The sequence below is a fragment of the Providencia sp. SP181 genome (genome assembly GCF_050446505.1).
In the GTDB taxonomy this organism is placed as follows: Bacteria; Pseudomonadota; Gammaproteobacteria; order Enterobacterales; family Enterobacteriaceae; genus Providencia; species Providencia vermicola.
This window is the reverse complement of sequence record NZ_JBBPXM010000002.1, coordinates 115,344-173,014: the sequence shown is the minus strand read 5'-3', so window position 1 is coordinate 173,014 and position 57,671 is coordinate 115,344. Positions and strand designations below refer to the sequence as shown.

Here is a 57,671-nt window from a genome sequence, read left to right as displayed (position 1 = left end):
TTTTAATGCGAGCGTTCCCCCTTTAAGCAGCCAACGCCAAACAATCCCTTGCCCAGAAACATGAAAAAGCGGTAGGGAAAGTAACCAACAATCACCCTGTTGGTAGTCCATCGCATTAACGACGCCATCTGCGCTACTGAGGTGCGCCTCAACGCTATGAACCGCCGCTTTAGGTAAGCCAGTTGATCCAGAGGTTAATATTAGTGTGGCTGGTTGTGTCACATGAATCTGAAAATTAACTGGCTGAAACTCATCATCACCAATAAAGTGGTAATACAGCTGATAGTCAAGATTTCGGTAATTTGAAAGTGTCTCAATATCATCAGTAAAATCAATCACGAAACTGATATCAAGATGGGGTAATAATTCCCTCAGCGTCCGTTCAGGTATCTTAGGGTTAAGAAGAAGAACACGCGCACCACAGGCAATCAGCGCCAGTTGGCTAAGTAATAACTCAACCGAGTTTTTACCCCGAAGAGCCACACATTGACCGTTCGTCACACCTTGCATTGAAAAATAGGTGACAAGATCTTTAACCTGTTGATTAAGTGAGTCCCAGGTTAGGCTCTCACAATCTGACTGTAAAGCAATTGAATTGGGTTGAAGATTGGCCCAATGCTGCCAAGGCCAATCTCTAAACTGCGTTAACTCTGCCATACAATGGTTAAGTCTTCTAACTGCTGTAATGGAATATCGCACTGCGGCCAAGGGCGGATTAACTGTGATTGAATTAAAGAAACCGTATCAAGGCCAGGGATAGTATTAGGTGTTAACCAATGCGCAACGCGAGCTAGCTGAGTTAAGCCAAAACTGCTTTCAATGGACGAGCTAATCACTGCTTGTAAGCCAAGGCGATGAGCATCTTCAACTAAAGAACGGCAATAGGCTAAGCTACCCGTAAGTGTTGGTTTAATCACAATTGCCGCAACACCCGCTTGAGCTTCCACCTTGAACCCCTCTTCTCGCACACTTTCATCCCATGCAATGTTAATGCCCGTATCAACAGCAAATTGCAGAGACTCTTCACGCGTTTTACACGGCTCTTCTAAGAATGCGATACGATCACGATAGTCAGGGTTAACATATTTAGCAAACCCGTCCGCTTTCGTTCGTGTCCAACTGCGATTTGCATCAAGGCGTAGTTTGAGCTCAGGCACCGCTTCTAGCAACAAATTTGCTACCATGCCATCACGCACGGCCTCATATAAGCCCACTTTAACTTTCGCAACTTTTTCGCCTTCCATCGCATCAAGGCTTAAAATTAAGTCATCAGGATCACCACTACACAGTGGTGCTTTGCGATAGTCTGCGTCTTGGGGCAATTCGCCAGTTAGCTCAGCCACAGCACAACTACATCCAAATGCCACGGAAGGAAGTGGACTATCAGAAATTTTGCCGTCTTTCACCCATTCATTCAGGCGAACAATGGTTTCAGCGGTCGCTTCTTCCAAAGTTTCTTGACTGAATTCAGGTAGAGGTGAAATTTCCCCCCAACCTTCGTTATCCCCATCTTGCAAGCACACCAAAAGCCCATCACGTGTTTTGAGGCGTTGATAACGAAGGATAACACCTGCCTCCATAGGCAGGCTGAACGAATAAATTTTGGCTTTACGCATTACGGGTTACGCTTATATTTAGAGAAGTCAGGCGCACGTTTTTCGTTGAAGGCATTACGGCCTTCTTGACCTTCATCAGTCATATAGAACAGCATCGTCGCATTACCCGCCAATTCTTGCAGGCCTGCTTGGCCATCACAGTCCGCATTTAATGCTGCTTTCAAGCAACGCAGTGCCATTGGGCTATTCTCTAACATTTCACGACACCAGCGAACGGTTTCTTTTTCTAATTCTGCGTAAGGAACGACGGTATTAACCAGCCCCATATCTAATGCTTCTTTTGCATCATATTGACGGCATAAGAACCAGATTTCACGCGCTTTTTTCTGCCCTACAATACGCGCCATGTAAGATGCACCCCAACCGCCGTCAAAAGAACCTACTTTTGGCCCTGTTTGACCAAAAATCGCGTTATCCGCCGCAATCGTTAAATCACACATCATATGTAAAACATGACCGCCACCAATGGCAAAACCAGCAACCATTGCAACGACAGGTTTTGGACAGGTGCGAATTTGGCGTTGAAAATCTAAAACGTTTAAGTGATGAGTACCACTTTCATCACGGTATCCACCGTAATCACCGCGAATTTTTTGGTCACCGCCAGCGCAAAAAGCTTTTTCACCTTCACCCGTTAAAATAATAGTACCAATGTGGTCATCATAACGTGCGTCAGATAAGGCTTGGATCATCTCTTTAACCGTTTGAGGACGAAACGCATTGCGCACTTGCGGGCGATTAATCGTAATTTTCGCGATCCCTTCGGGGGATTTATGATACAGAATATCGTCAAACCCTTCGGAGCAATCTTGCCATTCAATAGGTGCGTACAGTTTTTCTTCGCTTGGATAAATCATTCTCAAATTCCTTTAACCACAGTGTGATAAAAAATGGTGAAGTGCAGTTGCATAGCCCACAGGATTTTCTCGATGAGCATTATGCCCTGCATTTTCAATCAGCGTTAATGGCAATGTGTATTGTTGCGAAACGCTTCGAAACTTTTGATCTCGCTCTCCACAAAAATAGTGGTACGGGCAAGATAATTGATGCAAATTTGGCACTAAAAACGGCTGCTGAGATAACGATGTACTCTCAAGCATGTCCGCAATACCTTGCGGATTATTTTCTTGACGCAATTCAATCAGTTTATTTCTCTGTTCTGGTGATAAATCCGCAAAAACAGCTTGTTGGTACCAATCATTTAGTACCTTTTTTATGGACTCTGTGCGAAAACGTTGTGCCCATGCTTTATCATTCTTTTCACGGTCGCGTCTCGCCTGCATGTCATCCAACCCAACATTTCCGCCCTCTATAACCAACCCTAATAAACCTTTTGGCTGGTAAAAGCAGGCAAAATGCATAGCAAGGCGAGCTCCCAATGAATAACCTATCAAGTAATATTCATCAACATGATGATATTGCAGAAGTGCATTTAATTGCTCATCGAAGTGTTCGAAACCTTGACACGTCTCTTTCTGCGAAGCACCGTGTCCAGGCAAATTAATGGCTAGTGATCGGTAATCATTAAACTGTCTAATCACAGGAAGCCAATCATCTGCACTCCCCAGCAACCCATGAAGCCAAATGAGCCAAGGACCTGATTTTTCTGGATTGTACTGTGTAGCTGTTAGCATTATAGCTCCGAGACGACGCTGAGTAGCTGTTGTAACGTTCGAGCACCCTCATCACTGTCCACAACCAACTCCACAACCAATGTACCATACTGATTATGCCAAAATTGCTGGACAGTATTCTTTAAGCTTTCCCAATCTGTCGGGGCACAATACTGCAAGCCAAACATTTTTGCTGCAGGTTCAAAGCTGACATTCTGCGGCATACAATAATAATTTTGTCTCGCGTCAGCTGGGGTTGGCAGCATAGAGAATATTTGGCCGCCATTGTTATTGACAATAACCAAAATGGTCGGCGCTGAAGGTTTTCGTAATAACGCGAGGCTATTTAAGTCATATAAAGCTGACAGATCCCCCACAATACCTAAGGTCGGTCTCGCCGTTGCACGCTGAACACCTGCCAATGTAGAAATTAATCCATCAATACCACTAGCTCCTCGATTGCTATAAACGGGATAGCTAACAGGTAGTTGTGCGAATGAATCAATTAAGCGTACGATTAAACTATTACCCACAAATAATTGTCCACGCGGAGGAAGTAGTTCTGGGAGTTGATGTGCAACTGCGGCTTCAGAAAATTGACCTGAAAGTTGTTTTTCAACACAATTTTGAGTTTTCTCAGCAAGGCTCAATAATGCTTCACACCATAAGCTGCGCGGCTGAGCGGGATGGTTATCAAGCCAGCCCTTAATCGAACAAGTCAACTTGCGGCCCCTGTGATTCGCAGGGTCTAAACGTTGTGGTATTGAGTCCACAATCCAGTACTCTTTCGGTTGGCAATTCGCTTGCCATTGCAACAAACGTTTACCTGTAATACTTGAGCCAAACTGCACCACTAATTCAGCACTCTGCAATATAGCTTGAGCACTCGGGTTTTGTAACCATAAATCACTGCAAGGATAGGGCTGCCCCGTTTGAGATAACACATCACCAAGAACGGGCCAGCCCAACTCTTGAGCCCACAGGGCAACTAATTCGCCTTCAGTAGCATTCATTCGCCCTGCGATGACAACACCCTTTTTCTGACGCCAAAAGTACCAATCCGCCACGAGTGCAACCGTATGTGTTAACGGCTCACTTAACCATGGGTGATTTGAGTTCCACCAATCACCTAATGTTTGCTGCCATTCATACTCCCCCTCATTTTCGCCATAGAGGGGTTCAGCAAATGGGCAGTTAATATGAAAAGCACCATGATGGAGTTGGTTCATGCCGTTATCAACAGCAGTCACCAGCCATTTAGCGGAAATATCTCTCGTTGGACGAGGCAGCATCAATGACTGAGTCGGATGCGAAGCAAATATATGGGTTTGGCGAATAGCTTGATTTGCACCACAATCAATCAGTTCAGGAGGACGGTCAGCTGTCAAAAAAATAACGTTTTCACCCGTTAACCCAGCTTCTATCAATGAAGGATACAAATTAGCCACCGCAGTACCTGAAGTCACTATCACGCCGACAGGCTCACCGCTTGCCTTAGCCAGTCCGAGCGCAAGATGACCTAAGCCACGCTCATCAAAATGCGTATGGCAATGCAATTTTGGATTGTTACTTGCCGCTAACGTTAAAGGCGTCGAACGGGAGCCTGGCGCGATACAAATGTGTTTCATACCATGACGGCTAAGTGCTTCAATGATCACTTCAGCCCAACGGATATTAAATGCAGAATTCGACATAATATGCTCAGCAAATTATTAATTATCAATCAGTTTAGACTGATAGAAAAAAGTTTCTTGATCTCAGAACAATTTTTGATGAACTAATTGAAAATAAAAAGGAATAACCTTTTTTATTCTAAGGTTTTTAGCCATTACCAAACAACGATTTTAAACCCGCTGCTTTATTTTCAATTTCTTCCCACTCTTGTTCAGGAGCTGAATCTCTCACTATGCCAGCGCCTGAGTATAATGAAACTTGCGAACCATTAATTTGCGCACAGCGCAAAGAAACGGCAAACTCGCTTTTATTTAAGCTAATAAATCCGCCTGTTCCCGCATACCAGCCACGAGAAAAAGGTTCATTCTTTGCAAGAAATTGCCTTGCTGCCTGTCGTGGTAAGCCACATACAGCGGCTGTTGGCTGAAGTCGTTGCAAACAATCGCTGTCTGAAGGCTCAATCAGCGTTGCCACGATAGAACGATATAAATGTTGAATTTTTCTCAAGCGGATCACTTTCGCCGATGAAACATCTACTCCCGTAACAGCCCCTTGCAATTGTTGGCAAATATCATCCACGACAACTAAATTCTCGTGTTGATTTTTTTTGTCTTCCATTAACCATTTTGCTTGTTCCGCCGCAATGTTATCATCAGGATCATTCGCCACTGTACCAGCTAGAGCCTCTGAATTAAGCTGTGTCCCCTGCCTCAGATATAAACGTTCTGGCGTCGAAGAAATAAAGCCCGAATGTTTGTCAAACGCCATCATAAAATGGTAACAATAGTGGTTAACTTGTTGACTGGCAGATAAAAGCTCCGCGACTGAAATCGCATTTGATAGTGTGAGTTGGGTCTCCCGCGCCATAACCACTTTTTCCATCTTACCTGCTTTCATATCGCTAATGGCGCAATTTAATAAACGGCACCATTCATCATGGCAAGGAATATGTTTTTGCTCAGTAATCGACGCAGAAAGCGTTAGTGAGACATCTGGTGCCGCTGTCAGTTGCGAAAGAAATAAAATTGCAGCCTGAATGTCATCTTTTCCATCAATATTCAAGTTCACATTAATTGTTGAGCGCAGCCGATGAATCTCTAAACGCGGGAGAAAACAATATGTTGCTTGCTGTTTTTCTTCATCTGTGAGGCCATCCCCCACTGCATTCCAACCATTTAAGCCCCACAAACGCACATCAGGTATCTGTGGGTTTTGGGATAAGAAATATTCGGCATCCTCAATAGAGCAAAAGGATTTAACACGTCCCAACGCACTGCATTCCTCTGCACCTGTACGTTGATACCAATAAAATTGCGGGTAACAAGCTTGCGAAGATAACCATGCTAAACCAGGAAAAATGGTTTGCTCGTCAAGTTGCCAAACAAGTCGTACGTATTCTTTGTTTCCCAGTGCCAATGTAGACAAGTGTTCCAGAATTTCAGCTATTACATTATCAATTTTTTTATTTATCACTTTAGATCCCTACTGCCACAGCACATAGATTTACACCAATTATTATATAGCGCAATGTAATGCATTAATACATTGATTAATTATTGTATCTATAACTAGTCTCCCACAAGCACGCCTTTACTTATTCACAAAGACCAGCCAAAGCTGAGATTCGGTGCTCTGCTTGCATCTAGTATAGTTTATTCTAACAATTATATAATGACATATTCATTTAATTAATTGATATTTTGTGGCTTTATCACTGTTCTTGGGATTACATTACCGATTTATTGGCCAATCAACTGCTTTACATCATCGATGCCAAGGATTAAATGGGGAGCGGACATTAATTCGTATAAAATATACTCGATTCTATTTATCGTATTTCATTATGAAACATATCATTAATATCAATTGAACACGGAAAGTACAATACCTTATCTTATGGTACGATACTTTCTCCCTATCCTCTTTCCATATAAGATTATTTTTATAAAATTAATCTTTCTATTAATTAAGCTAATTTTATAAATACAAATTTTTACTATTGTGATACGCACATTGAGTTATTTTTTAGCGATGATTTTCATTTTTTAGTATCAACCCCCGTCATCACTTTCTAGTAGGTTATTCAATATAAAGCGCTCACCTTATGCTTTACCAATGATTAATTTCCATTGAATAGAACTAATTCAGACACCTACTGTACATACGTCTCCAAACAATGAATCAAGTTAAAAATTCATTACTCATTAACTTAATAAATCTGGAATTCATAATGTATATTCAAGAAAACTATGACCGAATTATTGAAAAAGAAAATATAGGAAATGCAACATTAGCATTGTTAACTAACCAAGATACGCTTTCTGCGCGTTCCGCAGGTATATTTACCTTAGATGATTTAGTCAATATTCATAAACATGTTCGTTTCGCACTTTCTCTTCCTTTACGAGAAATAGATATTTTGAAATGGTTTGGTATCAATGATTCAACAGAACTACCAATTAACCATCATGATTTAACAAGTGCAATTATTGATATTCGAAATCATGCAAATAGTTGGGATAATGTAGAACAACAAGTTAAAGAACAATCTGTTAATTTATCACTGACAAGTCGCAATATTACACAAACAGGAAATCAGATAATTGAATATATTAACCACATGCCTATTTTGCAAAGAATATCCGATAGTTTAGATGATTTAACCACAAATGACTTAGATAAAATAACCTATCAAAATGATGACCAACAAATTGCTACTGAGCTTGTTAGTATTTTAAATATAATTAAAAATGACATTAAGCAGCAATCAATAAAGACAATAAAAATTAAAAATACAGTATCAGATTTTAGAGCTTACATTACAGGTGGATACCTCTCAAATTTTGAGCATGTTGAATCACTTCTATTTAATATAAAAGGTATTTATCAGCAACTCGAACCGACCAATCAAGATAGCTCCGAATCATTTTTGAAAGAACTGATTGAATTTAAAAAGCAAGATATTATACAACTAGAACAAGAATATTCTCACTTTATTAAATTGTGTTTTACTGGATTAGCTGGCGGAATTATTGGCCTAGTCATTACCAGCAGTATTTTTGGACCTAAAGCCGATTCGATAAGAGCCAGAAAAAATGAACTACTGAAAGAAATTGCCGAAATAAACACCAAGATAAACAATGAAAAATTAATTCAAAAAACAATTTTCGATATCCAACTTAACTTACATAAACTTGAGGGACTATTTAAAGATGCTAGATTAGCTATTGACCACCTTGACTATATGTGGCTAGTTATTTTAACAGAAATAAAACAATCAATTGATATTTTTCAGCGAATAAACAATGCAGATAAACTCATTCGATTTATTGCCCAGTTCAAGAAAATTATTATGTCTTGGAGTTCAATTCAAGATTACTCAGTTCATTTAATTACATTATTTGATGAGCTACAAAAAAAATAACACATCATCTCAATAAAAGGCATTAATATGCATGACAACCTTGATTTACCAATGTTACCCCCTATTGATATTTATCAGTTAAGATGTATTTCAAATAATATCGTTGCATTTAATAAAAGCATCATGAGTTATGATTATATTATTTACGGACGAATTCAAAAAATCGCAATTAAAACAGAGCGTCTCAATGAGTTGATCCGGAATTCGATTCCAATATTACGCATCAAAATTAATTATATAATAGACAATGAGTTAAATAACCCCCAAAGCTCAACAACCAGCGAAGATAACTATTCAGATATTAAAAAACAACTTCTAACCGCCAATTTTATTGATGATTTAATGGATGCAAAGTTAGAATTAGAAAAACTTATTTCAAAAATACGCTACGCAAATGAATCACTACTGATCTTTCACCTTAACGAACCTAATAAGTTAAAACTAACCCAGTACACTAGCCAAAAAGAAATCCTTTTGACATCCAAGCACAGTATGCAAGCTAAAATAAATGATTTACACAAGAATTATTCTATTATTATGGCTGCTGAAGATATTGTTTTGCGAGCAAAGCTAACTGATTTTTTTGATAAGTATTTTAAAGGGAAAGAGTTAATTGACGCTCTAAACATCCCCCCAAATAAAAAAGATATTTTAAAATCAGCAATTAGTTATATTAGAAACCTGCTAACAATGGTAGATGATGGCCTTGAATTTGCTAAATTAGTTGATGTTAGATTGTACTTAAATGACCAAATTATTGAGCACAAAGAAGAACTTAATACCATTGATACAAATATTTTTAGACTCACACAACTAATGTCTCTTTCCAATGAAGTTACTGCCATCGATTTACATAAACAAACCATTATCCACCAAGTTGGATTACTCAAAAATTACTGGGAGTCATGGTGTCAATATATTAGTGAAAAGATATCAGAACAACCCCTTAACTTAGTACAAATCAATACGGCAAGCCAAATGCTGATGACTTATTTGAATGATGTGGAATATCAATACCAACGCCAGCTACCCGATTAAAAAAAAACCGGTTACTTTGCAGTAACCGGCTTCATATTACTTAGACTGTATTCATTAACCAACGATTGCTACAGCTAATGCTGAAATATCAATAAGCGGTTGTGGCCAAACACCGAAGACAATGGCTGCAATTGCACAGACAGCTGCAAAAACCGTACCCAGAGTTGCTTTTTCAGGGCCAGTATAACGTTCAGCATGTTCTGCATCACGACTGTACAGGCTTGCCATAAAGCGCAGGTAATAGTACAAACCGATTGCACTACCGACCACAACAGCACCTGTTAACCACCACAGTTCGGCATTTACCGCTGAAACAATCACATAGAATTTACCGATAAACCCTAATGTAATAGGAATACCTGCTAAGGATAACAGTGCGACTGTCATCACAGTTGCAAGCACAGGCTTGTGCCAGAACAACCCACGAAATGCGCTGAAATCGTCTTGATCATCACCACGATAAGGGCTAGAAACGATACTGATCACGCCAAATGCGCCCAAACTTGCAAACAAGTAACCGACTAAATAAATTGCAATCGTTACTTGTGAAGCAACAGGGTCAATACGCAGGGCAACCAGTGCCACTAACAGATAACCCATATGGGAGATAGAGGAGTAACCCAGTAAACGTTTTGCGCTTTTTTGTGTGATAGCCAGTAAGTTACCAAACAGAATAGACGCAATTGCAATCACTGAAATAACAATTGTCAGTGTGTCGCTACTGGTAATTGGCGCTTCCATAAAGATACGCACTAGCACGGCAAAGATAGCAATTTTACTGCCCGTTGCTAGGAAAGCTGAAACTGGTGCTGGCGCGCCTTGGTAAACGTCTGGTGTCCACAATTGGAATGGAAACAGTGACAGTTTAAAACCAAAGCCAACAATCAGCATACCGAAACCAATCATCACTAATGGTGCGTGAATTTGGCTATCAGAAAGGCTTTGACCAACCGCAGCAAAACTTAAGCTGCCAGATTCTGCGTACAGCAACGCAATACCAAATAACAGGAACGAAGAGGCTGCTGCAGATAACAGCATGTACTTAATCCCTGCTTCCAGTGTACGTTTACGTTCGAAGGTATACGCCACTAAACCAAACAGCGGCAATGAAATCAGCTCGATACCGATAAACATTGATGCCATATGATTTGACATGGATAACAGCACACCACCTGCGACGGCAATTGCGACTAACAGATGGAATTCATCTCTGTTATCACCAAAGCCTTCTAACCAGTGGTAAGCGAAGATACTGGTGCCGATACCTGCGATCAGGACAAGCGCACTATAGAACAGCGCAAAGCCATCAACACGGATAAGCGAAGTCACATCCATTAGGTAGCCATCGGCTACCCAAATGAGTGAAAGCAACGCAATGATAAAACCCGATACTGTCAGCGCGGCACTAGTCAGGTGATCGCGTCGCCACGCAATGGACAGCATCACAACCACCGCCGTCAACCCGACGATCATCAGTGGTAGTATTGCGATCAGTTCTTGAGGAGTTATTGTCATGGCGAATTACAGCCCTAATGTTGTTAGTGAAGCAGAATACAGGTTATGCAATGTTTCCATTGAACCAACTGATGTATCTAAAATTGGTTGTGGATAGAAACCGATAATAACCAGTAAAGCAGCCAGAGCCAGTAGCACACCGAATTCACGCGCCGTTAACCCTTTCATTTCTTTTTCTGATTTTGGTGTACCGTAGTAAGTCTGCTGCATCATCCACAGTGAGTAGATAGAAGCAAACACCACACCAAATACCATAATGCAGGTCACTAATGTGAATTGGCTGAAGCTACCGAATAGGATCATGAATTCGCCAATGAAGTTACCTGTACCTGGCATTCCTAGCGTTGCCGCAGCAAAGAACAGGGACATTCCTGGTAACCATTTAATGCGTTTCCACAATCCACCCATCATGCGCATATCACGCGTTTGCGTACGCTCATACAGTTGGCCACTGATGATAATCAGCGCTGCACCTGACAGACCGTTGGTGATCATTTGGATTACAGCACCTTGGTACGCCAACACTGAGCTTGCATAAATCGCCACGGTCACAAACCCCATATGGGATAAGCTACTGTATGCCGCCAGACGTTTAATGTCGGTTTGTTTGAACGCTAACCATGCACCATAGAATATACTGACCACACCCAGAGTCATTGCCACTGGCGTGAACTGGATAGACGCTTCTGGGAACAGAGGCAAAGTAAAACGTAACAGACCATACGCAGCGGTTTTTAGCATAATACCCGAGATATCTACCGAACCTGCGGTTGGTGATTGTTCTTGGGTATCCGCCATCCAACCATGGAATGGTACCAGAGGCATTTTAACAGCGAAGGCAATAAAGAAGCCTAACATCAACATGAATGCGACGCTGCTAGACATTTGCGTGCCTAATAACTGGTCGTAATCAAATGTTAAGGTACCCGTTGAGTTGAAGTGTGCCAGTGCCAATCCAATGATGGACACTAACATAATCAAACCACTTGCCTGCGTATAGATAAAGAACTTGGTCGCGGCTTTAATGTGTTGTCTGTTCTCTGACCCTTTGTGTCCCCAGTTTGCAATCAGGAAGTACATTGGGATCAGCATCATCTCCCAGAAGAAGAAGAACAAGAACAGGTCAACCGCCGTGAAAATCCCCATCACCCCTGTGATAATCCACAAAAGGTTAAAGTGATACGCACCTTGGTTCTTTTGGTTTTCACTCCATGAGCTCAGAATCGAGAACGCCCCCATGATAGCCGTCAAAACGACCATCAACAGTGATAAACCGTCAATCGCTAAGTGAATGTTGATTCCCAGTGCAGGGATCCACGACATGAAAAACTCGGATTGCCATAGTGGAACGCCTTGTGGGTTAGCCAGAGAGTAGCTCCCTTGTAACCACAATTGCACGGAAATAATAAGTGTTAATCCCATCGTCGCCAGCGCAATCCAACGTGGAGCGCGGTGACTGAACCGGTCAGCCTGCCAACTTAGCAGGCCACCGATGAAGGGAATAAGTATTAGCCAGGGTAGTAGCATGGCGCAATGTGTCCCTTAATTAAACCAAAAGCAGCAGAGCAAGAATCAGCACTGCACCCAGCCCCAATGAGGCAACATACCAACGGATCTGGCCGTTTTCACTCACTGCAAGTCCTTTATTTGCCCAACGTGAAAGATGTGCAGGAATATTCATCAGTGAGTTAATCGGATCGCTTTCCAGTAGCCATGCAATACCTTTAAACGGTTTCACAAAGACTACATCATACAGCCAGTCGAATCCCCATGCTTGGTACCACCAAGCACTGAAGAAGCGGCCAACCGCCGTTTTCGCGATAGCATCAACAATGGAACGTCTGAACAGATAGAGGAATACCGCAATCAACAAACCTGCGATTGCAAACCCGCCCGAAATCGCTTCAAGTAAGACTTTACCGTCTTCACTTCCTGCGGCTTCCGCTGGGAACACCCCTTCTAATGGTTGGTGGATTAATGCACCAACAAACGTTGCAAGGATAGCCAGAATGCCAAGTGGCAATGTGTGAGTGATGCCCTTAACCTTGTGCGCTTTGATTTTTGCTTCACCATGAAACACGATGAAAATCATACGGAAGGTATAAATTGCAGTCATTAATGCACCGAGGATACCTGCCCACAGCAACACAGTCTGTCCATCAAGCTTAGCTCCCCACAAAATCGCATCTTTACTGTAGAAACCTGCGGTAAACAGTGGCAATGCTGCCAGTGCGCTTCCGCCGATTAACATCACAGCATAAATGAATGGAATTTGCTTACGCAACCCACCCATTTTGAAGATGTTTTGCTCGTGGTGGCAAGCGAGGATCACCGAACCTGCTGACAGGAACAACAATGCTTTGAAGAAAGCGTGCGTCATCAGGTGGAAAATCGCCGCATCCCAAGCTTGAACACCCAGAGCCAAGAACATATAACCAATTTGGCTCATGGTTGAATAAGCGAGGACACGTTTGATATCCGTTTGGACCACTGCTGCAAAACCTGCCAGTACGAGTGTTACCGCACCCACAACGCCGACTAAGTGTAATACTTCAGGCGCTAACAGGAACAGAACATGGGTACGTGCGATTAAGTAGACACCCGCAGTTACCATGGTTGCGGCGTGGATCAGTGCAGAAACTGGTGTTGGGCCCGCCATCGCATCAGCTAACCATGTTTGTAATGGTAGCTGTGCAGATTTACCGACTGCACCACCTAATAACATCAAGGTTGCCCAGTTGATTGCGCTTGAACCCTCAGCAAATTTCTGAGGTGCTAACACCGCCATTTCGCTGAAATTCAGTGTGCCCAGTTCATTCCACAGAATAAACATACCGATAGCAAGGAACACGTCACCGATGCGCGTCACAAAGAACGCTTTCATCGCGGCTTTGCCGTTGTCTGGATTAGTGTAATAAAAACCAATCAACAAGTAACTGCACAGCCCTACCCCTTCCCAACCGAGATACATCAGCATCATGTTATCGGCGAGGACTAAAACCACCATGCTCGCGATAAACAGGTTGGTGTAAGCGAAGAAACGTGAGTAACCTTCCTCGCCACGCATATACCAAGAGGCATACACGTGAATAAGGAAGCCCACACCCGTTACCACACCTAACATAGTCAGTGACAGACCATCTAACATCAGGGTGAATGGGATATTAAAGGTACCGACAGACATCCAAGTCCAAAGTGGCTGAATAAACACACCAGCGTCGGGTTGAGCTAAAAATTCGTTACCAGCATAGAATGCGACGAGGGCAGCTAAGCCGACCGACCCCGCACCAATAATGGCCGAAACGTTTTCTGACCAGCGTCCACGGGAGAAGGCTAACAACACCGACCCCAGTAAAGGCAACAGAATAGTTAAATAGAGTAGGTTCATCCGCGCATCTCACTGACTTTATCAATATTCAGGTTCTGACGATGACGATGGAGTTGCAGTAACAACGCCAATCCAATACTCGCCTCCGCTGCAGCCAGTGCGATTGCCAAGATATACATAATCTGGCCGTCTGGTTGCCCCCAAAAACTCCCTGCAACGACAAATGCCAGTGCAGTTGAGTTAATCATGATTTCCAGTCCGATCAACATGAAAAGCAAGTTGCGGCGGATAACAAGGCAGCTAAGCCCCATCACAAATAGAATTGCCGCTAAAATCAGACCATGTTCTAGAGGTATCATTTTTGCTCCTCCGCAATGCTAACAAGGTCAGCACCGTTTTCTTTGCGGTCACGTCCAACATGGAATGCGACGACGATACCTGCCAATAACAGCAGTGAAGCAAGTTCAACAGCCAGAACATATGGCCCGAACAAGCTGATACCGACTTCTTTCGCCCCAATCACCGTGCCATCAATGCCCTTCTCGTAAGATAAAGAAGTGATGCCGTAAACCAGGATAGCCAGTAACACTGCGGATAAACCCGCTGGACCAATCCAGTTTTTCGGCGTTAGCCAAGCTCGCTCTTGCTCTTGCACAGAGCGGCCTAGGTTCAGCATCATGACGACGAACACAAACAAGACCATAATGGCACCTGCGTAAACGATGATTTCCAGCGCACCCGCGAAATACGCGCCGAGTGAGAAGAACACCATTGACAGTGCCAGCAGAGAAACAACCAGATACAACAGTGCATGCACCGGGTTGGTATTCGTTATCACCCTCAAAGTTGCAAGTATTGCAACCAGACCGGCGATATAAAATGTAAATTCCATGAATATCGCTCCTTATGGCAACAGGTCTTTGACGTTAATTGGTTTCGCTTCGTTATCCGCTTCACCTTTGTCTTTACCTGCAATCGCCATACCCGATTTACGGTAAAAGTTATAATCAGGATATTTACCTGGACCTGAAATCAACAGGTCATTTTTCTCGTAAACCAGATCCTGACGTCGCCAGTCGGCCATTTCAAAGTCAGGTGTTAATTGGATTGCCGTCGTTGGGCAAGCCTCTTCACACAGACCACAGAAAATGCAACGCGAAAAGTTAACGCGGAAAAATTCCGGATACCAGCGTCCATCTTCGTGCTCCGCTTTTTGCAGTGAGATACATCCCACTGGGCAAGCAACAGCACATAAGTTACACGCAACACAACGCTCTTCACCGTCTGGATCGCGGGTTAACACGATACGACCACGGTAACGGGGTGGCAGATAAACCGGCTCTTCTGGATACATTTGCGTTTCGCGTTTATCGAACGCATGTAGGCCGACCATCCAAATACTACGTACTTGGGTGGCGAAACCGACCAATAACTCTTTCAATGTCATGGTTCAATCACCCCTTACTGAGCGTTGTATAAAATCACTGCTGCAGTACCCAGCAGATTAAGCAGCGTCAATGGCAGACAAATTTTCCAGCCGAAAGACATCACTTGGTCATAACGTGGACGCGGTAAAGAGGCACGGATCAGGATGAACATCATCATGAAGAAGCCAGTTTTGATAGCAAACCACAAGAATGACGGCAGGAACGGGCCATGCCAGCCACCAAAGAACAGCGTCACAATCAGGGCAGAAACCGTTACGATACCGATATACTCACCAACGAAGAACAGACCGAACTTCATCCCTGAGTATTCAACGTGGTAACCATCCGCAATCTCTTGTTCTGCTTCTGGTTGGTCAAACGGGTGACGGTGACATACCGCAACGCCCGCAATCGCAAAGGTCAAAAAACCAAAGAATTGAGGAATAATGTTCCACATGCCTTCTTGGGAGTTCACAATATCAATCAGGTTGAATGAACCCGCTTGTGCGACTACGCCCATTAAAGATAAGCCTAAGAACACTTCGTAACTGACGGTTTGTGCCGAAGCACGCATCGCCCCTAATAATGAATATTTGTTGTTACTTGACCAACCTGCGAACAGAACCGCATACACCGCCAAACCAGCCATCATCAGGAAGAATAAAATCCCAATGTTTAAGTCTGCTACGTGCCAAGTCGGGCTGACAGGCACGATGGCGAATGCAAGGAACAGTGAACAAAATGCGATAACTGGCGCTAGCGTAAAGATTTTCTTGTCCGCGAACTGTGGGATCCAGTCTTCTTTAAACAGCATTTTGAACATGTCGGCGATTAACTGGCCCATCCCAAACGGGCCAACGCGGTTTGGGCCATAACGATTCTGGAACAGACCGAGAATACGGCGCTCTCCCAGACTCATGTAAGCCCCACAAGTCACAACAACCAATAAAATGACGACAGATTTGAGGATGGAAATTAATACTTCCATCACTTCAGGAGAAATCCAATCCATCATGCTCCCCTCCGCAGATTATTGACTGACACGCCAGCCATTGAAGGTGCGATACCTGGCATCCCTAATGGTAAGCCAATTTGACCTGTCGACAGGTTGTTGCTGATGCGTACAGTCAAGTTAAATCCTTGACCTGCATGGCTAAACTCAGCTTTTGTCCCTGCTGCCAAACCAAGTGCCGCAGCATCTTGCGTGCTCAGCATGATATAAGGCTCTGGCATGCGCTGTTGAATCACCTCTGAACGCTGTGACATTTCATCACTACCGAACAGATGGTAATACGGCGCGACTACCCACTGCGCATCCGCTGCTTGGTAAGCTGCTGGAATATCAGTGAAGTAAGCCAATTTACTTTCTGTTGAATTGAACAGGCGCACACCAGGGTCACCAAATAATAAATGGCCACCGACTTCCGCTTGGAATTTATTCCACGCTTGAGGTGAGTTCCAACCTGGCGCCCATGCAAATGGAATTTGCTGGCGTGGTGCGGTTGGGCTGTTGTTCCCTTCCATTGAGAAAGCAAATGGAGAGTCAATATCTTGCGGTTGGCGTGGTTCATGCACAGATTGGTTCGCCAGCATTGCTGTACGACCACTGTAACGATGCGGCTCACGCGCTAATTTTTGTCCGCGGATACGGAATGAGGCTTTCGGTGCTGAATCCACAATACCCGCAAATTGCGGTAATGCAGCCACACAGTCAGCAATCACATGGTCAAGTTGCGACCAATCTGCATCACGTTCTTGCGCTTCTGTTTGCAGCGAGTGCATCCAGCGCCAGCTTTCGTTCATCACGATAGTTTTGTCGTAATAAGTTGGGTCGAAAACTTGGAAGAAACGTTGTGCGCGACCTTCTTGGTTAATCAACGTACCGTCTGCTTCTGCGAAACTCGCCGCTGGCAGAACAAGCGTTGCTTTATCCATGATGTCAGTTTGCTGGTGATCAGCAACAATCAGGTGGCTCAATTTCGCTAATGCGCTATTGACTGCATCCACACTGCTGTGACGGTAAAGGTCATTTTCGATAACGATAGCCACATCCGCTTCGTTCGCTTCAATGCGAGCTAATGCGCTGTCTAATGGCTGTGCGTTCATCATCGCTAAACCGAAGCTGTTCGCATGAGAGGCTAAGTAAGATAAGCCCACTTGTGCGCCTTTCGCTTTCAGTGCAAATGCCACGTTCGCTGCCGCTTGGATCATCGCATCGCTCGCGCTGTGGCTACCGCTGATAATCAGTGGTTTTTTCGCGCTTGAAAGGGCTTGTGCGATGGTTTCCACTTTCGCTTTAAGGTCCGCTGGCAAGTCGTTAACCGCAGGCGCCTCACCGTTAATCATATTGGCGATAGCAAAACCGAAACGCGCTTGGTCAGCAACTGGTGCACGGTAATTAAAAGCCGCAACGTCGTCTAAGCGGGTATCATCAACGTTGGTGATAAACAGCGGATATTTCGCATGTTGACCAATGTTCATGATTGCCGCGATTTGCCAATCAGCCACTTTCTGTGCGGCGGCCATTTCACGTGCTTTACCTTTCACCGCTTGACGAACAGAAAGTGCCATACGTGCACCTGTCTGAGTTAAATCTTCACCCAGAACCAGTACCGCATCGTAACCTTCAACTTCACGCAGCGTTGGGGTATAGATACCACCATTTTGCAGAATATTTTGCATCAGCGCTAAACGGCTTTGCTCACCTGTGGAGATACCAGAATAGAAGTTTTCTGCACCCACTAATGCACGTAATGCGTAGTTGCTCTCAATGCTTGCACGTGGAGAGCCAATACCAATCACTTTTTTCGCTTGATTGATAATTTGTGCACCGCTTTGCATTGCTTCAATAGCAGAGATAACCTGTTTAACACCATCTTTGTTCAAGACAGCCTGACGTGGACGGTCTTTGCGGTTAACGTAACCGTAACCAAAGCGACCGCGGTCACACAAGAAATAGTGGTTAACAGAACCATTATAACGGTTTTCGATACGGCGAATTTCACCATAACGTTCACCTGGGCTAGTATTACAACCGATACTGCACTGTTGGCAGATACCTGGTGCAAATTGCATATCCCATTTACGGTTATAGCGCTCAGAGTGGGTTTTGTCAGTAAATACCCCTGTCGGGCAGACTTCGACTAAGTTGCCAGAAAATTCACTTTCCAGCGTGCCGTCTTCTGTACGACCGAAGTACACGTAGTTGTGAGCTCCATAAACCCCTAAATCCGTGCCATCTGCGTAATCTTTATAGTAACGAACACAACGGTAACACGCGATACAGCGGTTCATTTCATGACTAATGAAAGGCCCCAGATCTTGGTTAATGTGTGTGCGTTTCGTAAAACGATATTTACGCATGTTATGGCCAGTCATCACCGTCATATCTTGCAGGTGGCAGTTACCGCCCTCTTCACAGACTGGACAGTCATGTGGGTGGTTGGTCATCAGCCATTCTACAACACTTTCACGGAATTGCTTGGCTTCTTCATCATCAATAGAGATGAAGGTGCCTTCCGTTGCCGGTGTCATACAAGACATTACTAGGCGACCGCGGGTATCATCCGCGTTCTGATACTGCTTAACCGCACACTGGCGGCAAGCGCCAACGCTTCCCAGCGCTGGATGCCAGCAAAAATAAGGAATATCTAGCCCGAGAGAAAGACAGGCTTGTAACAGGTTTTCAGACCCGTTAACGTCATATTCTTTGCCGTCTACATATATTGTAGCCATAGTCAGCATGCTTCCCAAAGGCCCGCATAAAGCAGGCGTTAATCAAAAATACGTTCTTCGTGAAAAATCTCGTTCGCGGTTGCTCAATCGCGAAACGATTACCAGCGCTGCTTCAGCAGGTTTGGCTGAATACCTGCAATCTGCACTAAATTGCGCAGATCTTTTTGCGAGATACCCGCTTCGAATTCATCACGGAAATATTTGATAGCACTTTGCAGCGGTTCAACTGCACCTGGTGCGTGAGCACAGAAGGTTTTACCTGGGCCTAAGAAACGGCAAAGTTGCTCTAATGTTTCAATATCGCCTGGTTGACCTTCGCCTTTTTCCAGTGCTTGTAAAATTTTCACACTCCACGGCAATCCATCACGACAAGGTGTACACCAACCGCAAGATTCACGCGCAAAGAAGGTTTCTAAGTTACGCACTAACGAAACCATGTTGATTTCATGATCAACTGCCATCGCCAATGCAGTCCCTAAACGGCTGCCTGCTTTAGCAATATTTTCGAAATCCATCGGTAAATCGAGGTGGTCATTGGTCAGGAAGTCTGTCCCTGCCCCACCTGGCTGCCATGCTTTTAATTTCAAGCCATCGCGCATCCCACCCGCGTAGTCTTCAAGCACTTCACGCGCGGTGGTACCAAACGGTAATTCCCACAGACCTGGGTTTTTCACACGGCCAGAGAAGCCCATCAGTTTTGTGCCGGCATCTTTACTCTTACCTGCGCTTAAATCGATATACCACTGGTCACCGTGCTCTAAAATTGCAGGCACGTTACAGATAGTTTCGACGTTATTTACGCAAGTCGGTTTACCCCAAGCACCTGATGTTGCAGGGAATGGTGGTTTAGAACGTGGATTTGCACGGCGACCTTCTAAGGAGTTAATCAACGCAGTTTCTTCACCGCAGATATAACGCCCAGCACCCGTGTGCACAAACAGTTCGAAATCGAATCCAGAACCGAGGATATTTTTACCTAATAGACCCGCTGCTTTGGCTTCTTCGATGGCCCGGCGCAGGTTTTGTGCGGCTTCAACGTATTCACCACGCAGGAAGATATAACCACGATAGGCTTTCAGTGCATAAGCCCCTGTTATCATCCCCTCAACTAACAGGTGAGGCAGTTGTTCCATCAATAGACGGTCTTTATAAGTACCTGGTTCCATTTCATCCGCATTACATAAGAAGTAACGCAGTTTCATGTTTTCGTCTTTTGGCATCAGGCTCCATTTCAGACCTGTTGAGAAGCCCGCGCCACCACGCCCTTTCAGGCCTGCGTCTTTCACGAGATTCACAACTTCATCTGGCGCCATGCCTTTAAGCGCACGCTCAAGACCTTTGTATCCGTTTTTACTACGGTACTCATCTAACCAAACAGGCTGATTGTCATCACGCAAACGCCATGTTAGAGGATGAGTTTCGGCAGTACGGATCACTGGATTAACAGAATTTGTCATGGATACTGCTCCAGTAATTTTTGAATATTTTCAGGCTGTACGTAGCTGTGAGTGTCTTCATCGATCATCATCGTTGGACCTTTGTCACAGTTACCTAAGCAACAGGTTGGCAGCAACGTAAAGCGGCCATCAGCTGTTGTTTGACCTGGGCGAATATTCAGCTGTTTAATGATCTCAGCTTCTAAGCCCTGATAACCTGTAATATGGCAAACAACACTGTCGCAATAGCGAATAATGTGGCGACCTACTGGCTGACGGAAGATTTGGCTATAGAATGTGGCCACCCCTTCAACGTCACTGGCTGGAATGCCTAAGACGTCAGCAATCGCATGGATAGCCCCATCTTCAACCCAACCGCGGTTTTTTTGCACAATTTTTAGTGCTTCAATTGAGGCAGCACGCGCATCTTCGTAGTGGTGTTTCTCACCTTCAATCTCTGCACGCTCTTTCTCTGTTAAGACAAAGCCATGATTGACTTGCGGTTCAAACACATTCACGACATTGAGCTCGTTGTGCTTCTCATTTTCGTTATGTTCATTATGCATGGTTAGCGATCCACATCCGACATTACAAAATCGATACTACCCAGATAGACGATTAAGTCCGAAACTAAACTACCTCTGATCACCGAAGGAATTTGCTGTAAGTGCTCATAACTCGGAGTACGAATACGTGTGCGGTAGCTCATCGTGCTGCCATCACTGGTCAGGTAGTAGCTGTTAATACCCTTCGTGGCTTCAACCATCTGGAATGATTCATTCGCAGGCATCACAGGGCCCCAAGACACTTGCAAGAAGTGGTTGATCAGGGTTTCAATGTGCTGCAACGTACGCTCTTTTGGTGGCGGTGTCGTCAATGGATGGTCGGCTTTGAATGGGCCTTCTGGCATATTCTTGTAGCATTGCTCAAGAATACGGATACTCTGGCGCATCTCTTCCACTTTGATCATCACACGGTCATAACAGTCACCGTTGTGTGCGATAGGAATATCGAATTCAAAGTTTTCGTAGCCTGAATATGGACGCCATTTACGCACGTCGAAATCAACGCCTGTTGCACGTAAACCTGCACCTGTTACCCCCCAAGCTAGAGCCTCTTCTTTGTTGTACATTGCTGTACCAATTGAACGGCCTTTTAAGATGGAGTTTTTCAGTGCTGACGTGACATAAGATTCTAAACGTTTTGGCAGCCAGTCGAGTAACTCACGCAGCAGTTTTTCCCAACCACGCGGTAAATCGTGTGCAACACCACCGATACGGAACCATGCTGGGTGCATACGGAAACCCGTGATCGCTTCAATCACGTTATACACTTTTTGGCGGTCAGTAAACGCAAAGAATACAGGCGTCATTGCACCGACGTCTTGGATATACGTACTGATATACAGCAAGTGGCTGTTGATACGGAATAGCTCAGACAGCATGACACGAATGGTCTTCACGCGATCAGGCACTTCGATGCCAGCCAGTTTTTCAACGGCTAACACGTATGGCATTTCATTCACACAACCGCCGAGATACTCGATGCGGTCAGTGTATGGAATGTAGCTGTGCCATGACTGGCGTTCACCCATTTTCTCAGCACCACGATGGTGGTAGCCGATATCTGGCACACAGTCGATAATTTCTTCACCATCAAGTTGCAGTACGATACGGAACGCACCGTGTGATGATGGGTGGTTAGGCCCTAAGTTCAGGAACATGAAATCTTCGTTTTCATTTCCACGCGCCATGCCCCACTCTTCTGGTTTGAAAGTCAATGCTTCCATTTCCAGATCTTGTTTCTGTTTCGTCAGAACAAAGGGGTCGAACTCAGTTGCACGCGCAGGGTAATCCTTACGCAGTGGGTGACCTTCCCAGTTTGGTGACATCAGCAAGCGACGCAGATTTGGGTGACCTTGAAAGGTGATCCCAAACATATCCCACACTTCACGCTCATGCCAACTCGCATTCGGGAACAGTGAAACCACAGAAGGCACGTTTAAGTCTTTCTCATTGAGAGCGACTTTTAACATGATATCGCGGTTACGGTCGATGGAGATGATGTGGTAGAAAACACTAAAGTCTGCCTCTGGCAGACCTTGACGGTGAATTCGTTGACGTTCATCTACCCCGTGTAAGTCAAATAACATGACATACGGTTTCGGTAATTTTTTCAGGAAATCGACAACTTCCAGTAATTGTTCACGACGAACCCATATCACTGGCATACCAGTGCGGGTTGCTTGAACAGAAAAGGCATCCGGCCCAAATTGATTGCGCAGTTCCAGAAGCACAGGGTCATTTAAATGATCCTGCGTCTGCCATCCTGGCTGGGTACTACTCGCTTGCGCTATCTGATCTGTCATCATTCTTCACCATAACGCTTGATCAGGTTTATTATTTCGCAACAACATTGCTCTGTTACGCTGTATGGCTTTAAGCCTTAAATTTCGTCTGGTGTACGCAGGTTAGTCACTGCGATACGTTCACCATGCTTTCTTTCTCTTTCTGATTGCATATTGGCACGGTAAACCCCTTGGTCTCCAACGACCCAAGAGAGCGGACGACGCTCTTTACCGATAGATTCTTGCAACAGAAGCAGAGCCTGCATATAGGCTTCTGGGCGTGGTGGACAACCTGGGATATACACATCTACAGGGATAAATTTATCGACGCCTTGTACCACAGAATAAATGTCATACATGCCACCAGAGTTGGCACATGAACCCATGGAAATAACCCATTTTGGTTCGAGCATTTGGTCATACAGACGTTGAATAACAGGCGCCATTTTTGTGAAACAGGTTCCCGCAACAACCATGAAGTCGGCTTGACGAGGTGAAGCACGAAGTACTTCCGCACCAAAACGGGCTACGTCATGAACAGCCGTGAACGAAGTCACCATTTCTACATAGCAACATGAAAGACCAAAGTTATATGGCCATAGAGAGTTTTTGCGCCCCCAGTTAACCACATCGTGAAGTGCATGAGAAAGTTTCCCCATGTACACACTGTTTTCAACTTGCTGCTCCAGAGGATCTGTTACGATTTCCTGGGTTTGCAGTGGGTAACGGTCGTTCTCACCGTTCGGATCTATGCGGGTGAGCGTATAATCCATTGTATAATGCCTCGCTTTTTACTGCGGATGACGATTGCTGATTTTAATAACTTCACTAGGATGCTTCACTTTTCCGCGGGAACGGACTGGAGTCCAATCCAATGCTCCTACGCGAACCAGATAAAACAATCCCGCCAACAATACCAAAATAAAGATCGCGGCTTCGATGAAACCAACCCAACCCGCTTCGCGGATGGCAACTGACCATGCAAATAAGAACATGGCTTCAACATCGAAGATAACGAAGAACATGGCGACTAAGTAGAACTTAGCAGACATACGAAGACGTGCACTACCGACCGAATCAAGACCTGACTCGTAAGGAACATGTTTTGTTCTGGCTTTGGCGCGGCTACCTAAGAAGTGACCTGCGACCAACATGAAAGCACAAAGACCGATAGTGCCGATAAGGAATATCGCAAACGCCCAGTTATGGGCTAACGCTAGGATTGATGTAGACATACTCGTTGCTTACTCATTACTTATGGTGCGTAAACTGCTCTTTTTTACAACACGGCAGTATTGCACCACAATTGCCCAGTTAATCGAGAAGAAAGACCAAAAATCATCACCAAACATAAATCAGTCTGATGACTGCGTTTGGTTTGTCCTCTCTCATTACAATTTACTTTACCCAAATTAGGTAAAATAACCCGTATTTGTTACAAAAAACTCACACACAAAAAACATTAAAATAACAAAAAGTACTCATGATCTGCTAAAACGTGTCAGTGTAATGAAACACAAGTAAACACTCAAACTAGTTTAACTGATTATTCGTTTTTACTACACTATTATCGCAGGAAAAACCTGTCTTAACAGATGAAAAATTGCGCTTTTTATTTGATCTAACGCACAGATTTATTGAAAAAGTACTCAATTTGTTTACATGACGTTCAATTTTACTTTAAGAACATGTAACGCTTTTTTACTCAACAGTTTCACTAACCCGCTGACAATCCAGTGCTATTTTATCAATTCAGCAAAAAAAGATTGTTAATAGCGTAACAAATTGTTAACTAAAAAATGAAATTCAGGTTCTGCCAACTACATCACAATTATTTCATGGTCTTCAACATTTAACCATACTTATTAAGTGGTTAATTGCAGGTTTTGTGTACTGAAATCGATAAAAAAATGATAAATTTGAACTTGATAACGATTTCTCAAAACCATCGCTCAATATTTATACCTTGTTTTAAAATGATTTCTTATACTCTCTCCCCAATATTGAAAATTTAACACATCAGTATTAAATAATCGTTTCAGTTACGAAGCATCTTACTCTGTAGATAGATGCATCCAAAAAAGAATGGCATTTCCCCTAGCTTATCATGGTTATACTTTCCCCTAGTAAATATCACTTTAGTCGATATATTTCTTTGAATTGAGCCGCTCATTGCATTTGCGTAAAATAATTAGATTGCAAATATTTTACCCACACTTTTTTTATGCAAATTTTTGATATAAAAAAAAACGGCATTCCTAAAAAAATAGGAATTACCGTTTTATTCGTTGTATACTCGCGTATATTAACAGTCAGTTAATATCACCTGAAACGATTAATTATTCATTTCGCTCCCATCAGCAAGTTCACTTGCCGATGCAGCAACATAAGGAATTTTTTTGTTTTCAATGGCGCTAAAGACGGTCAAAACAAAATCTTTCTGCTCATCTGCATTCTTATATAGCCAATATTGAATATCAGGCAAACGCGGCAAACCATCTGTTTCATTTAAAATACGTAAATCCGCATTTTGCATTTCCATTGGGCGTGCAGTCACCCCGACTTCCGCTGTTACTGCAGCACGTACTGCAGGTAGCGACGCGGCTTCATAGGCGATGTGCCATGGTAATCCTGCGTCATCCAATGCTTGCGTGCAAAGTTTGCGGTATGGGTTAGTTTCATCCATTACAACTAATGGGATCGGCTCGTTATGACGTAATTGGAAATCAGGCGAGCTATGCCATAGCACTGGCACGGTTCTTAATGCCGTTTTTGGGTGATGGCTAATACGCGCTGTTGTTAATGCTAAATCGATTTCATGGTTATCCAGCATTGATTCAATAAATTGAGCACGCTTAATGCGAACTTCAACCGCAATGCGTGGGTACACAGAAGCGATACGATTTAGCAAAAATGGCAAAAGGATATCAACAGTGTCATCAGATGCACCGATACGTAATTCGCCTTCAGCATCGTTATAGGTTAATGATGCTGTTGCATCATCATTAGCACGCAAGATTTGTCGTGCATAACCCAGTAATTGTAAACCATGCGCTGTGAGGAGTTTATTACGCCCATGACGAGCGAAAAGCTCACGGCCAACAAGTTGCTCTAAACGCTGCATCTGCTGGCTTACCGCAGATTGCGTTCTACACACTGCTGCAGCCGCAGCTGCGAATGTATTTAGATCAGCGACTGCAACAAACGTACGCAGCAAGTCCAGATCTAAGTTCATGATGGGACGATTGGAATTTATCATCGTTCATTCTCTTATATAATATTTATGTTACCTGGTGTTCTGCTCTCCTCCATGAGAATCAGCGATATAATTTAATACTACTCATCTAGTGCATCTCTAATCCTTAGATTTGCAATGACTACTCATTATTTTATCTAGTTATAACCAACCCGTTATTAACGAATAACATCAATGCTGGTATAAACAGGGTACTGCCAATCAATCAAAAATAGTGTTAACAAAAAGTGTATTCTCTTACAGAATCTGATTAAAGAAACGCTTTATAAAGTACCGCTAAATAGTAACATATTTAATGTAATCGCAATTATTTTAATGTAAGCACATTATAAAATTCATTTCACTATTTTTTTACGCTCTTAAATTTCAATGCGTTATGTATTTTAAGTATATGTTTAATTAAAAATTATTGAGCAAAACAATCAATATTACTAACAAAAACGGTCAAAAAAATATAAAAAAAGGGCAATATGCAGTGAAATTTATGACTAAACTAACGAATCTAGGCTTAATATTACATTTTGATACAATTTTTTAGTTCAACTGTTATTTTTCCTTTTTTTTTATATTTACACACCAAAAGACACGATATTATCGAGATATAAATCCAACATAAGTGTGTTAATTGAAATATTAAACCAACATAAAAAAGATAATAAGATGTCAAACATCACATTTATACTTTAACCAACCTTTTACACCAAAAATAACCTTGCATCTTCAAAAGCTTCTGAGGGAGGAGTACAGTAAGACAATAAAGCCGGCCCCCCTACCAATGCAATCCCGTTAGGGTAATGAGAGAACAATGAATAATCTAACTAAATCCAGCAAGCTCGATAATGTCTGCTATGACATCCGTGGGCCCGTATTAAAAGAAGCAAAACGCTTAGAAGAGGAAGGTAATAAAGTCCTCAAGCTGAACATTGGTAACCCGGCACCGTTTGGCTTTGAAGCACCTGATGAAATTCTTGTGGATGTCTTACGCAATTTACCAAGTTCCCAAGGCTATTGTGACTCCAAAGGGCTCTATTCTGCTCGTAAAGCCATCGTCCAACATTACCAAGCTCGTGGTATTCACGAAATGACAGTAGAAGATGTTTACATCGGCAACGGTGTATCTGAACTTATTGTCCAAGCGATGCAAGCACTGCTTAATAATGGCGATGAAATGTTAGTCCCAGCCCCTGACTACCCACTTTGGACTGCAGCGGTTTCGCTTTCTGGCGGGAAAGCGGTGCACTATATGTGTGATGAGCAACAAGGCTGGATGCCAGATATTGAGGACATTCGTAGCAAAATCACTCCAAGAACTCGTGGTATTGTGGTCATTAATCCCAATAACCCAACAGGTGCTGTATATAGCAAAGATTTGCTATTAGAGATTGTTGAACTGGCTCGTCAACACAATCTAATTATCTATGCTGATGAAATTTATGATAAAATTCTTTATGATGATGCAGTTCATCACTCTATTGCGGCATTAGCACCTGACTTATTAACAATTACATTCAATGGGCTATCAAAAACCTATCGTGTTGCAGGTTTCCGACAAGGTTGGATGGTACTTAATGGCCCGAAAAAACATGCAAAAAGCTATATTGAAGGCTTAGAAATGCTAGCCTCAATGCGTTTGTGTGCCAACGTCCCTATGCAGCACGCTATCCAAACCGCATTAGGTGGTTACCAAAGTATTAGTGAATTTATTCAACCCGGTGGGCGTTTATATGAGCAGCGTAACCGTGCGTGGGAACTCATTAACCAAATTCCAGGTGTATCTTGTGTGAAGCCACAAGGCGCACTGTATATGTTCCCCAAAATTGATATTAAGCGTTTTAATATCCATGATGACCAAAAAATGATCCTTGACTTGCTGTTGCAAGAAAAAGTGTTATTAGTCCAAGGTACAGCATTTAACTGGCCAGAACCCGATCATTTTAGGATCGTGACCTTACCTTATGCTGACGATCTTGAAATGGCAATTAATAAATTTGGCCGCTTCCTTGAAGGCTATCGTCAATAACATCTTATTTAGATTATCTATTATTAATAAAGCCTCCAAATTCGGAGGCTTTATTAATTCAAAGTGTAATCATCATTAAATGAATGTGTTATTTTGATTATCAAATAATGGAAATTATATATATCGCAACCAGGAAAAAGCCTAAAAGTATGAAAGGAAAGTATTTCATAATATTCCTTGAAGATTTACTTAGTGAATCTCCATTATAAATATTAATATAGGTAAATCAAATTAAAATAAACACAACTAAATAGTTTATCTAAGATATCTCACAGATTGACCATCAAACATAGAATAGCGTTTTACACGTCTTAATTTTTCGGAGCAACTTACTGACTCAGAAAAAGAAATATACGCCGTTTTCGTATCACCATTAACGCCTATAACTGCAACACCTTTGTCCGAAGCAGTAATGGAACATGAGAAATAGCCATCAGTCTCATAAACCTCATCATCAATAGTGATTACAATCACTTTCCACATATTTTTAAATGGAAACAAGTTGGTTTAATAATAAAAGTGAAAAACATTTTCTTTTTTTACCATGGCTTATATTATTAACAGACCCTCCGTTTTTTCTATATTATCTGCACTGTGCATCACTATAATCGACTTAATTTTGTCACCCCAATAGTTTTCTATAGAAACAAAACCTTTTTGCACGCGTTCGTTATTAGCCATATTAACCCCTTTATTATCTAATATCACCTTCATCAAAATTAGATAATAAGTCATCGATTTTTTAATTAAACATTATTTTTCAACAGAGCTAATTATCGTTATTTTGATTTACTTTAAATAATAACTTGGCATAAATACATATCCCTCCGAGCCTATACGCGTTATAATTTACCCATTGTATACCACTGTTTATGAGGACTTATGAGCTACTTTTTTGCACACCTTGCTAGAATGAAACTAATTCACCGTTGGCCACTCATGCGTAATGTCCGAACGGAAAATGTCTCCGAACACAGCTTACAAGTTGCGATGGTTGCTCATGCACTTGCCATCATTAAGAATAAAAAATTTGGGGGTAATGTTGATGCATCTCGTATTGCTTTACTTGCCATGTACCACGATGCCAGTGAAGTTATTACTGGAGATTTGCCTACGCCTATCAAATACCATAATCAACAAATTGCCTATGAATACAAAAAAATAGAAAAATTTGCCCAACAAAAGCTGTTGGATATGCTACCTGATGAGCTTCAAGATGACTTCAGGGAGTTAATTATTGAAGACTTACAATCTGAAGAAGAACATTTTATTGTTAAGCAAGCAGATTCCCTGTGTGCTTATTTAAAATGTTTGGAAGAGTTGTCTGCGGGAAATAGCGAATTTAAATTGGCCAAAAAGCGCCTTGAAAAAATGCTAGCAGAAAGAAAAAGCCCTGAAATGGATTATTTTATGGAAAAATTTGTTCCAGGTTTTACGCTTTCGTTAGATGAAATTAGCAATTAATATATAAGTAGTATGTTATATCTACTTATATATCTGTTAATTTACCAATCTAAAAACTGTAGGCTAGATCTAACTTCACCTTATAAAATAGCTTAACCAACTTTGTTTAACTTTACACTACAACCTATCATTGTAGAGAATGCAACATACAATGTTTTTGCATCCCCATTAACGCCTAATATTACAAACTCAGAATCATCAATGGAGATAGTACAACGTAAAGGCTCTTTAGTTTCATAAACCGCCCCACTCTTAGTTACAAGTTTTATTGACCAAAAATCATATGAATCTATTGTAGCTCGCTCAAATAATATGGTAAATATTCTTTTCAGTTCAGTCCTATCTGGAATGTCATAAATTGTCTTTGAGGTATTTAATTTTTTGGTTACATCAAAATAACCAGAAACAAAGTGAGTTAATTCAACACTTGATAACTCTTCCCCCCAATAGTTTTCAAAATCACAGTAACCGTAAGTAAAACGCTCATCTCCCCACGATTCATTTTGACTCATTTCATTATCCTATAATTGATATGTAGTGAGTTGAAGAGAATATCAGTAGAGAATTCACTTTTAAAAGATATTAAATATTATAAATTTATTATTTTTAATATCAAAAGGGCTCTATTATATTTAGAGCCCTTTATTGAAGTTATTTTTATATTGACTTAAAACGGAAATAGTATTGGAATAACCGCAATACTGATAAACATCACAATAATCGTAAACGGTACACCAATTTTTAAGAAGTCAGAAAACTTATATCCCCCAGGGCCAAGCACTAAGGTATTAACGGGTGATGAAACGGGAGTCATAAATGCAGCAGATGCTGCGATACCAATTACCATTGCAAATGGTAAAGGGGATACCTCCATTTGCCGTGCAGCAGCAATCGCAATAGGGGCCATAAGGACTGCCGTGGCAGTATTAGAGATAAACAACCCAATAGTGGCACACAGAATAAATAAACACAGTAGCATCACATGTGGGCCTAACCCCCCTGCGACCTTCATTAGGCCATCAACCGCAAGGGCAATACCGCCCGTTTCTTGCAAAGCAATAGCAAACGGCATCATACCGACGATTAAAATAATACTTGGCCAGTGAATAGATTTGTACGCGCTTTCCATGTCAATACAGCGGAATTTACCCATCAGTAAGCAAGCTATCAAAGCTGCAATAAAATTTGGGATCTCATTGGTTACCATCATGGCAACCATCAGTGCGAGACAAAACAAGGCATGTGGTGCTTGTGACGCAGCTGGCGCAACGGCTTCAACCTCAGCAGCCAAATTTAGCACAATAAAATTACGTGGTTTTGTCGATAAGATACGAATGAGTTTCCAATCACCGATCACCAACAAAATATCACCAAGGCGTAGAGGCTCATCCACTAACTTGCCATCTAATGCCTTACCATCACGGCGAATACCCACCACGTTCAAACCGTATCGTGTACGAAACTTAATGTCCCGTAAACTTTTTCCCAGTAACTCAGAGTCTGGGTTCATAGAAACTTCCGCCATCCCCACATCACGGGACTGGTCAGAGAAATAGTCTCCACGTAAAATCATTGGCTCAAGCAATTGTTCACTGCAAAATAGGCGTAAATCGTCATCACTTACAGAAATATCGACCAATAAAACATCTCGTTCACGTAGCTCTGTTCCGCCCGTTGCGCTGACCATCACACGGCGAAATTTCCGCCAGCGCTCAATCCCCACCACGTTAGCTTCATAACGTGAACGTAAATGGAGTTCATCAAGGGTATGGCCAATCAACGGTGAACCTTTACGGATAGCTAAGCGGCGTGCACGGCCTGTCAGCTTATAATCACGAATTAAATCACGGAAGGTACGGCGGTAGCGTTCAGGAAGTTTATCAGGCTCATTACTGCCCAACCAGCGACGTGTTAACCACATATAGGCAATACCTGCCAGCAAAATAAGAATACCAATAGGGGTAATTGAGAAAAATTGAAAGCCTTTGATGCCTTCGCGTACTAACTCACTATTTACGACCATGTTAGGTGGCGTTGCGACTAGGGTCATCATGCCACTGATTAGCCCTGCAAAGCCTAGTGGCATCATTAATCTACCTGGCGATGTTTTCATTCGCGCAGCAACACTCAACACGACAGGAATAAAAATGGCAACAACACCTGTCGAGCTCATAAAGGCACCGAGCCCAGCGACTGTCAGCATCAAAAACACTAACATTTTGCTCTCGCTACTTCCTGCAACGCGAACAAGCCAATCCCCCATTTGATATGCGATCCCTGTACGAACGAGACCATCACCAATAACGAACAATGCCGCTATCAATAACACGTTCGGATCAGCAAAGCCTGATGTCGCTTGTTCTAATGTTAAGGTGTCGCTGAGCACAAACGCAACAATCACCAGTAATGCCACCACATCCATGCGGATTTTATTCGTGGTAAAAAGAACGACCGCTATCAGTAGGAGGGTTAATACCCACAGCAATTCTCCGTTCAAAATATCCCCTTTCGACGAAAAAAAACATTGCTAAAGATTTTCTTTAGTTAACCACGTTTTACGGAGAATTTCTTTGATTAGATCACGATTAAGGTAACTTTGACACTAAAAGTTCATAATCCCCATTAATGTCTGGTCCCATAACAGAAATTTGCTCTAACGAACTGACAATTACATCAATTTCATCACGACGCGGTAAGCTTTCTGGAGCATGGACTGCGACCACTTGGCAACCTGCACTAAGTGCGGAATGAATGCCTGCTTGGGCATCTTCGAAGGCAATGCAGGATTTTTCAGGCAATGAAAGTGCTTTAGCCCCTAACATAAACGGTTCTGGATCAGGCTTACCTTTGGACACTTTTTCAAATGTTACCCAATGTTTTGGCTCAGGCAGTCCCGCCGCTTGTTGGCGGCCATGAGCAATTGGCACTGTCCCCGATGTGACAATTGCCCACGGAGCTCCAATTTCATTTAAACGTGACAGCAAGGCAATCGCACCAGGTAGGGCCACAACGCCCTCCACATCTTCACTTTCCATTTTTTCTAACCAGCGAAAATACCCCATAATTTCTTCATCACTCGCCTCGGGTAAAAAGTGACGCAAACTAGTTAACGCGGGTTTTCCATGGATAAAATTAATGACTTCGGCCGAGTCTACACCAATTCGTTCGCCAAACTTACACCAACAGCGCTCAACCACTGCCAAGGAATCTGCCAATGTGCCATCTAAATCAAATAGAAACCCTTTTGCCTTTAATTTCACGTCTACCCCTTTATTTGCTATTCACATAATAATTGAATCGATTCTGGCCCATTAGTTAACGCTAAATGGGCACATACACGCAACCTCAATATTAAAAATAATTAAGAATTGATATTAAGGCTTAGATTTGAATGCGTATGAGAAGTAAAAATCATGAGAAAAGAATGAAATTTGGCGCTCTAAATTATCCGCGTTGTCGCTAAGCGATAAAGTGAAGTATGACGAGATTGCTCTAAGGAGTTTGTGCTGTAGCTAGGCGGCAAGCGCGCTAATCCCTAGGAGCATACATGAGTATGTGACTAGGGTTCGTGTGTGAAGTCAACACCGCTACAGCGCAAAATACGACGAGCAAATATGCTCTAAATTATTCGCGTTGTCGCTAGGCGACCAGAGAGGATATCTCGGGGAGCATACAAAAGTATGTGACCCGAGTAGCCGAACGCAGTCAACACCGCGACAGCGCGAAGAATGACGAGCATTAGGCGTTTAAGATCTGGGAAATCTCCACCGCTGATAGATGATACTGCCTTGGACACGCATGCCAAATCGACAACATCCGCACATATTTCTCCCACATTGGCGTTTGTGAGTTGAACCCATGAGTTCCGCTATCAAAATGGGTATAACGCCCTTCTGTGTTCACCATAAAACGCACATAGCTTAAATAGCGTGCTTCTGTTGCTGCATCAAAACCTAAAAATTGGACTCGGCGACCATCAATATCTTGTTTTTCAGGCAAATTACTGTAGGAAACTTGCAGTGCATGGTACATCTCCATAATTTCAATCACTGTGCGACACGTTTCTTCGCTTAAATGACCGAAATCTCTGTCTAGCTCACGCATCTGTAACCCAAAACCGCGTTCAATAATCGTTTGCAGGCGGCGATAACGTTCCGCGTTATCTGGGTCTAACATTGTCATCATTTTGTATTGATTTGATAAAATCAGGCGTTGGGCATTCGTCATTTCCATCACAGCTCTCCTACAGAAAAGTATGGCTTATCTTCGCACTCAACCCACATCTAAGACAGTGAAAACATCGCTTTTATTGATCTAAACACGCTTTTTGTATTACTTATTGTTAAATCTAGCTTTTAACAATAACTGTACAGCCATTTTTTGCTAAACATCTTCCATAAAAGAGCGATCTAATTGGTTAAATGCACGCTTAAGAAGGTCAGCCAACGCCATATAATCAGGCTGTTGTTCAACAGGTGCCATTGCTATTCCAGCCGCCGTAAATTTATCACGGATCTCATAAAACCAGCTCAGCAAGCCAGATGGCAATGGTGTAGACGCACGTTTCCCTAACCACCACAACCCTTGCATTGGTAAACTGCAAGCAAATAATGCGGTTGCGATGGCGGGGCCAAGCTGCCCACCTAAAGCGATTTGCCAGGCGAGCGTGAAAATAGCAATGGGTGGCATAAAGCGAATACCAAAACGTACCGCTTTATTAATTCTGATTTCAGGGAAGATAGGTGACAGTTTTTTTTCCATAGGAAAAATTTTCAGATAGCGATTGCCTAATCTGAAACGTTTAAAAAAACCTGGAGGTGTATTTTGCAATGTACTCATGAATCGTTTCCTATGCACTTCTAAAACTGACTAGCTGCCGTTAAGCTTACGCCATTGTGAACAAGAACGCACACTTAAGTTAAACAAATTATTTTATTCAATTTACCTTAAGATAAGCGACTTTCATTAAAATCAGCTATTCTAATAAATACCTAACTTCGTGCTATAACTACACTTTATACGACACTTATGATTTTAATCAATCAAACGACCTATTTTTAAAAAAAACGTATAAAATATAAAATATTTTTAGTAGAATCTGCCACATTTAGAATTGCTGTTGAATTTGTTACTTTATCGCTTTATCCATCTTTTTAATAAAAAGATAGACAACAGTTATATATTGGGGTTTTGGTCGTTATTTCAACACCAGATGCGAAGTTTTCTTTTATATTGCACTTTGCACAAAAGAGTAACGATAGCTTTATAAAACCCTTGAAGATTACCAAGATCTTTAACTTTTTCGCCTTTAACATGATATCAATCATGATGTTTCAGGTCATAAATACGCTAGGCTCTAACACGCCATATTTTTATATCTGAGTCTTTTTCATGTTTTTTAAAGGCTTCACAACAACAATTAACGATAGGTATTTCCATGTCAAGTAAGCTGGTACTGGTTCTAAACTGCGGTAGCTCCTCACTGAAATTCGCCATCATCGATCCAACTAACGGTGACGAGTTTTTATCCGGTTTAGCTGAGTGTTTCAATCTCCCTGAAGCCCGTATTAAATGGAAAATGGATGGTGCTAAAAAGGAAGCTCCTTTAGGTGCTGGTGCGGCGCATAGCGAAGCATTGAATTTCATTGTTAACACCATTCTTGCTGAAAAACCTGAGTTGTCAGCGCAAATTACATCGATCGGTCACCGTATTGTTCACGGCGGCGAGAAATTCACCTCTTCTGTTTTAATCACTGACGACGTGATTGAAGGTATTGAAGCGGCAATCCCATTTGCTCCACTGCATAACCCTGCTCACCTAATTGGTATTGAAGAGGCAAGAAAATCATTCCCTCATCTGATCAACAAAAACGTGGCTGTATTTGACACCGCGTTCCATCAGACAATGCCACAAGAAGCCTATCTGTATGCCCTGCCATACGAATTGTATTCTGAACATAGCATCCGCCGTTACGGCGCACACGGCACAAGCCATTTCTATGTTTCTCGTGAAGCGGCGAAAAAACTCAACAAACCTGTTGAAGAATTAAACGTTATCACTTGCCATTTAGGCAACGGCGGTTCTGTCACTGCGATTGTTAACGGTCAATGTGTTGATACCTCTATGGGCTTAACCCCATTAGAAGGCTTAGTCATGGGAACACGTAGTGGTGATATCGACCCTGCCATCATTTTCCATTTACATGACGCTTTAGGCATGAGTGTTGATCAAATCAACAAAATGCTGACTAAAGAATCTGGCTTATTAGGCTTAACTGGTGTAACAAGCGATTGTCGCTATGTTGAAGACAACTATGGCACAAAAGAAGATGCAACCCGTGCAATGGACGTTTTCTGCCACCGTTTAGCGAAATACGTTGGTGCATACAGTGCACTGATGGAAGGCCGTCTTGATGCTATCATCTTCACAGGTGGTATTGGTGAAAACTCCGCACAAGTTCGTGAAATTACCCTGAAGAAACTGGCTATCCTTGGTTTCGAATATGACCACGAACGTAACTTAGCGGCACGCTTCGGCAAAGAAGGTTTAATCACTACCGATAACAGCCGTCCAGCGCTGGTTATCGCAACCAATGAAGAGTTGGTTATCGCTCAAGATACTGCGCGTTTAACCGCATAAGAAACTTCTACCGCCAGCAAATGCTGGCGGTATCGTTTTGTCATTAGAGTAACCGAAATAAAGAGGTTCCCGTGTCACGTACAATTATGTTAATACCTACCGGCACCAGCGTTGGCTTAACAAGCGTTAGCCTAGGTGTCGTTCGCTCAATGGAACAAAAAGGTGTTCAATTAAGCGTTTTCAAACCTATCGCACAGCCCCGCATCTCTGGCAATAAAGACCAAACTACTGAAGTTCTGCGCTCCCATTCAAGTATTACGACCATTGTTGAACCACTGACCATGGAATACGTTGAATCACTGCTGACATCCTCTAAAAAAGACGTATTAATGGAAGAGATCGTGGCTCGTTACCATGATCACACTAAAAATGCGGAAGTGATTTTAATTGAAGGCTTAGTGCCAACGCGTAAACACTCTTTTGCTCAGTCATTAAACTATGAGATAGCCAAAACGTTAGGCGCTGAAATTGTTTTTGTTACTGCGACGGGCAACAGCTCAATCACTCAAATGCAAGAGCGTTTAGAGCTGGTTCGTAACGAATTTGGTGGTCAACGTAATAAAAATATTATCGGTGTTATCATTAATAAAGTGAATGCACCCGTTGATGAACAAGGCCGCACTCGCCCTGATCTATCTGAAATCTTTGATGATTCAACCAAAGCAACCGTTGCAAATCTCGATCCTAAGCAACTTTCTGCGCTAAATCTGCCTGTGCTCGCGTCTATTCCATGGAACTTCGATTTAATCGCCACGCGTGCAATCGACATGGCAAAACACTTAGGTGCGGAGATTGTTAACGAAGGTGAAATCAAAACTCGCCGCGTTAAATCTGTCACATTTTGTGCGCGTAGCATCCCGCACATGCTTGAGCACTTCCGTCCAGGCTCACTGTTAGTGACCTCTGCTGACCGCCCTGATGTACTGGTTTCAGCATCTTTAGCGGCAATGAACGGTGTTGAAATTGGTGCAGTTCTGTTAACGGGTGGCTACAACATCGATGCCCCTATTCGTCAACTGTGCGAACAAGCATTCGAAACGGGCTTACCTGTCTTCATGGTGAAAAGCAACACATGGCAGACCTCCCTAAACCTACAAAGCTTCAGCTTAGAAGTACCTGCGGATGACCATGAACGTATCGAAAAAATTCAAAACTACGTGGCTCGCCATATTAGTAGCGACTGGATTGAATCTTTAGTAGCTGACTCTGAACGTCCAAACCGTTTGTCACCACCAGCGTTCCGCTACCAATTAACCGAATTAGCACGCAAAGCGGGCAAACGTATCGTTCTGCCTGAAGGTGATGAACCTCGTACGGTTAAAGCAGCGTCTATCTGTGCTGAACGCGGTATCGCAACGTGTGTTCTGTTAGGCAACCCTGACGATATCCGCCGTGTTGCTGCTGCACAGGGTATTGAATTAGGTACGGGTATTGAAATCGTTGACCCAGTTAAGGTTCGTGAAGAATACGTTGCACGCCTTGTTGAGCTGCGTAAGAGCAAAGGCATGACCGAAGTTGTTGCTCGTGAACAACTTGAAGATAACGTGGTTCTCGGTACATTGATGCTCGAAAAAGGCGAAGTAGATGGCTTAGTTTCAGGTGCAGTGCATACCACCGCCAATACTATCCGTCCACCACTTCAGTTGATCAAAACTGCGCCAGGTAGCTCACTGGTTTCATCGGTGTTCTTTATGTTGTTACCTGAGCAAGTCTTTGTTTATGGTGACTGTGCAATCAACCCAGATCCAACCGCTGAGCAATTATCTGAAATCGCTATCCAATCTGCGGATTCTGCAAAAGCGTTTGGTATCGACCCGCGTGTTGCAATGATCTCTTACTCAACAGGTGATTCAGGCGCAGGTAGTGATGTTGAAAAAGTGCGTGAAGCAACCCGTTTAGCGCAAGAAAAACGCCCTGACCTGATGATTGATGGTCCATTGCAGTATGATGCAGCGGTAATGGCTGATGTGGCGAAATCGAAAGCGCCTAACTCCCCTGTTGCAGGTAAAGCAACGGTGTTTATCTTCCCTGATCTGAACACGGGTAACACCACCTATAAAGCGGTACAACGTTCGGCTGACCTCGTATCAATCGGCCCAATGCTGCAAGGTATGCGTAAACCAGTCAATGACTTGTCTCGTGGTGCGTTAGTTGATGATATCGTTTATACCGTTGCGTTAACCGCTATCCAAGCAGTACAAAACGAAAACGCATAGTTAATCAATTATTGCGATGAATGCCAGCCAGTGTCACTGACTGGCATTTTTTATTATATTAATAAACTAACAATAATCTCTCTTAGCCAATTCAACGCGTTATCTGCATCACTTCGTTCATGCCAAATCATTTGAAAATCAAGAGGCGAAATAGCAATCGGCGGCTCAAATATCACACAGTGTTCATCTATTTTCTGTGAAAAAATCTTTTGAGCGATAGTTAAGATGAGATCTGTACCTACAATAAGTTGTGGAGCAACTTGCCAATAAGGTACTGTTATAGCGACACGCCTGTGCTGATTTAAGCGTTTTAATTGTAAATCCACCTCGTTTGTATCAAACGGTTTCATACTCACTGCAACATGCGGATAAGATAACCATTCGTTCAGCTCCATCGTTCCATTTGGGCAAATTGATTTATCTGCCACACTCACCATTTTATCTTGGAAAACCGACTGTGCACGTAGTGTATTATCTAGCGCATTAAACACGCCAAATGCTAAATCTAAACTCCCTTCTAGCAACTTGTTTTGCATTTCTTCTCGGCTACAATGCCAAATTTTCAAATCCACATCAGGTGCATGCAATCGCAGATAATGCGTAAGCGGTTGTGCAATTATTGCCGCACCATAATCTGACAGCGCAATATTAAACCGTCGATGGCACAAAGCAGGCTGAAAGTCTTGCTGAGTAATCAAGTAGTCCAACTGTTCCAATGCCTGTGCTAATGGCCCATATAATGATTCCGCTTTACTGGTTAATTGATACTGCCCCTGCCGGCGCACCAAAAGTGGGTCTTGAAATAATTCACGAAGCTGATTCAAAGTATGACTAACTGCGGGCTGGCTTTTATATAAAGCCTCCGCAGCACGGCTAACATGACGTTCTCGCAATAGTACCAATAAGGTAACTAATTGATTCACATCTAATCTTCTTAAGTTATTCATCTGGCGAATATCACCTTATAAAAATGTTCATTTCCTAATCAGTTCCCCGCTCATTAAGCTTATCTTAAATCAATCATATTCCCCTGTTAACTTTGAGGTTTATATGTCTACACTTTCATTATCTGGAATTATTTTAGCTTTGGCTGCTCTATTTGCAGGGGTTGTCGTCCCGATTCAAGCTGCAAGTAACGCCGTATTAGCCCGCCATTTGGGGCATCCGCTTTGGGCGAGTGCCATTTCACTGATTATCAGTATTATCGTTCTTATTCCACTATTATTTGTTTTTAAAGTGCCAAAACCCAATTTTAGCGTTGAACTATTCAGCCAACCTATTTGGATCTGGTTTGGTGGGATAGCCGGTATGATTTACCTCACTTCGGCATTGATTTTAGTTCCTAAGATTGGCAGTACGACCTTCTTTGTTATGGTAATTGCAGGGCAATTAATCATTTCGGCTTTGATAGAGCACTTCGGCTGGTTTGGTATGCCACAAAATCCAATACCGTTCGGTAAAATATTCGGCATAGGTTTGGTCATTGCTGGCGTATTGTGTGTTCAGCTGTCTCGTAAATAATTGGCATAAAAATACCCGCATAAAGCGGGTATTTATTTTAGGTTGGTGTCGTAATATTACTTTTTATGGGTAAATAACGACACCACCACCGCAACAATAATATTCAGAATAAATGCAGCAATACCGATATTCATAAAGCTCAAACTTTCCCCTAACCAAGGGAACAATTGTGCTAACGAAATTTTCTCGATATAGGTTACCGCGAGAAATAATACCCCCGCTGAAATCCCACAGATAGCTCCCGCTGGCGTCATTGGGTTTTGCTGTTTAAAACTCATCAATAACGCAGGGAAAAATTGCGCCACAATATTTACACCGAGCAGCATAATTGCCACTAACGTGTCATTGCTATGAAAAATAAAGTACAAACTTACTAATGCCACTAATGGCACCATATAGCGCGCATAGACACCAGACTGACGCTTTTCTTCACTTGCACCCACCGCTTTTTGTACCACGCCCGCCAACATATTGGAGGTCGTTAGTAGTAGCATCGAACCTGGCACTAAGGCAGTTAACATCCCTGCTGCACCGATAAAACCAACAACAACAGGTGAAAACGTCTCTTTCGATATTTCAAATAGTGATAAATCCACTGCTGAACCTTCAAGGTGTGGAATTTGCAATATCGCCGCATAACCAACAAAAAAGGCAAAAAGCATAATTAAGCTATACGCTGGAATTAAAATACTATTTCGCTTAAGTGATTTTTCATCCTTAGCGGTAAATACCGCCGCCATATAGTGAGGCCAGCAAAAATAGGCCACGACAGATAGGAATATTGTGGAAATATACCAAGGAATATTCAGCCCTGTTTTTGGGAAGGTTAAGAAGCTCGGCATGGCGGTATCAATGGCTTTAAACATATCACCAAAGCTGCCGTAATAATGCAACGGAATATAAATCCCAATAAACACCACAACAATTAAGATCATTAAATCTTTTAGTGCGGATGTCCAAGCTGACCCATGTATACCTGAAATCATCACAAACAGCGTAACAGCAATAATACCAATCCAAATCGCCATATCTGCAGGGATCGCACCATAAGACGCTTGTGAAACAATAATACCAAGACCTTTCAATTGGAGCACAAATAATGGCACCATTGCCGCAATAGAAATTAGACTAATTAACAACCCAAGCCCTTGGCTATTATATTTCTTGGTAAATAATTCAGAGATAGTTCTAACATCGTTATCTTTTGCAAAGCGCCAGACCCGCGGATGCACCCAATATAAAAATATCCCCATAAACGCATTTACAGCCAAGGTGTAGAGGATTGCGGGGCCTTTACCATATGCCCAACCACTTCCCCCCAGAAACGTAAAGGTGGTGTAGATTTCCCCTGCACTCAGTAAGAAAACGAGCAGTGCCCCGTAGCTTCGCCCCCCCACAGACCATCCTTCATGATCCATGGTTTTTCCCTTTTTCGCTCTAATCGCCAAATAAATGCTGAAAAGGAAAAATACCGTAATAATAATTAATGCGGAACTCATGACGTTTCCTTAAGATTTTTATTGTCTAACACATTAATTAATAACATGATAAGTGCTGTCACGATCACCCATGCCACAATCCAAAACATCAAAAAAGGTAACCCCATTACAAAGGGCTCAACCTCATTGGCATAATAAATTCCAACGGTTAATGCCAATACAGGGAAAATAACGAGGTAGTGATACCATCTCATAAAGAATCCTTATTTTTATTATTCGAAAGAAATCAATTCACGAGGTAAATAACTTAACATTTCAACACCCTCTTCTGTAATCAGTAACATGTCTTCAATCATAATTCCACCAACACCAATACCGTAGTAAGGTGTTTCCAAACTCATGACCATCCCCGCGCGGAATACTTCGGTGGTTGCAGCACTGACAAAAGGCGCTTCTTCTAAACCAACAAACACGCCATCACCATGCCCTAAATGGCCACGATTATAGTGCGGTAAACCTGATGAGCGAATTAATGCCATGGTTTCGTTAAATACGTCACTCAACGCAACTCCTGGCGCAATACGGCTCAACATATATTGATGGCCTTTTAATATCGTTTGGTAAATCGCTCTCACCTTTTCATTGGGTTTACCTACCACAAAGGTACGTGCAATATCTGCACCGTATCCAGCAACATCCACACCACAATCAAACTTAATTAAGTCCCCTTCTTTTGCAGGCACATTGTCTGGCAACATTTTAGGTGAAAAATCACTTCCTACTGAAATTAAGTGAAAACGACTGTAATTGGTTTCAGGAAAGGACATTACTTTCGCTTTAAAAGCCGCGGTTAGTTCCGCGGATGTGCAGCCAACACGAATGAGCTGGCTAGCTGCTTCAATGCCTGCCTCAGTAATTTGGGCTGATTTTCGCAGATGGTTAATCTCCCACTCACTTTTGATCATGCGTAATTCATTAAAAAGCGGTGAGGAATCAACTAAGTTTAGTTCTGGAATGACTTTGTCTAACCAGTTTTTACCCGTGTAGGTAATTTGGTTAAGCTCAATCGCAACAGGTTTGCCATACACCCCCGCCTCAGATAAAGCGTCTTTTAATAAATTAAAAATGGTTTCGATTGGGCTATTGATCGGCCTTGCTTTCACCACTTTGCCATTATCAGGGTTATAAGGGTCGTCAACATCCACCCAAATTGGAAAGGTTTTAATTTGCGCATTTGGCATTTGTAAGCTTAAGTTCGCGGCTTCAAACTCATTCATGATCACCAGTGATTTTACCGTGGGATCACGGAAGATCACGGCAATGGCAGAACCTGTCTGCCTAAAAGTATACATAAAGAAGCTTGCAAACCCTGTTAAATGATAAAAATTATCACCAACTGTGGCAATTAGCGCTTCAATGCCATCACGCTCCATAATTTCACGGGCTTTATTTGTTACGTTTTCAAGGTGTTGTTGCTTTAAAAGTGACTCGGTTTTTTGAATTGTCATTGTTGTTTTCTCAATCCGTCGTTCTGATCGCTAAATAAATTCACAATATGACGAGCGAAATAATAAGTTCGCTTATTATATCGAGAGTTGAAATGAATACATCGTGTAAGGTGTAAGTTGGATATAACTAATAGTTATATATTAGTCAAAAATTAACCTTGCTAGAGATTTGAATTTTGGTGAAAAAATGAAAAGGACTATAAAAAATAGCCCTTTTACGATTTAAAACTGGGGGATTATAAGTTTTCAGCACAAGTGATGGCTTTTTCGGACTCATTGTTACGAGTGAGCCATAAAGAAAGCGCTTTTAATGAATCAGGTGTAAATTCATCACAACGTGCGCTAATTTCTTTTGGTGTAAGCCAACTTACCTCAACCACTTCTGACTCTTGCAGTGCAAAAGGGCCATGGCTAACACAGCTAAATAACCCACCCCACACGCGGCAATGCTCATCCTCGAAATAAAAATGACCATGCTCTGCAAATGGTACACCTGCGATACCCAGCTCCTCTTCCGCTTCACGTTTTGCTGAATCAAGAATATTTTCACCTTGGGTAACAACACCACCTGCTGTGGCATCTAAAAAACCAGGGTGGAAATCTTTAATATCCGTGCGTCGCTGGACTAAGATCTTCCCCATTCCATCGTGCACAACAATATACGTCGCACGATGCCGTAAGTTTTCAGCACGCATTTGGCTGCGGGTTGCCTGAGCAATAACGTTATTATCCTCATCGACAATATCGACCCATTCGACGACTTCGGTTTGTTGTTCCATCCTGTAAACCTTTTATAATTAAGCTAAAATAGCTTATGTCATAGACTGATTGCCACGACATGTCAGACAATACAACGATGCTTTTGACTCGCACTTAATCGTTGATCCTAGCCCAATTTGCATTTGGTTGCTATCACAAATAAGTACTTATTATCACAATGCTCATAGAGCTTTTAGCATTTTTAAGATAACGTAATCAAATCACACAATTTGTGCTCACAGATGCTATAGTTAAATTATAAAACCTATGGAAACATTGTTTTAGCGCGATAACTTGAACTTAGCAAGATATCAGTTAGCTAACTGAGTGCAGACAACAACGCTGCGGTTTGAATAACACACGGGATCCATCCCCTAAATAGTTCAAATTGCAGCTAGGCGTCAAACGAAGGCATCCTTAGGAGCATACATAAGTATGTGACTTAAGGTACTGAGCGTAGACAACAACGCTGCGGTTTGAATAACACACGGGATTCATCCCCTAAATAGTTCAAATTGCAGCTAGGCGTCAAACGAAGGCATCCTTAGGAGCATACATAAGTATGTGACTAAGGTAACTGAGTGCAGACAACAACGCTGCGGTTTGAATAACACACGGGATCCATCCCCTAAATAGTTCAAATTGCAGCTAGGCGTCAAACGAAGGCATCCTTAGGAGCATACATAAGTATGTGACTAAGGTAACTGAGTGCAGACAACAACGCTGCGGTTTGAAATATGACGGGGATTTTGAAATATGACGGGGATGGCAATGAAAATACTCATAACAGGCGGCACAGGGCTAATCGGTACCCCTTTAGTCCAAAAGTTAATCTCCCTTGACCATAAAGTCACCGTATTGAGCCGTTCACCACAAAAAGTGTACAGTCATTTCTGTAAAGCTGTCGAATGCTGGACATCTTTAAACGACATCAATAACCTCAACGGCTTCGATGCTGTTATCAACTTAGCTGGTGAGCCCATTGCCGAAAAACGTTGGACTGATGAGCAGAAAAAGCGCCTTTGTGATAGCCGTTGGAAAATCACCCAACGACTGACCGAACTCATTATAGCTAGTGAAACGCCACCGTCTGTCTTTTTATCGGGCTCTGCTGTTGGCTACTATGGTGACCAAGGCCAAATTGTTGTCACTGAAGACGAACAACCTCATGATGAATTTACCCATCAACTTGCCCAGCATTGGGAAGCGCTTGCAGAAAATGCAGCTTCCGATAAAACACGTGTGTGTTTACTGCGTACAGGGCTTGTATTGTCCCCTAATGGTGGAGTCTTGGGTAAAATTTTGCCTATTTTCAAAATGGGTGCAGGTGGGCCAATAGGTCATGGTAAGCAATACATGCCTTGGATACATATCAACGATATGGTCAATGCTATTTATTTTTTACTCATGACGCCTGTGCTTTCAGGCCCTTTCAATATGACAGCGCCTTATCCTGTGCATAATGACCAATTCACGGCTATTTTAGGGGATGTCCTCAACCGCCCTTCTTTTGTTCGCACCCCCGCTTTTGTGATCAAAGCCATTTTAGGCGAATCTGCAGCCTTAGTATTGGGTGGGCAGCAAGCGATTCCTAAACGTTTAGAAGAAGCTGGATTTGAATTCGAATTTATCGAGTTAAAAATTGCATTAGAAGACTTATTGGCTCCCAAGGAAAACTAACCCCCTTTTAATGCTCCTAATAGCCTCATATCTCTACCATCTCGTGATATAAATATAACGGGATGGTTTCCACGCATTCCTATGAAAATGCTTGTGAGAATCATATTTAATTATATCCACTACATATATTAAATACAAAATCATTGATATTTGAAAGATACAAATAGAAAACATCATTATGGTATCTATTTATTAGATAAATTAAGGATGCCATAATGCCTACCCAAATAAATTCATTGAATAAAACCCCCTTTACCCAATCAAAATTTTTAAATTTTTTACAAAAAGATAATTCTAAATTTTTCCAAGAAAACATTTTGAAAATTACAAACTCAAAAGAACCTTTCCTCGGTTTTTGTTATGATGCATCTGTCAAATTCTTACACTATAGTGATAAAGGTTTAGAACAAGACTATATCAATATTTACAATAAATACTTCGATGATGTTAAAACTAATGACACAATGATACCAAGAGAACGCGGTAATTTAACGATGGCATCTATTTCAGATTATAAAAAATACACAGAAAAAAAACATATCATTAAACAAGGAAATCAACTTCTCAAAGAGATATTTGATATACAAAAATTACGATACAATTCAACAAATAATTATAATTTATCACTACACATTCCATTATCCTCACCTATCTTTAAAGAAAAAAGTCTTTTGAAATTAATAGAACTAGCCTTAGATGAAAACATTAAATGGTGTGTAGATAAGGAATATAGAATGTTTAAAATTACGATAGCACCATTAATTTCTGACAATATCAAATGTACAAAAAAAATATATTCATTGAATTCAAGTAAAATTTCAAGTCCAGATACTGACACACAAAAATAAGCATGCGGCATTATTGAATCAGCCATTAACAAAAAAACACATCAAATGAGAATTAATAGCCTATTAGATTTAATGCTAATTTCCACAAGCGAAAAAATAGAAAAAAGCTGGCTAGATACAAACAGCCAACAAAACTTAACTCCCAGTATAAAAATACAAGATGAATATGAAGAAATAACAAAATTAAATGATTTTATGGATGCAATTAGAGAATGCAAAGATGACAATAAAAATTATATATTTTTAAGCCCCAATCATGCTTGCGCAATTAATATCAAGAAAAGCAATAAAAGTGAAATCTATCAATTCTTTGACCCCAATGAAGGCATTTATCAATTTCATAACGTCGATGAGTTCACTTTTTTTCTAAAAAACTTTATGGATGAACATGAGACATATAAATTTATAAAAGATAGCGATTCTAATTATCAAATTTCATTTGTTAAACTTAATAGGATAAACCCAATTTCAAATAATCATAATAAAAAAAATGTTTTTGATAGTAATTTAAAAATAAACAAATTGCTTGCATTAGATAACTTTGAGGTAAAATTTAAAAGAAAATCATTCAAAAACTTGATACCAAAAAACAAAACTTATCGCATTGTTCATCGTAATTTTGACAAGAAAAGCCATCTTGTGACATTAGCGTTTCATTACACGAAATCCAATAACGATAAGCAAAAGACCATCTACTCATCGAACATTGCTACCCCCATCCTTCATCAGGTTATACAAAGTAACCTGGCGCTATTGAAAAAAACGGATGAGGACATTTTTATTGATAAAAGAGGCAATATTTATCCTGTGGCACCTGATATTTCTATGGGTAATTTTAACCCTAATACTGACCCTAGCATTATGTTTGGCACAAGGACACTTAATAACCAAGTATAAATACTATCTTAATTTATTTGGCCCCTTGCCAGCGATGAAATAAATCCTGTTCAAGTTCAATATCAAATTGGTCGAGTACACGGTTAACCGTTTGATTGACAATATCTTGAATGGATTGAGGTTGATGATAAAACGCTGGCATGGGTGGCATAATCACAGCTCCCATTTCAGCTGCTTGTACCATCAACTTCAAATGCCCAACATGCAATGGTGTTTCACGTACCCCGAGGACTAATTTTTTCCCTTCTTTGAGTACCACATCTGCCGCCCTTGTCACTAAGGTATCGGTATAGCTGTGAACAATACCTGAAAGGGTTTTCATGGTACAGGGCATAATTACCATGCCGGCAGTACGAAAGGAGCCTGACGAAATGGCCGCTGCAATATCGCGGCTATCGTAATTAAAATCAGCAAGTTGCTGTACGTCTTTCACGCTGTATTGTGTTTCCAGCGCTAATGTTTGGCGGGCAGCCGCACTCATCACCAAATGGGTTTCAACCTGTGTAACGGGTTTTAGTACCTCAAGCAATCTGACGCCATATATCGCCCCACTTGCTCCAGTTAACCCAATTATCAGTTTTTTCATTTCTCTGCCCAATCCACGGTAATTTTTAAAGATTATATACTATATTACGCGCCGTTGTTTGCCCTAACCGAATAATCAACATTCTGAGGATGTCAGGTTGCCACCAATACTGATAAAAACACACTGACGAAAACAATTCTCTAAATAGCTTGAACAACAGCTTAGCGGCAAGAGAAGTCATCCCAAGGAGCATACAGTAGTATGTGACTTGGGTGGCTGAGCGCAGCCAACACCGAGGTAGCCTAAAGGCACCAATCTCATCCTCTAAAGATTTTAGGTTGTCGCTAGGCGGCAAGAGATGTCATCCCAAAGAGCATACAGTAGTATGTGACTTGGGTGGCTGAGCGCAGCCAACACCGCAACAGCCTAAAAGATGACGAGGATTTTAGGGAGATCAGCCACAATCCCAGTTATACACCACCCTGCTAAAATCCCTTTTCTTCAAATCTTCGGGATGAATAAAGAAATTCCCTACACCAATGTCTCCCCACAGGATCCCGACTTCATAGTCGCTGTTTATTTGTAGGAGCAACTCATATTGCTGAATATCTTCTTCGTACTCTCTTGGATCTGATTGCGTAAAGAATGGATAGCCACCAATACAATGCGCACCTGACGCAAAGGCATCACTGTATGGTTCAACCCAGTCATCATAAAAATCTTCGCCTTCAAACTGGTCTTCGTAGTCATAGAGGTTATCAACGCCCAATATTTTTTGCCCGAATTGAAAATCATCGATACTGATATATTGCTCTGTCGGCGTATACTTGATAGCACAGGTTTGGTCAACGGGCGTGTAATAGTCATCTGAGTGCGCTGCAATAACGGCGGAAAAGTCTTGGGTTAATTTCGCTGTATCTTCAATAATATTTTCACGGTAGATAATCCTAAAGTCCGCTTGTTTTTGGCGGTCTTCGAAATTAGCCCCATATAAATCATCACCGCCGATAAAAAATTGTAACAGTCCTTTTTCTGGGTAGTTTGCCAATTTAGGCATTTGTGCAAAGTTGATTTGTGCGAGCAGTTTTAATGGGATTCCCTCGCTATCGATGGGGTAAGGTTCGTTCAGAGGTAAGTACGGCATTCCACCCACACGACTTTCCCACCACACATATTCTTCTATCGGTGTTAAGGTCATTTCAACAAGGTTTTTTTTCGTTGCTTTGATTTTATCTATGAAGGGTTTTATGACATCAGGAAGAGAATCGAAATCAGCCATACTTAGCTCCAAATAGGTTGTTAATTTCTTTCTAGCCTACTTGATTTTTTCGAATTTTAAATCAGATATAACTGCAACTTATTCGTTTATTTAAAGCAATGATAGAAAAAATAACGTAAGCCTATGTAGAGTCAATGTTCTAACGAGTTTGAGTAACAGCCTAGTGGCAAAGAAACTATCCCAAAGCGCATACAAAAGTATGTACTTGTTAGCTAAATGATGCCAACAACGCTGTCACTCAAACTATGAACGAAGATTTTAGCCTTCGTTATAAATTTCCAAATCCTCGACTTCACTCTTATCTTTTAACTTCAGCTCGTCGTCTTTTCGCAAATTTTCCAAATAATCTAAATAACCTTGGTCAATGTCTTTGGTAACATAAATCCCATCAAATACGGAACATTCAAACTCAGTAATTTCTGGATTTTCTTCACGAACAGCATCAACTAAGTCTGATAAATCTTGGAAGATTAACCCATCAGCACCAATTAATTTGCGAATTTCATCCACTTCACGACCATGAGCAATCAACTCGTTCGCATTTGGCATATCAATACCATAGACGTTCGGGAAGCGAACTTCAGGCGCCGCAGAGGCGAAATAGACATTCTTTGCGCCAGCTTCGCGCGCTAGTTCAACAATTTGCTCTGAGGTTGTGCCACGAACAATGGAATCGTCAATTAGTAACACGTTTTTGTCACGAAACTCAGCACGGTTGGCATTCAGTTTACGGCGAACAGATTTACGCCGCTCTTGCTGACCCGGCATGATAAACGTACGGCCAACATAACGATTTTTCACAAAACCTTGGCGATACGGTTTATTTAATATATGGGCGATTTCTAACGCAATATCGCAAGACGTTTCTGGAATTGGGATAACGACATCGATATTTAAGTCTTCCCACTCACGCGCAATTTTTGCACCGAGCTTTTGACCCATACGCAACCTTGCGTTATAGACCGATACTTTGTCGATGAATGAATCTTGGCGAGCAAAATAGACGTATTCAAAAATACATGGCGTCAATTGAGGGTTGTCAGAACATTGGCGTGTGAATAATTGACCTTTTTCAGTGACATATACCGCTTCACCAGGTGCCACATCACGTAAAAATTCAAAACCTAATGTATCGAGCGCAACACTTTCAGAAGCGACCATATACTCATGTTCACCACTCTCTGTAATACGGCGTCCTAACACTAACGGACGAATACCGTGTGGATCACGGAACGCTAACATACCATGGCCAATAATCAGAGCGACACATGCGTAAGCACCACGCAGTTTTTTGTGCATCGCAGCCACTGCACTGAAGACGTTATCGGGTTCAAGGGGGAAATGGTCAAATCTGTCTAATTCATACGCCAGCACATTGAGTAAAATCTCAGAATCCGAGGTCGTATTAACATGGCGACGTGCAGTTTCAAACAAACTTCGCGTAAGTTCGTGTGCGTTTGTCAGATTACCATTATGAGCAAGTGTGATACCAAATGGTGAATTTACGTAAAAAGGCTGTGCTTCCGAGGCACTGGAGCTGCCTGCTGTTGGATAACGGACATGCCCTAATCCCATACAACCTTGTAACCGAAGCATATGGCGAGTTTCAAACACATCTTTCACAAGGCCATTTGCTTTACGTAAACGAATATTATTTTTGCCATCAATAGTGGCAATACCTGCTGCATCCTGCCCACGGTGCTGAAGCACTGTTAAAGCATCATAAATTGATTGGTTAACTGGTGTAACACCAGCGATCCCGACAATACCGCACATTTGGTCTTTCCTCATCAGCCAGACGGAGAAATGTTCTCCGGTAGGAAACTTGACGCATTTTGCAGGTAGTCAAAAAACCACCTGATAATATGACTGAACTGTGGAATAAATTCTGAACGCTGCCAATCCTCACTTTGAGGAAGCGGTGTAAAGGTATCGAGAAAAAACAGCAAGGCCGATACAATCAACACACCACGCAGCGCACCGAAGCAAATCCCCAGAACACGATCTGTGCCTGATAACCCAGTTTTTTGCACTAAAGAGCTGATCACATAGTTCACCACCGCGCCCACAATTAATGTGGCAATGAATAATGCGGCGATTGCAATGCCATTTCGCACCAGTACGTCCTCAAAGCGGGAAAAATAGTCCGCTAAATAAGGGTAAAATGTACTTGCGACAAAAAAAGCACAGCCCCATGTCACCAGTGATAGTGCTTCACGAACAAAACCACGGATCAAACTAACCAGTGCCGAGAAGCCAATAATGGCGATAATTGCGTAATCTATCCAGACCATATTTCATCCAAAATTCGCACTCACGACATCAGCGAAGTGCATTCTAACAGAAAACGAAAACGTTTGCGTAACCATTTTTCTATCAATTTACAAAAAATAGCGGCGAAAAGAAAAAATCATAATCGCCGCAGTAAGTTACTAAATCCCCTTACCTTTTAGGGATTATTGATTCTATTTATTAGGGTTTGAATGTTTGAATTATCCCTTTTGTTCCTGTTATCGCGTTAAGTTCAGGAAGCGCGGCTTCTAGCTTCTGCCGTGATGCCTCTGGCCCGACATAAATACGCGTGAGTTTATTGTTCACCGGTCTTGCTGGAACGGTATACACTTGGTAACCCGATAACCGCAGCTTCGCGACAATCTCCTCAACCTTGCTGGCATTGTTTAGAGCAATGACTTGAACAACAAATGCTTTGCCTTGCGGCTCAGGTTTAACCTCGGGTTTTGGCTCAGGCTTAGGCTCAGGCTTAGGTTCTGGCTTAGGTTCTGGTTTTATTGGCTCAACTGTCGCTGGGACGTTTGCCGCGACTTGTTCATTTTGCTGCTGGGTAATTGCTTCTGATAACATAGCTTCAGAAGCCCCTTCCGAAGAGGCGCTCGCGCTATTATGTGCTAACGGTGCAATTGCTTCGATATCTTCTTCATCACCTGGCTTTGGGATAATAGGAATGGCCGCAAATTCACTTTCATTATATTTCTTATCGCCATCAAGAAGTGCAGGAAGCACGATGACCCCTGCCGCAACCAGTACAATGACGCCAGCAAGACGATTTTGAAATTTACTAGCCACCAGCACTATCCTTTTTGGTTTTCTAATAACATCATGACATGAGCGACTGTGTGGAATGACCCACAAACTACAATCACGTCTTGTTCTTGCGCCTCAACACAAGCTTGCTGCCATGCTTTTTCAACACAATCAAACACATTAGCTTGCTGTACATGCTGGCTCAATTGAGCCACATCAGCCCCTCGAAACTCAGTTAATGGTGCGAGATACCAGTCAGTCACCTGCTGCGATAAACACTCAAGCGTGCCTTGAATGTCTTTATCACCGAGCATCCCAACAACCGCACGAATGCGACGGCCATCAACCGCAGGTAAGCCAGCTAATTTACTCACTAAATACCCTGCAGCATGAGGATTATGTGCCACATCCAAAATCATTAATGGTTTCTCACCAATAATTTGGAAACGTCCTGGCAATTGAGCTGATTTTAAACCTTGATAAATGGCAGCATCCGTGACTTTTTTTGCAATATCTGCATCAATTTGCAGTAAACAGCTAATTACGCCTAATGCCGTTGCCGCATTCGCCAGTGGCACATTCGGTAATGGAAGATCATGCCATTCACGTTGTGAGCTCTGCCAAGACCAACTCGTTGCTTGTTCGCTGTATTGCCAATCTACACCACGACGGAATAAATGGGTGCCAATGTTGTCTGCATATTTCCCAATCGACTCTGGCATATCGGGTTCACCCACCACACCATAATGTCCTTGGCGGAAAATACCTGCTTTTTCATGACCGATATGTTCACGATCAGACCCCAGCCAATCCGTGTGGTCGAGAGCAATACTGGTAATCGCAGCGATGTCTGCATCCACCACATTGGTCGCATCTAAACGCCCACCTAAGCCCACTTCTAAGATAACGATATCTAAATGAGCTTGCTTAAATAATTGTAGTGCAGCCAATGTGCCATATTCAAAGTACGTAAGAGAAATATTTTTACGTTGTGCTTCAATGGTCGCGAAAGCCTCACAGAAATCAGACTCGGAAAGCTCCTGCCCTTGAATACGTACACGTTCAGTGTAGCGCACCAAATGTGGCGAGCTGTAAACCCCCACTTTTAGCCCCGCTGCTATCAAAATTGATTCTAGCGTATGGCAAGTGGTGCCTTTTCCGTTGGTACCTGTGACGGTAATAACGCGAGGAGCTGGTTGCGTCAGATTCATGTGCCGAGCAACTTGGCCGACTCGTTCCAACCCCATGTCAATGTTTTGACTATGCAGGTCAGTGAGATAAGAAAGCCAAGCCTCCAAAGGAGACTTGGCTGTAGGAATGATTAGATTACTCATCATCTTTTTTATGCTTTGCAGAATCCTTTTCTGGTTCTTCGGCACTGATCTCATCAATAGCATTCAGGTCGATTTCTACTGTTTCTGCCACAATGATTGGCGTTTCATTAAAACTTGGCTTATTCGTTAACATCGCCAAAATTTCAGCCAGGCGATCACGCATTTCAGGGCGTCGCACGATCATATCAATGGCGCCTTTTTCCAGTAAGAATTCACTACGCTGGAAACCTTGTGGTAACTTTTCACGCACGGTTTGTTCGATAACACGAGGGCCTGCGAAGCCGATCAGCGCTTTAGGTTCTGCCACGTTGATATCACCCAGCATCGCTAAACTTGCTGAAACACCACCCATGGTTGGGTCAGTTAGCACTGAAATGTATGGTAAACCGCGCTCTTGCATTTTTGCTAAAGCGGCACTGGTTTTCGCCATTTGCATCAACGATAACAACGCTTCTTGCATACGCGCGCCACCACTTGATGAGAAACACACGAGTGGGCAATTATCTTCCAACGCTTGTTCTACCGCACGGACAAAACGTGCTCCGACGACGGAGGCCATTGAACCGCCCATAAAAGAGAATTCAAACGCAGCGGCAACAACAGGCATCCCTTTCAATGTACCTTTCATCACGACCATCGCATCTTTTTCACCCGTTTCTTTCTGCGCTGCTGTAATGCGGTCTTTATATTTTTTGGAATCCTTAAACTTGAGAATATCTTTTGGCTCAAGTTCGCTACCGAGTTCTGTCGTAGAATTTTCATCAAGGAAAGTTTCTAAGCGCTGACGGGCATGGATACGCATATGGTGGTCACATTTTGGACACACAGATAAATTGCGTTCTAACTCAGCACCGTATAAAACTTGTCCACAGCTATCGCATTTAGTCCAAACCCCTTCAGGGATGTTGGCTTTGTGTGATTGGGTCAAGTTACCTTTCTTTAAAATTTTTTCAATCCAGCTCATTAATGGACCTTTTTGTCTGTTTCACTCTGGTTATCACCAGTATGTAATTTTTTGCCATTAAACCACAATGATATCTCACTGTAGATAAAAACTTTTTAAACCACTTAGTGGTTATCGATTTTTTGCGCTGCCGCACGCTTTTCTTTTGCAGCAATCCGACGATGACGAATAATTTCAACCACCCCCGGCAGAATTGAAACAAAGATAATCGCGACTATCAGTAATTTCAAATTCTTTTGTACGAACGGTAATTCACCGAAGAAATACCCTGCATAAGTGAATAATAATACCCAAATAAATGCGCCCGTCACATTATAAAATGCAAAGTGACGATAAGACATTTTGCCCATTCCTGCAACGAAAGGTGCAAAAGTTCTGACTATCGGCACGAAACGCGCCAGTATAATTGCCTTGCCACCGTGTTTTTCATAAAACGCATGGGTTTTATCTAAATAAACACGACGAAAAATCTTTGAATCCGGATTTTTAAATAATCTTTCACCAAAAATACGCCCAATCGTATAGTTTACCGCATCGCCAATAATTGCTGCGGTAATCATTAACGCCACCATCAAATGCACGTTGAGTTCATTACTGTCCAAGGACGAAATAGCGCCCGCAACAAATAATAACGAATCTCCTGGCAAAAATGGTGTGACCACTAACCCTGTTTCGCAAAATAGGATCAGGAACAGAATACCATATACCCACGTGCCATAATCTCTGACCAGTTCAGCGAGGTGCACATCAATATGTAAAATAAAGTCGATAATAAAACTGATAAATTCCATATAATCCTCATTAATAATAGCATCCGTGCTATTTGCAGTAATTATGAGATAAAGTTAGCGTCGATTTACATCAGTTCATCTTCGAGAAAAAGAGGCCCCATGACATGACTGGGGAGCGCAAATTTCTCTGGATAATCCACACTGACCAAATAAAGCCCTTCCGCTTTTGCCGTGGCGGCAGCTTTAGTTCGGTCTTTTAATTCAAGAAGATGAGCCATCCAATCAATGTCTTGATTGCCACAGCCAATCTCCAACAAACTACCAACAATGTTTCTCACCATATGATGTACAAACGCATTGGCTTTAATATCCACCACCACATAATTGCCGTGGCGGCTCACATTGACGTGCATAACATTACGCCAAGGTGTTCTAGACTGACACTGGACTGCTCTGAATGACGTGAAATCACGCTCGCCTATCAGTGCTTGTGCCGCTTTGTGCATCCGTTTTTCATCCAGTGGATAATGAAAATGCGTCACGCCATTGGATAAGATGGCAGGCCGATAGCGGTGATTAAAAATCACGTAGCGATAACGACGCGCCGTTGCACTAAAACGCGCATGGAACTCATCACCCACAGGTTGGCACCAACGTACCGCAATATCTGGCGGTAAATGCGTGTTAACACCCATCGTCCAAGCGGCTTCTTTACGCTCAACTGACGTTTCGAAATGCACAACTTGCCCTGTTGCGTGAACACCTGCGTCTGTTCGACCCGCACAAAACACGCCAATCGGCTCTGCGGCGATTTTCGACAAGGCTTCCTCGAGACAACCTTGTACACTTTTCACTTCTTGCTGGCGTTGCCAACCAAAATACCGACTGCCGTTGTATTCAATACCTAACGCGATACGATGCAACTTTGTTGACTCGGACATCAGTAAAACAGCTCCTGAGCGAGTTTTTCCGCTGTTTCAACTGCCATTAATGCACCACCGAAACGCACGTTGTCCGCGACTGACCAAAACTGTAAAATCTCGGGGATCCCGTAGTCATTGCGCACACAGCCAATACTGAGCAGGTCGTTACCTGACGCATCTGTCACTTGTGTTGGATAATCACCCTCTTCTGAGACCTGAATATCATCAAAACGTTCAAATTCATCGTTCGCTTCTTCAGCGCTAATCGGGCGCAGCGTTTCTAAATGGACAACTTGTGCATTACCATAAAAAACAGGGGATTGGATAAAACTGACTGCAACAGGTAAGCCATCGTCCTGCAACACTTTACGCACCTGTTCAACTAAGCGGCGCTCATGTATGACACTGCCTTCCATATCCGCCAATAGCGGCAGCATATTAAAGGCTAATTGCTTACTAAAGCGCCCTTCTTCCGCTGGAATACCATTCAATAAACGTGCGCTTTGCCCTGCCAGTTCATCTACCGCCGCTTTACCGTAGCTTGAAACTGATAGCATATTGGTTAATGTGATACGGCCTAAACCCGCGGCATCCACTAACGGTTTAATTGCTGTCAATAATTGGCTAACTGCGCTATCTGCTAACGAAATAATATTGCGATTACGGTAATCCGCTAATACTTGCGGGTTCACGGCAGGTACAATTAATGGCACATCAGGTTCTTGAGCAAACACACCGCTGGTATCAATCACAATGCAGCCATCTTGTGCCGCGGACTCTGCGTATTGCAGCGTTGCCGCTTCGCCTGCCGCGAAGAAAGCCATTTGGGCTTGTGACCAATCGAAGTCTTTGGCATCGTTTACTTGAATACTTTTACCATTAACACGTACGCTCTCCCCCGCACTGCGTTCACTGGCCAGTAAATACAGCTCGCCGACTGGGAATTCTCTTTCTTGTAACAGTGAAATTATTGCTTCACCCACAGCACCGGTTGCACCCAATACTGCAATATTCCAACCTTCAGTCATGGCTATTCCTCTAAAAAATAAAAAATTAAATGACCTCAATAATTGAAGTCATTTAATCAGATGTTCATCTTACTGAAATCTATGATTGGTGAATTAAGTTCGCCTTAAAACCGAGCTCAGTGAGTAAAGTGGCTGTTTGCGGGTCATCACAAATCACATTCAGGGATGACCACTCACGGCGTTCTTGGTAATTTTTGCGCAATTTATCAAATTCACCTTTGATACCAGCAACAGCTCTAAGTGCTGCATCATCACGGCGCACATCATACACTAGATGCACTAACCTTTTGAGCTGGTTTTGCGTTAATTTACCATTAAGAGCTAATTCGCTGATATCAGGTTTTGGCAGTAGCGATGAGAGGGAAACGTGCGCCGATTTACCGAGAAATTGGCAATAAGCTTCATAAACTTGTGTCGTTCCACGCGCTTTCCCCTCTAAGGTA

The 57,671-nt window shown here is 42.3% G+C and carries 52 protein-coding genes (2 of these 52 cut by a window edge); 10 read left to right on the top strand and 42 right to left on the bottom strand.

Translation table 11 applies throughout. The annotated features are described in order from the left end of the window. From menE to AABS66_RS04080, 6 genes are all read right to left on the bottom strand, one after another. Positions 1–657: the 5' portion of an o-succinylbenzoate--CoA ligase gene (gene menE / locus AABS66_RS04105; protein ID WP_430224603.1), read on the bottom strand. The gene continues 747 nt to the left of window position 1, outside the view; 657 of the gene's 1,404 nt are visible here — the first part of the coding sequence; its start codon is at positions 655–657; the stop codon falls past the left edge of the window. Next, positions 645–1,616: an o-succinylbenzoate synthase gene (menC, locus tag AABS66_RS04100; protein WP_430224602.1), complete on the bottom strand. Its 972-nt coding sequence runs from the start codon at positions 1,614–1,616 to the stop codon at positions 645–647. The genes menE and menC overlap by 13 nt, the downstream gene beginning before the upstream one ends. Further along, complete coding sequence (menB, locus tag AABS66_RS04095; protein ID WP_206082336.1) at positions 1,616–2,473, bottom strand: 1,4-dihydroxy-2-naphthoyl-CoA synthase; 858 nt, start codon at positions 2,471–2,473, stop codon at positions 1,616–1,618. The genes menC and menB overlap by 1 nt, the downstream gene beginning before the upstream one ends. 12 nt (positions 2,474–2,485) lie before the next feature. Beyond that, positions 2,486–3,250, bottom strand: coding sequence for a 2-succinyl-6-hydroxy-2,4-cyclohexadiene-1-carboxylate synthase (gene menH, locus AABS66_RS04090; RefSeq protein WP_272539639.1), 765 nt, complete (start codon positions 3,248–3,250; stop codon positions 2,486–2,488). Further along, entirely contained in the window at positions 3,250–4,923 is a 1,674-nt protein-coding gene (menD, locus tag AABS66_RS04085; protein WP_206082338.1) for a 2-succinyl-5-enolpyruvyl-6-hydroxy-3-cyclohexene-1-carboxylic-acid synthase, read from the bottom strand. The genes menH and menD overlap by 1 nt, the downstream gene beginning before the upstream one ends. Positions 4,924–5,050: 127 nt before the next feature. Then, complete coding sequence (locus tag AABS66_RS04080; RefSeq protein ID WP_206082339.1) at positions 5,051–6,376, bottom strand: isochorismate synthase; 1,326 nt, start codon at positions 6,374–6,376, stop codon at positions 5,051–5,053. 757 nt (positions 6,377–7,133) lie between these two features. Here AABS66_RS04080 and AABS66_RS04075 point away from each other — a divergent pair. After that, entirely contained in the window at positions 7,134–8,327 is a 1,194-nt protein-coding gene (locus AABS66_RS04075) for an alpha-xenorhabdolysin family binary toxin subunit A (protein ID WP_430224601.1), read from the top strand. A gap of 27 nt (positions 8,328–8,354) precedes the next feature. Further along, positions 8,355–9,365: an alpha-xenorhabdolysin family binary toxin subunit B gene (locus AABS66_RS04070; protein ID WP_206082341.1), complete on the top strand. Its 1,011-nt coding sequence runs from the start codon at positions 8,355–8,357 to the stop codon at positions 9,363–9,365. Positions 9,366–9,419: 54 nt separating this feature from the next. Here the strand turns inward: AABS66_RS04070 and nuoN are convergent, their stop codons facing one another. The 14 genes from nuoN to AABS66_RS04000 form a co-directional block, all read right to left on the bottom strand. Further along, complete coding sequence (nuoN, locus tag AABS66_RS04065; RefSeq protein WP_206082342.1) at positions 9,420–10,880, bottom strand: NADH-quinone oxidoreductase subunit NuoN; 1,461 nt, start codon at positions 10,878–10,880, stop codon at positions 9,420–9,422. 6 nt (positions 10,881–10,886) lie between these two features. Further along, positions 10,887–12,407 (bottom strand): NADH-quinone oxidoreductase subunit M, encoded by a 1,521-nt coding sequence (nuoM, locus tag AABS66_RS04060; RefSeq protein ID WP_206082343.1) that lies wholly within the window; start codon positions 12,405–12,407, stop codon positions 10,887–10,889. 19 nt (positions 12,408–12,426) lie between these two features. Then, positions 12,427–14,268: an NADH-quinone oxidoreductase subunit L gene (gene nuoL / locus AABS66_RS04055; RefSeq protein ID WP_272539643.1), complete on the bottom strand. Its 1,842-nt coding sequence runs from the start codon at positions 14,266–14,268 to the stop codon at positions 12,427–12,429. Then, on the bottom strand, positions 14,265–14,567 hold the full coding sequence (gene nuoK / locus AABS66_RS04050) for an NADH-quinone oxidoreductase subunit NuoK (protein ID WP_004912233.1): 303 nt from the start codon (positions 14,565–14,567) through the stop codon (positions 14,265–14,267). Before nuoK ends, nuoL begins: the two co-directional genes overlap by 4 nt. After that, entirely contained in the window at positions 14,564–15,100 is a 537-nt protein-coding gene (gene nuoJ / locus AABS66_RS04045) for an NADH-quinone oxidoreductase subunit J (protein ID WP_206082345.1), read from the bottom strand. Before nuoJ ends, nuoK begins: the two co-directional genes overlap by 4 nt. 12 nt (positions 15,101–15,112) lie before the next feature. After that, positions 15,113–15,655 (bottom strand): NADH-quinone oxidoreductase subunit NuoI, encoded by a 543-nt coding sequence (gene nuoI / locus AABS66_RS04040; RefSeq protein WP_004259834.1) that lies wholly within the window; start codon positions 15,653–15,655, stop codon positions 15,113–15,115. Between the two features lie 14 nt (positions 15,656–15,669). Beyond that, positions 15,670–16,647: an NADH-quinone oxidoreductase subunit NuoH gene (gene nuoH, locus AABS66_RS04035; RefSeq protein ID WP_206082346.1), complete on the bottom strand. Its 978-nt coding sequence runs from the start codon at positions 16,645–16,647 to the stop codon at positions 15,670–15,672. Further along, a complete protein-coding gene (gene nuoG / locus AABS66_RS04030) occupies positions 16,647–19,379 on the bottom strand; it encodes an NADH-quinone oxidoreductase subunit NuoG (protein WP_206082347.1) in 2,733 nt (910 codons plus the stop codon). Before nuoG ends, nuoH begins: the two co-directional genes overlap by 1 nt. Positions 19,380–19,468: 89 nt before the next feature. Further along, the gene (nuoF, locus tag AABS66_RS04025) at positions 19,469–20,827 is read right to left on the bottom strand and encodes an NADH-quinone oxidoreductase subunit NuoF (RefSeq protein WP_206082348.1); all 1,359 of its coding nucleotides are present in this window, start codon (positions 20,825–20,827) and stop codon (positions 19,469–19,471) included. After that, entirely contained in the window at positions 20,824–21,372 is a 549-nt protein-coding gene (gene nuoE, locus AABS66_RS04020; protein WP_206082349.1) for an NADH-quinone oxidoreductase subunit NuoE, read from the bottom strand. The genes nuoF and nuoE overlap by 4 nt, the downstream gene beginning before the upstream one ends. Before the next feature lie 2 nt (positions 21,373–21,374). Then, positions 21,375–23,177 (bottom strand): NADH-quinone oxidoreductase subunit C/D, encoded by a 1,803-nt coding sequence (gene nuoC, locus AABS66_RS04015; RefSeq protein ID WP_371006958.1) that lies wholly within the window; start codon positions 23,175–23,177, stop codon positions 21,375–21,377. A gap of 74 nt (positions 23,178–23,251) precedes the next feature. Continuing rightward, a complete protein-coding gene (locus tag AABS66_RS04010) occupies positions 23,252–23,926 on the bottom strand; it encodes a NuoB/complex I 20 kDa subunit family protein (RefSeq protein WP_004912254.1) in 675 nt (224 codons plus the stop codon). A gap of 18 nt (positions 23,927–23,944) precedes the next feature. Beyond that, positions 23,945–24,388 carry an NADH-quinone oxidoreductase subunit A gene (locus AABS66_RS04005; protein WP_206082351.1) on the bottom strand — a complete coding sequence of 148 codons (444 nt, stop codon included), beginning with the start codon at positions 24,386–24,388 and terminating at the stop codon, positions 23,945–23,947. A 1,100-nt stretch (positions 24,389–25,488) separates the two neighbouring features. Then, on the bottom strand, positions 25,489–26,412 hold the full coding sequence (locus AABS66_RS04000; protein ID WP_206082352.1) for a LysR family transcriptional regulator: 924 nt from the start codon (positions 26,410–26,412) through the stop codon (positions 25,489–25,491). An 802-nt stretch (positions 26,413–27,214) separates the two neighbouring features. On the opposite strand from AABS66_RS04000, the gene AABS66_RS03995 reads away from it, so the two are divergent. Continuing rightward, entirely contained in the window at positions 27,215–28,429 is a 1,215-nt protein-coding gene (locus AABS66_RS03995) for a pyridoxal phosphate-dependent aminotransferase (RefSeq protein WP_206082353.1), read from the top strand. Between the two features lie 549 nt (positions 28,430–28,978). On the opposite strand, the gene AABS66_RS03990 is transcribed toward AABS66_RS03995, so the two are convergent. Then, positions 28,979–29,110 (bottom strand): hypothetical protein, encoded by a 132-nt coding sequence (locus AABS66_RS03990; protein WP_430224600.1) that lies wholly within the window; start codon positions 29,108–29,110, stop codon positions 28,979–28,981. 201 nt (positions 29,111–29,311) lie between these two features. Here AABS66_RS03990 and yfbR point away from each other — a divergent pair, with 201 nt between their 5' ends. Then, positions 29,312–29,893, top strand: a complete 582-nt coding sequence (gene yfbR, locus AABS66_RS03985) for a 5'-deoxynucleotidase (protein ID WP_206082354.1) — start codon at positions 29,312–29,314, stop codon at positions 29,891–29,893. Between the two features lie 92 nt (positions 29,894–29,985). Here the strand turns inward: yfbR and AABS66_RS03980 are convergent, their stop codons facing one another. The 5 genes from AABS66_RS03980 to yfbV form a co-directional block, all read right to left on the bottom strand. Beyond that, complete coding sequence (locus AABS66_RS03980) at positions 29,986–30,405, bottom strand: hypothetical protein (protein WP_272539645.1); 420 nt, start codon at positions 30,403–30,405, stop codon at positions 29,986–29,988. 155 nt (positions 30,406–30,560) lie between these two features. After that, positions 30,561–32,390: an SLC13 family permease gene (locus AABS66_RS03975; protein ID WP_206082356.1), complete on the bottom strand. Its 1,830-nt coding sequence runs from the start codon at positions 32,388–32,390 to the stop codon at positions 30,561–30,563. A gap of 88 nt (positions 32,391–32,478) precedes the next feature. After that, positions 32,479–33,153 (bottom strand): sugar phosphatase, encoded by a 675-nt coding sequence (locus AABS66_RS03970; protein ID WP_272574092.1) that lies wholly within the window; start codon positions 33,151–33,153, stop codon positions 32,479–32,481. 478 nt (positions 33,154–33,631) lie between these two features. Beyond that, positions 33,632–34,126: a YfbU family protein gene (locus AABS66_RS03965; protein WP_206082358.1), complete on the bottom strand. Its 495-nt coding sequence runs from the start codon at positions 34,124–34,126 to the stop codon at positions 33,632–33,634. Positions 34,127–34,276: 150 nt separating this feature from the next. Next, complete coding sequence (yfbV, locus tag AABS66_RS03960) at positions 34,277–34,732, bottom strand: terminus macrodomain insulation protein YfbV (protein ID WP_206082359.1); 456 nt, start codon at positions 34,730–34,732, stop codon at positions 34,277–34,279. Positions 34,733–35,330: 598 nt separating this feature from the next. On the opposite strand from yfbV, the gene ackA reads away from it, so the two are divergent. Both ackA and pta read left to right on the top strand, forming a co-directional pair. Then, positions 35,331–36,533: an acetate kinase gene (gene ackA / locus AABS66_RS03955; RefSeq protein ID WP_206082360.1), complete on the top strand. Its 1,203-nt coding sequence runs from the start codon at positions 35,331–35,333 to the stop codon at positions 36,531–36,533. Between the two features lie 71 nt (positions 36,534–36,604). Next, on the top strand, positions 36,605–38,749 hold the full coding sequence (gene pta, locus AABS66_RS03950) for a phosphate acetyltransferase (protein ID WP_206082361.1): 2,145 nt from the start codon (positions 36,605–36,607) through the stop codon (positions 38,747–38,749). 53 nt (positions 38,750–38,802) lie between these two features. Here the strand turns inward: pta and AABS66_RS03945 are convergent, their stop codons facing one another. Beyond that, positions 38,803–39,696, bottom strand: a complete 894-nt coding sequence (locus AABS66_RS03945; protein WP_349422346.1) for a LysR family transcriptional regulator — start codon at positions 39,694–39,696, stop codon at positions 38,803–38,805. Positions 39,697–39,799: 103 nt separating this feature from the next. On the opposite strand from AABS66_RS03945, the gene AABS66_RS03940 reads away from it, so the two are divergent. Beyond that, positions 39,800–40,270 carry a DMT family transporter gene (locus AABS66_RS03940; protein WP_206082363.1) on the top strand — a complete coding sequence of 157 codons (471 nt, stop codon included), beginning with the start codon at positions 39,800–39,802 and terminating at the stop codon, positions 40,268–40,270. 56 nt (positions 40,271–40,326) lie between these two features. Here the strand turns inward: AABS66_RS03940 and AABS66_RS03935 are convergent, their stop codons facing one another. The 4 genes from AABS66_RS03935 to yfcD all read right to left on the bottom strand — a co-directional run bounded on the left by AABS66_RS03935 (position 40,327) and on the right by yfcD (position 43,996). Continuing rightward, the gene (locus tag AABS66_RS03935; RefSeq protein WP_349414927.1) at positions 40,327–41,769 is read right to left on the bottom strand and encodes a sodium:solute symporter family protein; all 1,443 of its coding nucleotides are present in this window, start codon (positions 41,767–41,769) and stop codon (positions 40,327–40,329) included. Beyond that, complete coding sequence (locus AABS66_RS03930) at positions 41,766–41,963, bottom strand: DUF3311 domain-containing protein (RefSeq protein ID WP_206082365.1); 198 nt, start codon at positions 41,961–41,963, stop codon at positions 41,766–41,768. Before AABS66_RS03930 ends, AABS66_RS03935 begins: the two co-directional genes overlap by 4 nt. 18 nt (positions 41,964–41,981) lie before the next feature. Continuing rightward, entirely contained in the window at positions 41,982–43,217 is a 1,236-nt protein-coding gene (locus tag AABS66_RS03925) for a M24 family metallopeptidase (RefSeq protein ID WP_272539649.1), read from the bottom strand. A 236-nt stretch (positions 43,218–43,453) separates the two neighbouring features. Continuing rightward, the gene (gene yfcD / locus AABS66_RS03920) at positions 43,454–43,996 is read right to left on the bottom strand and encodes an NUDIX hydrolase YfcD (protein WP_206082367.1); all 543 of its coding nucleotides are present in this window, start codon (positions 43,994–43,996) and stop codon (positions 43,454–43,456) included. A 751-nt stretch (positions 43,997–44,747) separates the two neighbouring features. On the opposite strand from yfcD, the gene AABS66_RS03915 reads away from it, so the two are divergent. The 3 genes from AABS66_RS03915 to AABS66_RS03905 all read left to right on the top strand — a co-directional run bounded on the left by AABS66_RS03915 (position 44,748) and on the right by AABS66_RS03905 (position 47,401). Further along, a complete protein-coding gene (locus AABS66_RS03915; protein ID WP_430224599.1) occupies positions 44,748–45,656 on the top strand; it encodes a TIGR01777 family oxidoreductase in 909 nt (302 codons plus the stop codon). 215 nt (positions 45,657–45,871) lie between these two features. Beyond that, entirely contained in the window at positions 45,872–46,504 is a 633-nt protein-coding gene (locus AABS66_RS03910) for a hypothetical protein (RefSeq protein ID WP_430224598.1), read from the top strand. A 45-nt stretch (positions 46,505–46,549) separates the two neighbouring features. Further along, the gene (locus AABS66_RS03905; protein WP_430224597.1) at positions 46,550–47,401 is read left to right on the top strand and encodes a hypothetical protein; all 852 of its coding nucleotides are present in this window, start codon (positions 46,550–46,552) and stop codon (positions 47,399–47,401) included. A 13-nt stretch (positions 47,402–47,414) separates the two neighbouring features. On the opposite strand, the gene AABS66_RS03900 is transcribed toward AABS66_RS03905, so the two are convergent. The 11 genes from AABS66_RS03900 to pdxB form a co-directional block, all read right to left on the bottom strand. Beyond that, complete coding sequence (locus tag AABS66_RS03900; protein ID WP_206082371.1) at positions 47,415–47,987, bottom strand: UbiX family flavin prenyltransferase; 573 nt, start codon at positions 47,985–47,987, stop codon at positions 47,415–47,417. Positions 47,988–48,381: 394 nt separating this feature from the next. Further along, positions 48,382–49,206, bottom strand: coding sequence for a YwqG family protein (locus AABS66_RS03895; RefSeq protein WP_430224596.1), 825 nt, complete (start codon positions 49,204–49,206; stop codon positions 48,382–48,384). A 258-nt stretch (positions 49,207–49,464) separates the two neighbouring features. Beyond that, positions 49,465–50,982: an amidophosphoribosyltransferase gene (gene purF / locus AABS66_RS03890; RefSeq protein WP_206082373.1), complete on the bottom strand. Its 1,518-nt coding sequence runs from the start codon at positions 50,980–50,982 to the stop codon at positions 49,465–49,467. Between the two features lie 14 nt (positions 50,983–50,996). After that, complete coding sequence (gene cvpA, locus AABS66_RS03885; protein ID WP_430224595.1) at positions 50,997–51,500, bottom strand: colicin V production protein; 504 nt, start codon at positions 51,498–51,500, stop codon at positions 50,997–50,999. Positions 51,501–51,678: 178 nt separating this feature from the next. Then, positions 51,679–52,290 carry a cell division protein DedD gene (gene dedD, locus AABS66_RS03880; protein ID WP_430224594.1) on the bottom strand — a complete coding sequence of 204 codons (612 nt, stop codon included), beginning with the start codon at positions 52,288–52,290 and terminating at the stop codon, positions 51,679–51,681. Between the two features lie 5 nt (positions 52,291–52,295). Continuing rightward, complete coding sequence (gene folC, locus AABS66_RS03875; RefSeq protein ID WP_206082376.1) at positions 52,296–53,585, bottom strand: bifunctional tetrahydrofolate synthase/dihydrofolate synthase; 1,290 nt, start codon at positions 53,583–53,585, stop codon at positions 52,296–52,298. Further along, complete coding sequence (gene accD, locus AABS66_RS03870; protein ID WP_206082377.1) at positions 53,575–54,546, bottom strand: acetyl-CoA carboxylase, carboxyltransferase subunit beta; 972 nt, start codon at positions 54,544–54,546, stop codon at positions 53,575–53,577. The genes folC and accD overlap by 11 nt, the downstream gene beginning before the upstream one ends. 104 nt (positions 54,547–54,650) lie before the next feature. Beyond that, positions 54,651–55,337, bottom strand: a complete 687-nt coding sequence (locus AABS66_RS03865; protein WP_206082378.1) for a DedA family protein — start codon at positions 55,335–55,337, stop codon at positions 54,651–54,653. A 65-nt stretch (positions 55,338–55,402) separates the two neighbouring features. Continuing rightward, a complete protein-coding gene (gene truA / locus AABS66_RS03860) occupies positions 55,403–56,218 on the bottom strand; it encodes a tRNA pseudouridine(38-40) synthase TruA (protein ID WP_206082379.1) in 816 nt (271 codons plus the stop codon). Then, entirely contained in the window at positions 56,218–57,228 is a 1,011-nt protein-coding gene (locus tag AABS66_RS03855; protein ID WP_206082380.1) for an aspartate-semialdehyde dehydrogenase, read from the bottom strand. Before AABS66_RS03855 ends, truA begins: the two co-directional genes overlap by 1 nt. Positions 57,229–57,307: 79 nt before the next feature. Next, positions 57,308–57,671, bottom strand: the final stretch of a protein-coding gene (gene pdxB, locus AABS66_RS03850; protein WP_206082381.1) for a 4-phosphoerythronate dehydrogenase PdxB. Its footprint extends 773 nt past the window's final position; the window shows 364 of its 1,137 coding nt (coding positions 774–1,137); its start codon lies beyond the right edge, outside the window — the gene reads right to left on this strand; it ends in the stop codon at positions 57,308–57,310.

Bases quoted from the DNA above. Each gene is read 5' to 3' on its own strand.
- folC (WP_206082376.1), bottom strand. From the start codon at position 53,585: ATGATGAGTAATCTAATCATTCCTACAGCCAAGTCTCCTTTGGAGGCT.
- nuoN (WP_206082342.1), bottom strand. From the start codon at position 10,880: ATGACAATAACTCCTCAAGAACTGATCGCAATACTACCACTGATGATC.
- menH (WP_272539639.1), bottom strand. From the start codon at position 3,250: ATGCTAACAGCTACACAGTACAATCCAGAAAAATCAGGTCCTTGGCTC.
- AABS66_RS03980 (WP_272539645.1), bottom strand. From the start codon at position 30,405: ATGAGTCAAAATGAATCGTGGGGAGATGAGCGTTTTACTTACGGTTAC.
- menC (WP_430224602.1), bottom strand. From the start codon at position 1,616: ATGCGTAAAGCCAAAATTTATTCGTTCAGCCTGCCTATGGAGGCAGGT.
- AABS66_RS03965 (WP_206082358.1), bottom strand. From the start codon at position 34,126: ATGGAAATGACGAATGCCCAACGCCTGATTTTATCAAATCAATACAAA.
- purF (WP_206082373.1), bottom strand. From the start codon at position 50,982: ATGTGCGGTATTGTCGGGATCGCTGGTGTTACACCAGTTAACCAATCA.
- nuoC (WP_371006958.1), bottom strand. From the start codon at position 23,177: ATGATGACAGATCAGATAGCGCAAGCGAGTAGTACCCAGCCAGGATGG.
- AABS66_RS03910 (WP_430224598.1), top strand. From the start codon at position 45,872: ATGCCTACCCAAATAAATTCATTGAATAAAACCCCCTTTACCCAATCA.
- nuoE (WP_206082349.1), bottom strand. From the start codon at position 21,372: ATGCATAATGAACATAACGAAAATGAGAAGCACAACGAGCTCAATGTC.
- nuoJ (WP_206082345.1), bottom strand. From the start codon at position 15,100: ATGGAATTTACATTTTATATCGCCGGTCTGGTTGCAATACTTGCAACT.
- nuoM (WP_206082343.1), bottom strand. From the start codon at position 12,407: ATGCTACTACCCTGGCTAATACTTATTCCCTTCATCGGTGGCCTGCTA.
- AABS66_RS03930 (WP_206082365.1), bottom strand. From the start codon at position 41,963: ATGAGATGGTATCACTACCTCGTTATTTTCCCTGTATTGGCATTAACC.
- accD (WP_206082377.1), bottom strand. From the start codon at position 54,546: ATGAGCTGGATTGAAAAAATTTTAAAGAAAGGTAACTTGACCCAATCA.
- AABS66_RS04000 (WP_206082352.1), bottom strand. From the start codon at position 26,412: ATGATAAATTCCAATCGTCCCATCATGAACTTAGATCTGGACTTGCTG.
- truA (WP_206082379.1), bottom strand. From the start codon at position 56,218: ATGTCCGAGTCAACAAAGTTGCATCGTATCGCGTTAGGTATTGAATAC.
- AABS66_RS04005 (WP_206082351.1), bottom strand. From the start codon at position 24,388: ATGTCTACATCAATCCTAGCGTTAGCCCATAACTGGGCGTTTGCGATA.
- AABS66_RS03865 (WP_206082378.1), bottom strand. From the start codon at position 55,337: ATGGAATTTATCAGTTTTATTATCGACTTTATTTTACATATTGATGTG.
- nuoG (WP_206082347.1), bottom strand. From the start codon at position 19,379: ATGCTGACTATGGCTACAATATATGTAGACGGCAAAGAATATGACGTT.
- AABS66_RS03855 (WP_206082380.1), bottom strand. From the start codon at position 57,228: ATGACTGAAGGTTGGAATATTGCAGTATTGGGTGCAACCGGTGCTGTG.
- menB (WP_206082336.1), bottom strand. From the start codon at position 2,473: ATGATTTATCCAAGCGAAGAAAAACTGTACGCACCTATTGAATGGCAA.
- AABS66_RS03905 (WP_430224597.1), top strand. From the start codon at position 46,550: ATGAGAATTAATAGCCTATTAGATTTAATGCTAATTTCCACAAGCGAA.
- AABS66_RS03900 (WP_206082371.1), bottom strand. From the start codon at position 47,987: ATGAAAAAACTGATAATTGGGTTAACTGGAGCAAGTGGGGCGATATAT.
- nuoF (WP_206082348.1), bottom strand. From the start codon at position 20,827: ATGACAAATTCTGTTAATCCAGTGATCCGTACTGCCGAAACTCATCCT.
- yfcD (WP_206082367.1), bottom strand. From the start codon at position 43,996: ATGGAACAACAAACCGAAGTCGTCGAATGGGTCGATATTGTCGATGAG.
- menD (WP_206082338.1), bottom strand. From the start codon at position 4,923: ATGTCGAATTCTGCATTTAATATCCGTTGGGCTGAAGTGATCATTGAA.
- AABS66_RS03990 (WP_430224600.1), bottom strand. From the start codon at position 29,110: ATGGCTAATAACGAACGCGTGCAAAAAGGTTTTGTTTCTATAGAAAAC.
- AABS66_RS03945 (WP_349422346.1), bottom strand. From the start codon at position 39,696: ATGAATAACTTAAGAAGATTAGATGTGAATCAATTAGTTACCTTATTG.
- cvpA (WP_430224595.1), bottom strand. From the start codon at position 51,500: ATGGTCTGGATAGATTACGCAATTATCGCCATTATTGGCTTCTCGGCA.
- yfbR (WP_206082354.1), top strand. From the start codon at position 29,312: ATGAGCTACTTTTTTGCACACCTTGCTAGAATGAAACTAATTCACCGT.
- AABS66_RS04010 (WP_004912254.1), bottom strand. From the start codon at position 23,926: ATGGATTATACGCTCACCCGCATAGATCCGAACGGTGAGAACGACCGT.
- AABS66_RS04070 (WP_206082341.1), top strand. From the start codon at position 8,355: ATGCATGACAACCTTGATTTACCAATGTTACCCCCTATTGATATTTAT.
- AABS66_RS03935 (WP_349414927.1), bottom strand. From the start codon at position 41,769: ATGAGTTCCGCATTAATTATTATTACGGTATTTTTCCTTTTCAGCATT.
- AABS66_RS03915 (WP_430224599.1), top strand. From the start codon at position 44,748: ATGAAAATACTCATAACAGGCGGCACAGGGCTAATCGGTACCCCTTTA.
- AABS66_RS04075 (WP_430224601.1), top strand. From the start codon at position 7,134: ATGTATATTCAAGAAAACTATGACCGAATTATTGAAAAAGAAAATATA.
- AABS66_RS03995 (WP_206082353.1), top strand. From the start codon at position 27,215: ATGAATAATCTAACTAAATCCAGCAAGCTCGATAATGTCTGCTATGAC.
- AABS66_RS03925 (WP_272539649.1), bottom strand. From the start codon at position 43,217: ATGACAATTCAAAAAACCGAGTCACTTTTAAAGCAACAACACCTTGAA.
- AABS66_RS03940 (WP_206082363.1), top strand. From the start codon at position 39,800: ATGTCTACACTTTCATTATCTGGAATTATTTTAGCTTTGGCTGCTCTA.
- nuoK (WP_004912233.1), bottom strand. From the start codon at position 14,567: ATGATACCTCTAGAACATGGTCTGATTTTAGCGGCAATTCTATTTGTG.
- nuoH (WP_206082346.1), bottom strand. From the start codon at position 16,647: ATGGATTGGATTTCTCCTGAAGTGATGGAAGTATTAATTTCCATCCTC.
- AABS66_RS03895 (WP_430224596.1), bottom strand. From the start codon at position 49,206: ATGGCTGATTTCGATTCTCTTCCTGATGTCATAAAACCCTTCATAGAT.
- nuoI (WP_004259834.1), bottom strand. From the start codon at position 15,655: ATGACATTGAAAGAGTTATTGGTCGGTTTCGCCACCCAAGTACGTAGT.
- nuoL (WP_272539643.1), bottom strand. From the start codon at position 14,268: ATGAACCTACTCTATTTAACTATTCTGTTGCCTTTACTGGGGTCGGTG.
- yfbV (WP_206082359.1), bottom strand. From the start codon at position 34,732: ATGAGTACATTGCAAAATACACCTCCAGGTTTTTTTAAACGTTTCAGA.
- ackA (WP_206082360.1), top strand. From the start codon at position 35,331: ATGTCAAGTAAGCTGGTACTGGTTCTAAACTGCGGTAGCTCCTCACTG.